Here is a 54,515-nt window from a genome sequence, read left to right on the forward strand (position 1 = left end):
AGCTTCCGACCATATGGGCATTGTCCACATCGCCCGACTGGATGATGCGCAGCGCCGCGACCAGCTCGGCCGCGAAGAATTCGCCGCGCCGCCCGTCATAGGCCAGCGTCGCCAGCGCAGGCACGATGCGGGTGCTGCCCCGGTTCGCGCCGAAATTCGATTCCATCCCCCAGACGGCCACGACGATTTCGCGCGGCACGCCGTAACGGGCTTCGATCCCGGCCAGAGTGCTGGCATTCTGGGCAGCGCGGGCGCGGCCTGTTGCGCCGCGCGTGCCGATGGCACCGTCCAGATATTCCCAGACGGGTTTGGTGAATTCGCTTTGCCCGCGGTCCAGCTGGATCAGGCTGGGCATGAAATGCGCCTCGCCCATGGCGCTGTCAAAGACGGCGGGGGAAATGCCTGCGGCAATGGCGCGGGGGCGGAAGCTGGCCACCCAGTTGCGGAACCCCGCTTCCGAGCCCTGCCCGTCCGCCGTGGGCAGACCGGCGAAATTGCCGCCCGGTGCCGCGCCGGGGCTTTGGCCAAGCGACGCGCCGCAGCCCGTCAGCGCCAGCGTCAGAAGCGCCGTCATGGTAATCCGCGTGAAACGTCTGCTCATCAGTCCCGCCTTCGTGTTATGGTTGCGGGCAGTCTAGCGTGGACGGGCGCGGCTGTCAGTCCTCGTCGTCGAAATCTTCGTCATAAAGCGGCTCCATCTGGGCCACGATGACGGCGTTTTCGTCCAGCGCGCGCTGCATCAGGGCGCGTTCCTCGGCGGGGATGTCATGGCCTTCGGCCAGACGTTCGTCGATGGTGCCATGGCCCGTCACCTCGATCGGGGCCAGCCCGGCCTGCTTGATGATGGCCACGGTTTCGCGCACCGCTTCGGCCTCATCCACGCCCGAGGCATAGCAGACCATCGCCGCGCCGACCGCATCCTTGGGCATCCCGTCATCGGGCGCGCGCCCGACCTGAACCAGAAGCGTATAGACCTGCTGCGCCATGACCATTCCCCTTTTGCGGATCCTTTACGGCATGACAAAGGGGCGGGAAAGCCCCGCCCCTTTGTGTATCCCGGCAGCGATCAGGAAATCGCGCGTTTCAGCCAGATCAGGATGCAGGCACCGATCAGCCCCGCGAAGCCCTGTGCCAGCCAGCTTCCTGTGGTGAAATTGACGCCGAACACGCCCAGCAGCGCATTTGCGATGACCGCGCCCAGAATGCCCAGAACGATGTTCAGGAACAGGCCGGTATCGGCCTTCATGATGTTGCTGGCGATCCAACCCGCCAGACCGCCGACGATGATGGCGGCCAGCCAACCCAAGCCTTGCATGTGTTTACTCCGGTGAAGAAGGTTTCCGACGCTTCAACGCGCCGGAAGCCATTGAGTTCACACAAATCTGGCGGGATCGTGAAATCGATGCATCCCGGCCACAGGTCAGTCGCGCAACAGCTCGTTGATCGAGGTCTTCGAGCGCGTCTGCGCATCGACCCGCTTCACGATGACCGCGCAATAGAGGTTCACGCCGTTTTTCGACGGCATCGAGCCCGAGACGACGACGGAACCTGCCGGAACCTCGCCATACATCACCTCGCCGGTGTCGCGATCGACGATCTTGGTGGATTTGCCGATATAGACGCCCATGCCCAGAACCGAGCCTTCGCGGATGATGCAGCCCTCGACCACCTCGGACCGCGCGCCGATAAAGCAGTTGTCCTCGATGATGGTGGGGCCGGCCTGCATCGGCTCCAAGACGCCGCCGATGCCGACGCCGCCCGACAGGTGGACGTTCTTGCCGATCTGCGCGCAGGATCCGACCGTGGCCCAGGTGTCGACCATGGTGCCTTCATCGACATAGGCGCCCAGATTGACGAAGGACGGCATCAGCACGACGCCCTTGGCGATATAGGCCGATTTGCGCACGATGCAGTTCGGCACGGCGCGAAAGCCCGCATCGCGCCAGCGGGCATCGTCCCAGCCTGCGAATTTGCTGTCCACCTTGTCCCACCAGCCGCCGCCTTGCGGGCCGCCCGACTGCATCTCCATGTCCTTCAGGCGGAAGCCCAGCAGCACGGCTTTCTTGGCCCATTGGTTCACATGCCAGTCCGCGCCGGTCTTTTCGGCCACGCGCAGCGTGCCGCGATCCAGCGCATCCAGCGTCGCCTCGATGGCGTCGCGGGTCTCGCCCTTGGTGGCCGGGGTGATCTGGTCGCGGGCGTCCCACGCGGCTTCGATGGCGGTTTCAAGTGCGGCGTTGGTCATGCGGGCCTCTCGGATGGGTGGAAACTGTCACGCAAGGGCTATAAGCCGAGGGGTGCGGTCGCGCAATCCAGCAGCCCACCCGCCTCAGAGGTTCAGATGATCGAAGAAGACGAGCGCAGCCACCCGATCCGCGACAGCCAGCAGGATGCCATCGCGACGCGGCATGTGCCCGACACGCCCCAGACGCGCGCGCCCGCCTATAAGCTGGCCTTCACCGACACCGATTTCATGCTGCGCGACGAATTGCGCCCGGTGCGGCTGCAACTGGAACTGCTGAAGCCGCAGATGATCATGGATGCGCGCGGCATCCGGTCCACCATCGTGCTGTTCGGCGGCGCCCGCATTCCCGCGCCCGAACAGCGCGACAGCGCCAAAACCCCGGTTCTGGGCGCGTTGTCGCATTACTACACCGAGGCCCGCACCTTCGCCCGCCTGATGACCGAGCGCAGTCTGGAAAGCTATGGCGCGGAAAACGTCATCTGCACCGGCGGCGGTCCGGGCGTGATGGAGGCGGGCAATCTGGGCGCCACCGATGCGGGCGGCGTGTCCATCGGGCTGTCGATCGTCTTGCCGCATGAACAGGCGCCGAACCCCTATGTGACGCCGGATCTGTGCTTCAACTTCCACTATTTCGCGATCCGCAAGATGCATTTCCTGATGCGGGCCAAGGCCGTGACGGTGTTTCCCGGCGGCTTCGGCACGCTGGATGAGATGTTCGAGGCGCTGACCCTGATCCAGACCGGGCGGATGAAGCGCATCCCCTTCATCCTGTTCGGGACGGAATTCTGGCATCAGATCATCAACTGGCAGGCGCTGGTCGATGCGGGCACGATCAGCGCCAGCGATCTGGACCTGATCCGCTTTGTCGAAACCGCCGAGGAAGCCGTGGCGATCATCGACGCCTGGGTGGAACCCTGCCCCTGATCCTGCCTGCCCCTAATCCTGACGGTCGCGGCGGTGTTGGCGCAACCCGAAATCGGGCAGCCAGCTTTCGCGCCGGATGGTCCATAGCTCATAGCTTGGGGCGAACTGGTCGGGGCTGTCAAAGGCCCCCAGCGGCACCTCGATCTCGGGGCCGTTGCGGGTCAAGACCGGCGACCCGCAGCGCGGACAGAAGCAGCGGCCCTGATGGTCGGCAAGCTTGCCCGTGACGGTGACGGCATCGGCGGGAAACATCGCCAAGGCCGCAAAGACCGCGCCATATTGCTTGCGGCAGTCCATGCAATGACACAGGCCGATGCGGACGGGATTGCCGCGCGTGGTCAGGCGGACCGCGCCGCACAGACAGCCGGCATGGCGGATTTCCATGGCATCCTTCCTTCAGACCCGGTGATAGGGGCTTCCGGCAAGAATAGTCGTGGCGCGATAGATTTGTTCCGCCAGCATCACCCGGACCAGCATATGCGGCCAGACCATGCGGCCAAAGCTGATCGCCAGATCGGCGCGGGCACGCAGCGCGGGGTCGATGCCATCCGCCCCGCCGATGACAAAGGCGATGTCGCGGGCCTGATCGCGGAACCCCGCGATCCTGTCGGCAAATTCCGGCGAGCTGAGCGTCTGGCCGCGTTCGTCCAGAATGACCAGCGCCGCGCCATCGGGGATCACGCGCTCAAGCAGCGGCGCTTCGGCGGCCATGCCGCCGCCGCGCTTGTCCTCAACCTCGGTCAGGGTGACCGGCGGCAGGCCAAGCGCGCGACCTGCCTTGGCGTGACGGTCAAGGTAATCGGCAATCAGCTTCGCCTCGGGGCCCTGCCGCAGCCGCCCGACCGCGGCAATGACCATCCGCATTTCAGTTCTGGCGACGCGCTTCTTCGGCAGCGTGATCCGCCCGCATCCGGTCCAGCGTGGCCGAGCGCAGGGCATCTGCGGGCATCCACATCTTTTCCAGCTGATAGAATTCGCGCACTTCGGGGCGGAAGACATGGACGATCACATCGTCGGTGTCGATCAGCACCCAGTCGCCGGTTTCCTTGCCTTCGATCCGCGCGCTGCGGCCGGTCTGTTCCTTCAGACGCTGCACCAGCTTTTCGGCGATGGCGGCCACCTGACGCGACGAGCGGCCCGAGGCGATCACCATGTGATCGGCCATGGCCGAACGACCGCGCAGGTCGATGGTCACGACCTCTTCGGCCTTGTCGTCATCAAGCGAGGCAAGAATGCGTTCCAGTAACTGATCGCTGGTCAGTCCCGGATCTGCGGCGGTCGCTGCCGGCGGAATTGCCGGCGAGACGGTATTGGACAGGGGTTCATCCTCCGGTCTTCGCGCCGCTATCCCCCGGCGCTTGGGTCGCCCCAATGTAACATGGAATCCCGCCCGCTCAATCCGCAGCGGATGTATTTCTGGGCAGGTTTGCGGCGTGACAGGCGGAAAGCGGCATATTTGCCCACAGATCCGGGCAGCGGACCAGACCTTCGGCCCAGGCCAGTTGCCGGGTTTCGACGCGCGCCATCTCTCGGGCGCGGTCGTTGGGGGTGTCGATCACGAAGACCGCAAAGGTGAAAATCGCCACCAGCATCAGCGGCATCACCCGCAACGCAACCCGAATCATCATCGCCCGTCCCCGTGTTTGTTCTGCCGCGAAGCTTAGCGATCCGGCGTTGACATGGAATTAACGGCTGCGTGCGCGCGGCCCTGAGCGAGAACTGGCCGGTCCCGGGGCAGTCCCGGAACTGGCCGGTGCTAGAACATCTCGGGCCGGGGAAACCGCGTGCCTTCGGGAATCGGCGGAAAGGTCGAGCGATAGACGGTGTATTCCTTGCATTCCGGATCGCCCATCATGTCCTTGCCGGTCAGGGTGCATTCCGCCTGAATCCGCGTGCCGTCCTGCAGCCGGAAGCCGACATCCGCCAGGGGATCGTCGATCTGATACTGCCCCTTGCCGAAATGGTTCTGCCCCGCAAGGATGACCAGATCATCCAGCTTGCTGCCGCCGGGATAGAACATCAGCGTGATCTTGCCGCCATCCGGTTTGGTGCCGGTCAGGTCGGTGGGAAAACACCCGGCCAGCGCAAGCAGGGCCAAGGCGGAAAAGGTCCAGACAGATCGCATCAACGTCGCTCCAAAGGGTCGCTGATCCGGGTCTAGGCGCAATTCACCAAGATTGTGCTAACGCGGCTTCAATATTGCCTGCCGGGCGAAACAGGCCTAAATGTCATCCCATGCAAGGATTCGTCTATTTCGATATCCATGACCGCGCCCGCCTGCCGGGTCGGTTCTACGGCGAAAGCCTGTCCGTCACAGCACGACTTTGACGGCTGGCGCGGCATGTCCCGCGCCGATGGCCGATGGACGGCCGCCTTCACGACATTCCAGCTACTCTTTCGGAAAGAGAAAGCCATGACCGGCAATACCAACGCGGGCGCGCCCCGCACGCTGTATGACAAGATCTTCGACGCCCATATCGTGGACCGTCAGGAAGATGGCACCTGCATCCTGTATATCGACCGCCATCTGGTCCACGAAGTGACCAGCCCGCAGGCGTTCGAGGGTCTGCGCATGGCAGGCCGCAAGGTGCGCCGCCCCGATCAGACCATCGCCGTGCCCGACCATAACGTGCCCACCACCGCCGACCGCGTGAACGGCATCGAAAACCCCGAGGGCCGCATTCAGGTCGCCGAACTGGACAAGAACGCCCGCGCCTTCGGCCTGAACTATTACCCGATGAACGATGTGCGTCAGGGCATCGTGCATATCGTCGGCCCCGAACAGGGCTGGACCCTGCCCGGCATGACGGTCGTCTGCGGCGACAGCCACACCGCGACGCATGGCGCATTCGGCGCGCTGGCGCATGGCATTGGCACGTCCGAGGTGGAACACGTTCTGGCAACGCAGACGCTGATCCAGAAGAAATCCAAGAACATGAAGGTGGAAATCACCGGCCGCCTGCTGCCCGGCGTCACCGCCAAGGACATCACGCTGGCGGTGATCGGCAAGACCGGCACGGCGGGCGGCACCGGCTATGTCATCGAATATTGCGGTCAGGCGATCCGCGACCTCACGATGGAAGGCCGCATGACCGTGTGCAACATGGCGATCGAGGGCGGCGCCCGCGCCGGGCTGATCGCGCCCGATGAGACCACCTTCGCCTATTGCATGGGCCGCCCGCACGCGCCGAAAGGCGCGGCATGGGAAGCCGCCGTGACCTGGTGGAAAACGCTGTTCACCGATGAGGGCGCGCATTTCGACAAGGTCATCACCATCCGCGGCGAAGACATCGCTCCGGTCGTCACATGGGGCACCAGCCCCGAGGACGTGGCCGCGATCACCGACCGCGTGCCCGCCCCCGAGGATTTCGAGGGCGGCAAGATCGAAGCCGCGCGCCGCAGCCTTGACTATATGGGCCTGACCCCCGGCACGCCGCTGAACCAGGTCAAGATCGACGCCGTGTTCATCGGCTCCTGCACCAATGGCCGGATCGAGGATCTGCGCGCCGCCGCAGGCATCCTGAAGGGCCAGAAGCTGGCCGAGGGCGTGCGCGGCATGATCGTCCCCGGCTCGGGCCTTGTGCGGGCGCAGGCCGAAGAGGAAGGGCTGGACCAGATCTTCATCGAGGCCGGGTTTGAATGGCGTCTGGCGGGGTGTTCGATGTGTCTGGGCATGAACCCCGACCAGCTTGCGCCCGGCGAACGCTGCGCCGCCACGTCGAACCGCAACTTTGAAGGCCGGATGGGCCGGGGCGGGCGCACGCATCTGATGTCGCCGGTCATGGCCGCCGCCGCCGGGATCAAGGGTCACCTGACCGATGTGCGCGAATTCATGGCCGAGAAGGTCTGACCTGCGCGTGGTGGCGGGGCGTATTGCTCCGCCGCAGCAGCAGCAAGGCATTCAGGTCGATCAGCAGAAGTCCGGCATTCTCGAACAGGAAGTTGAACTTGATACTGGCGAAATCCATGCTGATGAGTTGGTCCACATGATGGAACCCCACCGCGCGCACCAGCACGAAACCGCACAACACGGTCAGCCCGATCAGGGCCAGACCGTTTCTGGCCATGCGCCCCCGCAGCGACCGCAGGGCAACGATCAGCACGACCAGCGTGACGGCAATCAGCACGCCGATAAAGCCAAGCTGCACCCAGAAACGTTCGTCATACCAGCCCTGCACCCGCGCGGCGCAGCGGCCCGTGGCGGTCAGCGCGGTCTGCAGGTCAAGCTGCTTGTTCAGCGCCAGAAACGCCAGCAGCCCGGCAATGGTGATCCAAAGTCCGCGCGCCAGTCCGGCGGGATTGCGGCGCAGCACCAGCACGGCCAGCACAAGGCTCAGCAGATAGGACAGCACCGTCAGCCAGCCGGTGATCTCGGGATCGCCAATGGTGGGGGTCCAGTCCTGCGCCACGCAGGTCCGCAGGGCAGAGAAATCGGCAAAACCAAACATCGTAAACATACTCCTGACGGCAAGACGCGCCGTCACCCAGCAATTAAACGGCCCCCCGCGCGGGTCGTCAATTCTCTCGCGAGGTAACAGATGGACAAGTTCAATACCCTGACCGGCATCGCAGCCCCCATGCCGCTGGTCAATATCGATACCGACATGATCATCCCGAAACAGTTCCTGAAGACGATCCACCGTTCGGGTCTGGGCAAGAATCTGTTCGATGAGATGCGCTATGACGCACAAGGCAACGAACTGCCCGATTTCGTGCTGAACCAGCCCGCCTATCGCGACAGCCAGATCATCGTCGCGGGCGACAATTTCGGCTGCGGCTCGTCGCGCGAACACGCGCCATGGGCGCTCTTGGATTTCGGCATCCGCTGCGTGATCTCGACCAGCTTTGCGGACATCTTCTTCAACAACTGCTTCAAGAACGGCATCCTGCCCATCGTCATGCCGCAAGAGGTCGTCGATGCGCTGATGGAGGATGCCCGCAAAGGCGCCAATGCCCGCATCACCGTCGATCTGGAAAACCAGACCGTCACCACCTCGGACGGGCAGTCCTTCCCCTTCGAGGTCGACGCCTTCCGCAAGCATTGCCTGCTGAACGGTCTGGACGATATCGGCCTGACCATGGAGAAGGCCGCGAATATCGACACCTATGAGGCGCAGATGGCGCAAAGCCGTCCTTGGGTCTGAAAGCCGCTCTGATCCTGCTGGCTCTGGCCGGGGCCGCCTCGGCCCAGCCTTTGCGCGTCGCCACCTATGACCCCGGCCTGTCGCGCAAGGGGCCGGGGCTGCTGCTGCGCGATCTGACGCGCGAGGATGCGCAGATCGACGCGGCCATCGCCGTCATCGCCGAGGCCAGGCCCGATATCCTGCTGCTGACCGGCATCGACTGGGACCATGACGGGCTGGCCCTTGCGGCGCTGCGGAGGCGGCTGCAGGCGGCGGGCGTGGATTATCCGCACAGCTTTGCCGCCCGCCCGAATGCCGGGATGCCCGCGCGGCTGGATCTGGATCAGGACGGACGGCTGGGCGGTCCGGGCGACAAGCAGGGCTTCGGCTTTTTCACCGGACAAAAGGGCATGGCGATCCTGTCGCGCCATCCCATCGGCCCGGTCACCGATTACAGCGATGTGCTGTGGCGCGACCAGCCCGGCCAGATAATGCCGCCGACGCCCGCCGATGTGGCGGCGGTGCAGCGCCTGTCCTCGGTCGGGCATTGGGACGCGACGATCATGGTGGCGGGCAAGCCGCTTCACCTGCTGGCCATGGCGGCGACCCCCCCGGTCTTTGACGGCCCCGAGGATCGCAACGGTCGCCGCAATCACGACGAACTGGCCTTCTGGCAAAGCCATCTGCCCGATGCGCCCTTCGTGCTGGCGGGCAAGCTGAACCTTGATCCCGCCGATGGCGATGGCCGCCCGCAGGCGCTGCAGGCGATGCTGGCCCATGTCACCGACACCCTGCCCCGCAGCGATGGCGGCGCGGCGGCGCGGGGCGGCGTGAACGACAGCCATAAAGGCGATCCGGGGCTGGACACCGCCAACTGGCCCGCCGACCGGATGGGCAATCTGCGGGTCGATTATGTGCTGCCCGCGAAGGCGCTGCCTGTGCTGGGATCGGGCGTCTTTTGGCCCGCCGAGGGGCCAATGGCCGACACCGCGCGCACGGCCTCGGCGCATCGTCTGGTCTGGGTGGATCTGGACTGGCCGTGACATGCGGGCGGTGAAATTTCTTGCCGCAGCCCGATGCGGGATTATAACGTCTTTGTGTATCGGTCCCCGTGAAGGGGTCAAAAGGGAATTTCGGTGAAACTCCGAAGCCGCCCCCGCGACTGTCAGCGGAGAGCGCGCGCCCATCACGCCACTGGCCCCTTGGGCCGGGAAGGCGGGCGCCGCGCATCGACCCGCAAGCCAGGAGACCTGCCGATGCGTGAACCGCAATGCCGTCGGGACGGACGGCTGACAGGAAAGGGTCACCATGACCACGCACACGACGACCGCAGGCAGGACCGCCTCGGGATCCATCCTTCTTCCGGCCATCGCGGCCTTCGCGATCGGCTTTGGCCTGATCTTCATGACGGGGCTGGTGCAGGCGGACACGCTGCACGATGCCGCCCATGACGTGCGCCACGCCACCGGCTTTCCCTGCCACTGATGTTTTCGCGCATCCTGACCAGCGGGTTGATCGCTGGCGCTGCGACCGGGTTGATTGCCGCCCTGTTGCAGCTTTGGTTCGTGCAGCCGGTGCTGCTGCATGCCGAGCTTTATGAATCCGGCCAGCTGATCCATAACGGCGCGCAGGCCGTCAGCGCCCATCAGCCGCCGGGCGATTTCGAATGGACGCGCAATCTGCTGTCGGTCCTGTTCACCATGCTGACCTATGCCGGCTACGGGCTGATGCTGACCGCGCTTCTGGCGGTGGCCGAGGCGCGCGGCCATGTCGTCACGGCGCAGCAGGGGCTGATCTGGGGCATTGCCGGGTTCGTGACCATGCAGCTTGCCCCCGCTTTCGGCCTTGCCCCCGAGGTGCCGGGCGTCGCCGCCGCCGATGTGGGCCAGCGGGCGATCTGGTGGCTGGGCACGGCTGCCGCGACCGGCGTGGCGCTGTGGCTGATCGCCTTTGGCCGCAGCGCACTGACATGGGGGGTGGCGGTGGTGCTGATCCTTGCCCCGCATGTCATCGGTGCGCCGCAGCCCGACGCCTATGCCGGAACCGTCCCGCCCGAGCTTTCCGCCGAATTCGCGGGCCGGGCGCTTGGCACCGGGCTGATGGCATGGGCGATGCTGGGGCTGGCCGTCGCGTGGTTCTGGCAGCGCGACACCGCCCACGCGGCCCTGCCGCAGACCGCGTAAAGGGGCCTGCCGCATGGACCGTTCAATCGCGATGCTGCTGATCGGGCTGATCTTCGGCTTCGGTCTGGGCTTTGTCGTGGCCGCGGCCAACGGGATCACGCTGGACGGCCATGATCAAGCCCAGGATCACGGCGCTGGCGAAACCCAGCAACACCAGCACTGATGCATTGCGACGAACCGGACATCGCGGCGCTGCAGCGCATTCTGCGCTGGCGGCGCGATGTCCGGCATTTCCGCCCGGACCCGATCCCCGAGCCGCTGATCGCCCAGTTGCAGGCGGCGGTCGAGCTTGCCCCCTCGGTCGGCAATGCCCGGCCATGGCGCATCGTGCGGGTCGATGATCCCGCGCGCCGCGCCGCCGTGGCGGAGAATTTCGCCGCCTGCAATGCCCGTGCCGCAGAACGCTATCACGGCCAGCAGCGCCGCGATTACGACGCGCTGAAGCTGGCGGGGCTGAAGGCCGCACCGCTGCAACTGGCGGTCTTTACCCAGATCGACCCGGAAACCGGCCATGGGCTGGGCCGCGCGACCATGCCGCATACGCTGCGCCAGTCCACTACCATGGCGATCCATACGCTGTGGCTGGCGGCGCGGGCCCGCAATCTGGGGCTGGGCATGGTCTCGATCCTTGATCCCGCGCGCATCGGGCCATTGCTGGATGTACCCGAGGATTGGGAATTTGCCGCATGGCTGTGTCTGGGCTGGCCGGAATTCACCGATGACACGCCGCTGCTGCACCGTGCGGGCTGGCAGGAAAACACCGCCCCGCCATGGTCCCGGCGCTAGGCGGCCGTCAGGTGCTGGATCAGGATCAGCGTGCCCAGCCCGATCAGGGCCAGCCCGCCGCATGCCTCGATGACGCGGCCGAAGCGGTGGCCCAGATAGCGCCCCACCAGCATCCCGGTCGAGGACATGACCATCGTGGCGCAGCCGATGGCCAGCGCGATGACCACGATGTTCACGTCCAGAAAAGCCAGCGACACCCCCACCGCCATCGCATCCAGCGAAGTGCCGATGGCCGTCGCCACCACCGCCCAGAACGACGCGGGCGCCGGGGCCTGATCCCTGTCCCTGCCAAGCGCCTGCAAGCCCATATGCACGCCCACCGCCCCCAGCAGCGCAAAGGCGATCCAGTGATCCACCGCCTGAACGTATTGGCTGGCGGCCATGCCAAGCGTCCAGCCGATCAGCGGGGTGATCGCCTCGATCACGCCGAAGATCATGCCGGTGCGGATGGCACGGCCAAAGCCTGCGCGTCGCGTCGCGGCGCCCTTGCCCAGAGATGCGATGAAGGCATCGACAGACATGCTGATGGCCAGAACGCCGATGGTGATCGGGGACATGTGCGGTTCCTTGGGGCTGATCCGGGCGATGGACGGACCCCGCCCGCAGGGTCCCATCGCCACGGTCTTGCAAAGCCACGAAGGCCGGATACGCCACGCGGAATGTCTCCGCGAGCCTATTGACGCATCCCCGCCAAATCCGTGGCGGTCGCTACTCCCCGATGGCGGCCGGATACAGGGGTGCGGAAATATTGTAAAGCAAAAACAACTACTTATAAATGCGTCTCATGTGCATCTGGCGTGGCCGCCGGCGCGGGCTCAGAATTCCACGCCGGCCTGTGCCTTGATGCCGTCGCGAAAGGGATGCTTCAGCGCCTCCATCTCGGTCACCAGATCGGCGATTTCGATCAGCTCGGGCTTGGCATTGCGCCCGGTCAGCACGACATGGGTCATCGGCGGCTTTTCATCCCGCAGGAAGGCCACCACCTCGGCCACGTCCAGATAATCATAGCGCAGCGCGATGTTGATTTCGTCCAGCAGCACCATGCGGATGGCGGGATCGCGGATCAGGGTCTTGGCCTTGTCCCAGCCCGCCCGCGCGGCAGCGATGTCGCGCTGCCGGTCCTGCGTGTCCCAAGTGAAGCCCTCGCCCATCGCGTGAAACTGGCACAGCCCGCCGAAATGCGTGGTCAGCAGGCGCCGCTCGCCGGTGTCCCACGCGCCCTTGATGAACTGCACCACCGCACAGGGCATGTCATGCGCGATGCAGCGCAGGATCATGCCAAACCCGGCCGAGGACTTGCCCTTGCCCTTGCCGGTATGAACGATGATCAGCCCCTTTTCGCCCTGTCTGTCCTGCATCATGCGGTCGCGCGCGGCCTTGACCTTGGCCATTTTCGCGGCGTGGCGGGCATTGTCGTCGGACATGTCGGTAGCCTTTGCTTGACAACGGGGCGGCGCGCAGCCACAGACTCGGGCCGCGCTGGTTCCTGTCCTTAGGGCAGGTGAAAAGGGAATGCGAGACAAACGCAGCCGCCCCCGCGACCGTGACCGGAAAGGTCGGCCCGATGCCACTGGCACATCTGCCGGGAAGGCGGGCCGCCCATGGGCCCCAAGCCCGAATCCGCAAGCCGGGAGACCTGCCAGCGACGGATAATGACCGGCGGACGGGGTGTTCCTGCTGGGGTTCGGGCGCGATGGCGCCCTGCCTCATGCCGCCAAACGTAAGGAAGGCGCATGACAGTCACGCTGCATGTCTGCATCACCTGCCGCGCCGGACAGCCGGTCGCGGAGGGCCATCCCGTTCCGGGCCAGCGCCTGCATGACGCGCTGACGGCGGCCGTGCCCGCGGGCGTGCGCATCCAGCCCGTCGAATGTCTGTCGGCCTGTTCCAACGGCGCGGCGATCGCCCTGACCGGGCCGGATCGCTGGACCTATGTCTATGGCCAGATGAGCGCCGAAGACGCCCCGCAGATCCTTGAAGGCGCGGCGGCCTATGCCGCGACCGATGACGGCATCGTGCCGTGGCGCGACCGCGTGACGATTTTCCGCAAGCGCAGTTTGGCGCGCATTCCTCCGATTGGGTAAGACATGACCGACCTGACCAAGACCCCCGTGACCGTCATCACCGGCTTTCTGGGCGCGGGCAAGACCACGCTGATCCGGCATCTGATGACCAACCCGCAGGGCAAGCGGCTGGCAGTGCTGGTCAATGAATTCGGGACCGTTGGCGTCGATGGCGACATCCTGAAATCCTGCGCCGACGAAAACTGCCCCGCGGAAAACATCCTTGAGCTGTCCAATGGCTGCATCTGCTGCACCGTCGCCGACGACTTCATCCCGACGCTGGAAAAGCTGATGGCGATGCCGCAAAAGCCCGACCATATCCTGATCGAGACCTCGGGTCTGGCGCTGCCGAAACCGCTGCTGAAGGCATTTGACTGGCCCGCCATCCGCTCGCGCATCACCGTGGACGGCGTGATCGCGCTGGCCGATGCCGAAGCCGTGGCCGCAGGCCGCTTCGCCCCCAATGAGGCCGCCGTTCAGGCGCAGCGCGAGGCCGATGACAGCCTTGACCACGAAACGCCGCTGTCCGAAGTCTTCGAGGATCAGATCGCCTGCGCCGATATCGTGCTTCTGTCCAAGGCCGATCTGGCCGGCGAGGCCGGTCTGGCCGCAGCCCGCACGGTGATCGAGGCCGAGGCGCCGCGCAAGCTGCCGATCCTGCCCCTGACCGATGGGGTGATCGACCCGCGCGTGATCCTTGGGCTGGGCGCCGCCGCCGAGGACGATCTGGATGCGCGGCCCAGCCATCATGATGGCGCCGACGACCACGAACACGACGATTTCGACAGCGTGGTGATCGACCTGCCCGACATCGCCGACCCCGCCGATCTGGTCACCCGGATCCAGCGGCTGGCGCGCGAGCAGAACATCCTGCGCGTCAAGGGCCATGTCGCCGTCGCAGGCAAGCCGATGCGCCTGCTGGTGCAGGCCGTGGGCGGCCGCATCCGTCACCAATACGACCGCCCGTGGGGCGATCAGCCGCGCCTGTCGCGCCTTGTGGTCATTGCCGAACATGACGACATCGACCCGGCCGCGATCCATGCCGTGCTGATCGGATAAGGGGGCGATTTGCACGTCATCTTCCGCGAAACCCTTGGGCTTGACGACACCGAGATCCCCACGGATCCCGGCCAGAGCCCCGCCGATCTGGTCGTGCTGTCCTATTCCGACAGCGACCTTGGCGCGTTCGCGGCGGGTTGGCGGCGGGGCGGGCTGCCCGCGCTGCGACTGTGCAATATCGCGGCGCTGCGCCACCCGGTCTCGGTCGATCAGTATTGCGAGGCGACGCTTTCGGGCGCGCGCGCCGTGCTGGTCCGCCTGATCGGAGGCGAGGCCTACTGGCCCTATGGTGCCGCCAGCCTGCAGGATCTGGCGCGGCGGCGTGGCATCGCGCTGGCGATCCTGCCCGCCGATGGCCGCCCCGATCCGGTGCTGGACCGGCTGTCCACCCTGCCCGTTCCGGTGCTGCGGCGGCTGTCGGCGCTTTGCGACGAAGGCGGGGCGGTGGCGGCGCAGATGGCGCTGGCGGAACTGGCCCGCGCGGCGGGGCTGGACGTGCCGCAGCCGCAAGGCCAGCCCGTGCTTCCGCCATGGGGCTTTTACGACCCCGACCATGGCGTCGTGGCGCGCCCTTTGCCCGGCGACCGGCGCGTGCTGGTCGGGTTTTACCGCAGCTATCTGACCAGCGCCGATCTTGGCCCGGTCGATGCGATGATCCGCGCGCTGCGCGCCGAAGGCTTTGCCGCGACCGGGGTTTTCGCGCCCTCGTTGAAGGTGCCGGGCCTTGCGGACTGGCTGGCGCCGCATCTGCCGGGGCTGGCGGCGGTGGTCAACATGACCGCCTTTTCCGCGCGCGACGATGCGGGGGCCACGCCCTTTGACGGCGCGGATTGCCCGGTCTTTCAGGTGGCGCTGTCCACCGCCCCCCGCGCGCTGTGGCAGGCCGAAGAGCGCGGCCTGTCGGCGGCCGATCTGGCGATGCATGTGGTCCTGCCCGAGGTCGATGGCCGCATCTTCCTTGGTGCCGTCAGCTTCAAGGAGCCTCAGCCGCGCGATCCCGATCTGCAGTTCTCGCGCATGGTGCATGCGCCGGATGCCGCGCTGATCCAGGCGGCGGTGGCGCGCATCAAGGCGTGGCACGGGCTGCGTCAGCCTGCGCGCCGCGCGGTGGTGCTGTCGACCTATCCCGGCAAGCCGCATCAGCTGGCCCATGCCGTCGGGCTGGACGCGCTGGCATCCTGTGGGGAAATCCTTGGCATTCCGCATCAGGACCTGGGCCAGCGCCTGCTTCACGAACGCATCGCATGGCAGGGATACGCCACGGCGCTGGAAACCCTGCCCGCCGCGCTGCGCGCCGATCTGCAGGCGGCGTGGGGCGATCCGCCGGACAGGCTGCAATTTGCCGCGATCCGCAGCGGCCGCGCGCTGATTGCCCTGCAACCCGAACGCGGCGACGCCCAGACCCGCGCCGAGCATTACCACGATCTGTCGCGCACGCCGCGCCATGAATATGTCGGGTTCTATCTGTGGCTGCGCGGCCAGACCGATGCGCTGATCCATATGGGCGCGCATGGCACGCTGGAATGGCTGCCGGGCAAGTCGGTGGCGCTGTCGGGCGACTGCTGGCCGCAGGCGCTGCTGGGCGATCTGCCCGTCATCTATCCCTTCATCGTCAACGATCCGGGCGAGGCGGCGCAGGCCAAGCGCCGCCTGTCCGCCGTGACGCTGGGCCATGTCCCGCCGCCAATTGCCGAGGCCGCGACACCGGAAAACCTGCTGCATCTGGAACGGCTGCTGGATGAATATTCCACCGCCGACGGGCTGGACCCGCGCCGCCGCGACCGCCTGATCACAGCCATCCGCGACGAGGCCCGCGCCGCCGGGGTCGAGGCCGATCTGGGCCTGCCCGCCGCCGCCTCGGCGGCCGAGGCGATCCCGCTGATCGACCGCTTCGTCTGCGACCTGAAGGAAAGCCGCTTTGGCGAGGGGCTGCATGTCTATGGCACGGCGCCGGGGGAAATGGACGGGCTGGACCGCGCGCTGGCGGGGCGGTATGTGGCCCCCGGCCCCTCGGGCTCGCCCGCGCGGGGGCGGCTGGATGTGCTGCCGACGGGGCGCAACCTTTACACCGTCGATCCCCGCGCCGTGCCGTCCCGCGCCGCCCATGCGCAAGGCGTGAAACTGGCCGAGGAGCTGCTGCGCCGCCATCTGCAGGACCATGGCGACTGGCCGCGCGGGCTGGTCGTCGATCTGTGGGGCAGCGCCACCATGCGCACCGCCGGTGAGGAATTCGCCATGGCGCTGCATCTGGCCGGGCTGGCGCCGCGCTGGGATGCGGGTTCGGGTCGGGTCGCGGGGGTCGAGATCCTGCCGCTGGCGGAACTGGGCCGGCCAAGGATCGACGTGACGCTGCGCGTCTCGGGGCTGTTTCGCGACGTGTTTCCGGGGCTGGCGCAACTGTTTGAAACCGGGGCGGATGCCTTGGCCGCGCGGCAGGAAACCGTGCAGGACAACCCCTATCTGGCGCGCGGCCCCCGGGTCTTTGGCCCAAAACCGGGGCTCTATGGCCTTGGCATCACCGAACTGGCCGAGACCTTTACCGATGCCGCCCGCGCGCAGGCGGGCGAGGCATGGCTGGCCGCGTCGTCCCACGCCATCGGGGCGGATGGGAGCGTCACGCATCAGCCGCAGGCGATCCGCGACCGGCTGGCCGGGGCGGATGCCTTTGTCCATGCACAGGATCTGCCGGAATCCGATCTGCTGCTGGCCAGCGACTATGCCGCGCATGAGGCGGGATTTGCCGCCGCCATGGCGCGGATCGGTGCGCCCGCGCCTGCGCTTTACCACCTCGACGCCACCCGCCCCGATCAGCCCCGCGCGCGCCTTCTGACCGAGGAAATCGCCCGCGTCACCCGCGCCCGCGCGGCAAACCCCGCATGGGCCACCGGCATGATGGCGCATGGTTTTCGCGGGGCAGCCGAAATCGCGGCGACGCTGGACCATATGGCCGCTTTCGCCAATCTGGCCGGCGTGGTGCCGGGGCATCTGTTCGATCTGTATCATCAGGCCACGCTGGAACGGGCCGATCTTGTGGCCTTCATGCAGCGCGAAAATCCGGCGGCGCTGGCGGCGATGCGCGACATGTTCGCACGGCTTCTGGACAGCGGGCTTTGGGTCACGCGCCGCAATTCGGTGCTGGCGTCATGAGCTTCGATATCAGGGGATGGTGTCCGGGCGCGCTGCGGCCCATGGTCTCGGGGGATGGGCTGGTGCTGCGCATCCGGCCCCGCAATGGCAGGCTGGATGTGGAACAGGCGCGGGCGATTGCCGCGCTGTCGGCGCAGCATGGCAACGGGCTGATCGACCTGACCAGCCGTGCCAATCTGCAATTGCGCGGGCTGGACGCGAAGGGGCATCGCGCGGCGCTGATCGCCTTGGGCCGGATGGGCCTGCTGGACGCCACCGAACGGGCCGAGGCACAGCGCAACGTGATCTTGCAGCCCTTTGCCCCCGTGGGCGGCGCGGGCTGGCAACTGGCCGCGGATCTGGCCGCATGGCTGACCACCGACGCGCCGACGCTGCCGGGCAAGTTCGGCTTTGCGGTGGACGATGCGCCGCCCGTGCTGTCCGACGCGCCCGCCGACATCCGCCTGATCCCCGGCCCCAAGGGCTGGCAGGCATGGCCCGAGGGCGCGGCGTGGTTTCTGCCCGGCGGGCTGGAGGCCGCGCAGGCGCTGGTGGCATGGTTTCTGGCGGAAGACGGCGTCGACGCCGAGGGACGCGGACGGATGCGCGATGTGACATCCCGCGCGCACCCGCCCGCCGGGGCCTGTCATGCGGCAAGGCCCGCGCAGGCCCCCCCGGTGCAGCCGGGCGAGGTCGCGCAAGGCTTGCTGCTGGGATTTGCCTTTGGCCAGATCACCGCCGAGCAACTGGCAGCCGTGGACGCGCCGCTGCGGTTGACGCCCTGGCGGATGCTGCTGCTGGAAACGCGGACGCAGGCGCGGATCTTGGGGGCCATCAAGGCCCCCGGCGATCCGATGCTGCGCATCTCTGCCTGCACCGGCGCGCCCCGCTGCCCGCAGGGTCAGGCGGATGTGCGCGGTCTGGCGCGCCGACTCGCGCCATATCTGGCCCCATATCTGGCCCCGCATCCGGGCCCGCATCCAGACCCGGCCTTCCACGGGCGCAGCCTGCATGTCAGCGGCTGCAGCAAGGGCTGCGCGCAACGCAGCCGCGCGGATATCACGCTGGTCGCGCGCGGCACCGACCGCTTTGCCTATATCCCGGACGGACGCGCCGGGGACGCGCCGGAACGTCTGCTGAAAGCGCGCGATCTGATGCGCTTGCTCGCGTTCCCGGCCCATGACATGACCCCCGAAAACCAAGACAGGCCCATGCACAGCTATGAAACCGACGGGGCGGCGATCTATCGCCAGTCCTTTGCCACGATCCGGGCCGAGGCCGATCTGACCCGCTTTTCGACCGATGAAGAACCCGTCGTGGTACGCATGATCCATGCAGCCGGGCTGGTGGGGCTGGAACGCGACGTGGTGTTTTCGCCCGGCATGGCGCAGGCGGCGCGGGCCGCGCTGGCCGCAGGCGCGCCGATCCTGTGCGATGCGCGCATGGTCAGCGAAGGCATCACCCGCCCGCGCCTGCCCGCGGGCAACCGCGTGATCTGCACCCTGCACGATCCGCGCGTGCCGGATCTGGCGGCCGCCATGGGCAACACCCGCAGCGCCGCCGCGCTGGAACTGTGGCGCGAGGATCTGGCAGGCGCGGTGGTGGCCATCGGCAACGCGCCGACGGCACTGTTTCATCTGCTGAACATGCTGAAAGACCCCGCCTGCCCGCGTCCCGCCGCCATCATCGGCTGCCCGGTGGGCTTTGTCGGCGCGGCGGAATCCAAGGACGCGCTGATGGCCGATCTGCCGGTGCCCGCGCTGATCGTGCGCGGGAGGCTGGGCGGCTCGGCCATCACGGTCGCCGCCATCAACGCGCTGGCCAGCTGGAAGGAATGACCATGGGCAAGGTGATCTGCGCAGGTCTTGGGCCGGGCGACCCCGATCTGATGTCGGTGCGCGCCGACCGGCTGATCCGGGGCGCCCGCCAGATCGCCTATTTCCGCAAGAAGGGGCGCGAGGGTCAGGCCCGCCGCATCGTCGCGCATCTGCTGGCGCCGGGCGTGGTCGAACATGCCATGGAATATCCCGTCACGACCGAGATCCCCTTCGACAGCCCGGACTATAACCGGCTGCTCTCGGGCTTTTACGACGACTGGACGCGGCGGCTGACGGCGCTGGCCGCGCAGGGCGATATCGTCGTTCTGTGCGAGGGCGACCCGCTGTTCTATGGCTCGTTCATGCATCTGCACGCCCGGCTGCAAGGCATCGTCGAGGTCCAGATCGTGCCCGGCATCCCCGGCATGACCGGCTGCTGGAACGCCGTGGGCCAGCCGATGACATGGGGCGATGATGCGATGACCGTGCTGATGGGCACGCTGCCCGAGCCCGACCTGATCCGCCATATCCGCGCCGCCGATGCGGTGGTGGTGATGAAAACCGGGCGCAACCTGCCCAAGATCGCCCGCGCCCTGTCCGCCGCCGGGCGCATGGGCGATGCGTGGCTGGTCGAACGCGGCACGATGCCCAATCAGCGCGTGACCCCGCTGGCGCAGGCCGATCTGGCCGCCTGCCCGTATTTCGCCACCGTGCTGGTGCATGGCCATGGCCGCCGTCCGCTGGCGGATGCTGCGGAATGACCGGCTGGGTGGCCGTCGCGGGGCTTGGACCGGGGGATGAGGCGCTGGTGACGCCGCAAGTGCGCGCGGCGCTGGATCAGGCGACCGATGTGGTGGGCTATATCCCCTATGTCGCGCGCGTTGCGCCGCGTGCGGGGCTGGTGCTGCATGCCAGCGATAACCGCGTGGAACTGGACCGCGCGCGGCTGGCGCTGGATCTGGCGCGGGACGGGCGGCGGGTGGTCGTGGTGTCCTCGGGCGATCCGGGGGTGTTCGCCATGGCCTCGGCGCTGTTCGAAGTGGTGACGGACGACGCCCCCGACATCCGCATCCTGCCCGGCATCACCGCGATGCTGGCGGCGGCAGCGCGGCTGGGCGCGCCCTTGGGGCATGATTTCTGCGCCATCAACCTGTCCGACAATCTGAAACCCTGGCCGCTGATCGAGCGGCGGCTGCGGCTGGCGGCGCAGGCGGATTTCGCCATGGCCTTTTATAACCCACGCTCCAAGGCCCGGCCCGAGGGTTTTGCCCGCGTCTTGCAGATCCTGCGCGACGAATGCGGCCCCGAACGGCTGATTTCCTTTGCCCGTGCGGTCTCGACCGCGCAGGAATCGCTGCTGACCGTCACGCTGGCCGAAGCCACGCCGCAGATGGCCGACATGCGCACCGTGGTGATCGTCGGCAACAGCGCCACCCGGCGCGCGGGCCGATGGGTCTATACCCCGCGATCCGCGTCATGAAGCCAGCGCAGCACCTGATCCGGGGTCGTGACGGCGTGGCGCGGCGGCAATGCGGGGCGGTCGATCATCACAACGGGCAGCCCAAGCGCGCGTGCGGCGTCCAGCTTGGCCCGCGCGGCGCTGCCCCCGGCATTCTTGGCGACGATATGGCGGATCTGGTGACGGCGCAGCAATTCCGTGTCGCCGGGCACCGTGAACGGCCCGCGCGAGATGATCAGCGTGGCGTCGGGCATGGGGTGGCTGGCCACCTCGGCAAAGCGCAGCATCCAGCGATGGGCGCGGCCAAGGAACGGCGCAAGGTTCTGTCGGCCGATGGCCAGAAACACGCCCGAACCGTCGCCGGGCAGGCTTGCGGCGGCGGATTCAAAATCCGCGACGGTCACCCAGTCGTCGCCGGGTCCGGGTTGCCATGCCGGGCGTTCCAGCGCGATCAGCGGTATGCCGGTCTGCGCGCTGGCGGCAATGGCGTTCTGGCTGATCCCTGCGGCAAAGGGATGCGTGGCATCGATGATATGCGTGATCGCGGTCTGGCGCAGATAATCGACCAGCCCCGCCACGCCGCCGAACCCGCCGATCCGCGTGGGCATCGGCTGAGCGACCGGACGCGCCGTGCGCCCGGCATAGGAAAACACGCCCTCCAGCCCGGACGCGGCCACGGCATCGGCCATCAGCCCCGCCTCGGTCGTTCCGCCCAGCAAAAGGATGCGCGTCATGGGTGATCCCTGGCTTTCGATCATCGGTCTGGGCGAAGATGGACCCGAGGGGCTGCCCGCTGCAAGCCGTGCGGCGCTGGAGGGGGCGGAAATCGTCTTTGGCGCGCCACGTCATCTGGCGCTGTCGGGCATTCCGGGCCGGGCATGGCCGGTGCCGTTTTCCATCGCGCCGCTGCTGGAGCTGCGGGGGCGGCAGGTGGCGGCGCTGGTCTCGGGCGATCCGTTCTGGCACGGGGCGGGTGCGGCGCTGGCAGCAGTCCTGCCTGCGGGCGAATGGCGGGCCTTTCCGGCGCCGGGCGTGTTTTCGCTGGCCGCCGCGCGGCTGGGCTGGGCCTTGCAGGATGTGACCTGCCTTGGGCTGCATGCCGCGCCCTTTGCCCGGCTGCGTCCGGTGCTGTCGCGCGGCGCGCGGGCGATCTGCCTTTTGCGCGATGGCGACGCGCCCCGCGATTTGGCCGAGTGGCTGCAGGCTCAGGGGCTGGGCGCCACACAGATGACCGTGCTCGAGGCGCTTGGCGGCCCGCGCGAACGCATCCGTCCCACACGGGCGGCGGGATTTGCGCTGGATTGCGCCGCGCCGGTCGCGGTGGCGCTGGACGGCGCGGATCTGCCTGCCGGATCGGGGCTGCCGCGCGGCTTTGGCCTGCCCGATGACGCCTTTGCCCATGACGGCCAGATCACCCGGCGCATGGTGCGGGCCATGACGCTGGCCGCACTTGCGCCGCGCGCCGGGGAAGTGCTGTGGGATATCGGCGGCGGCTCGGGCTCAGTCAGCGTCGAGTGGTGCCTGAACGGCGGCAGCGCGATCTGCCTTGAGCCGCGCGCCGACCGCATTACCCATATCCGCGCCAATATCGCCGCGTTCGGCCTGACCCGGATGCAGACCGTCCATGGCCGCGCCCCCGAGGCGCTGGGGGGCCTGCCCGCCCCCGATGCGATCTTTGTCGGCGGTGGGGCGGATGCGGCGCTGTTTGCCGCCCTGCCCGCCGCGCGCATCACCGCCAATGCCGTCACACTGGAGACCGAGGCTTTGCTGACCACCCTGCACGCAGCCCGCGGCGGCAGCCTGACCCGGATCGGACTGCAAGAGGCAGGCCCGCTGGGCCGCAGCCGTGGCTGGACCCCCGCCCGCAGCATCACGCAATGGAGCTGGCCATGATCCGGGTCGCAGGAATCGGGTTTCGCCACGCGGCCACGCTGACCTCGCTTTACGACGCCTTGGTGCGGGCGGGGCAATGCGATGCCATCGCGACCAGTCATCTGAAAGCCAATGCCCGGATCATTCAGGATCTGGCGCAGCAGCTTGGCCTGCCGCTGCTGGGCGTGGATGTGCGCGATATCACCACGCCGACGCGATCGCCCCATGTGCTGCGGCTGTATCACACCGGCTCGGTTTCCGAGGCCGCCGCGCTGGCGGCACTGGCCCCCGGTGGCCGCATCGTGGTCGGGCGCATGACATCATCGGACCATATGGCAACCGCCGCCATCGCCCAAGGAGACCTGCTGTGACCGTTCATTTCATCGGAGCAGGCCCCGGCGCGGCCGATCTGATCACCCTGCGCGGGCGCGACCTGATCGCGGCCTGCCCGGTCTGTCTTTACGCTGGCTCGCTTGTGCCGCAGGCGCTGCTGAACCATTGCCCGCCCGGCGCGCGCATCGTGAACACCGCCGGGATGGATCTGGACGCGATCATCGGCGAAATCGCTTTGGCGCATGCGGCGGGGCAGGATGTGGCGCGGCTGCATTCGGGCGATCTGTCGGTCTGGTCGGCGATGGGGGAACAGTTGCGGCGGCTGCGGGCGCTGGCGATCCCCTATGACGTGACGCCGGGCGTGCCCAGCTTTGCCGCCGCCGCCGCCGCCTTGGGCGCGGAACTGACGTTGCCCGGAGTGGCGCAATCGGTGGTGCTGACGCGCACCTCGGGCCGGGCCTCGGCCATGCCGGATGGCGAAACGCTGGCAGCCTTTGGCGCGACGGGCGCGACGCTGGCCATTCATCTGTCGGTGCATGTGCTGGACCGGGTGCGGGCCGAGCTTGCGCCGCATTACGGCGCGGATTGCCCGGTCGCCGTGGTCTTTCGCGCAAGCTGGCCCGACCAGCGCATCATCCGTGCCACGCTGGCCACGCTGGACCCCGCCATCGGCCAGGGGGAACGCACCGCCCTGATCCTTGTGGGCCGCGCGCTGGAGGCGCAGGATTTCGACGACAGCCGCCTTTACGCCGCCGATTACGACCGCCGGTTTCGCCCGGTCGGCACCGATCCAAGGTTCCCGGAATGAGGGGGCTGCTGATCAGCGCCCCGGCCTCGGGGTCGGGGAAAACCACGGTGACGCTGGGGCTGATCGCCGCCTTGCGGGCGCGCGGGCTGGCGGTGCAGCCCTTCAAATGCGGCCCGGATTACATCGACCCGGCCTTTCATCACGCGGCAGCGGGGCGGCCTTCGTTCAATCTGGACAGTTGGGCGATGGACCGCACGCAGATCGCGCATCTTCTGGGCGCGGCGCGGGACGCCGATATCGCGCTGGCCGAGGGCTCGATGGGGCTGTTCGACGGGGTGGCGACCACGGGCGGGCTGGGCAACGGTGCCAGCGCCGACATCGCCGCCCTGACCGGCTGGCCGGTGGTGCTTGTGCTGGACGCCAAGGGACAGGCGCAATCAGCGGCCGCCGTGGCGCTGGGGTTCCGGCAGATGCGACCCGATGTGGCGCTGGCGGGCGTGGTGCTGAACCGCGTGGCCTCGGCCCGGCACGAGGCGCTGATCCGTCATGCGCTGGACCCTTTGGGCATTGCCGTGCTGGGCGTCCTGCCGCGCGAGGCCGCCATCGAGCTGCCCGAGCGGCATCTGGGCCTTGTGCAGGCCAGCGAACACACCGCACTTCAGGATCTGCTGGCCCGCGCCGGACAGGCGGCGACGCAGCATCTGGATCTGGACGCCATCATCGCCGCCGCGCGGGGCGGCATCGCGACCCCGCAGCCGTTTCGCCCGCTGCCGTTTCGCCCGCTGCCTCCGCCCGGTCAACGCATCGCGCTGGCGCAGGATGCGGCGTTCTCGTTCATCTATCCGCATCTGATCGCGGGATGGCGTGCCGCGGGGGCCGAGATCATGCCGTTTTCGCCGCTGGCCGATCAGGCCCCCGATGACAGCGCCACCGTCTGCTGGCTGCCCGGCGGCTATCCGGAACTGCATGCCGGGCGGCTTGCCATGGCCACGCGGTTCCGCGAGTGCCTGCGCCGCTTTGCCGAAACCCGCCCGGTGCATGGCGAATGCGGCGGCTATATGGCGATGGGCGCGGGACTGGTCGATGCCCAGGGCGCGCGGCACGAAATGGCCGGGCTGCTGGGGCTGGAGACCAGCTATGCCAAGCGCCGGATGCATCTGGGCTATCGCCGTGCGGCCCCGCTGGGTGGGCTTTACGCGCAGGCGCTGACCGGGCACGAGTTTCACTATGCCACCATTCTGTCGCAGCCCGACGACCCGCTGGCCCGCGTCACCGATGCCAATGGCGATACCGTGCCGGAAACCGGATCGCGCCGCGGCCATGCCACCGGCACATTCTTTCACCTGATCGGAGACGCGCCATGATCGACCTGACACTGATCGGCATCGGCTCGGGCAGTCCGGGGCATCTGACCCGCGAAGGTGCGGCGGCCATGGCCGTGGCCGATCTGATCCTGATCCCCCAGAAAGCCCAGAAATCCGATCTGGCCGATCTGCGCCGCGCGCTGTGTGCCGAAGTGCTGCCCAGCCCGCCGCCTCTGGCCAGCTTTCCCATGCCCCAGCGGCAGGTGGCGCAGGGCTATCGGCAGGGGGTCGAGGACTGGCATGACGCCATCGCCGCCGAATGGGAGGCGGTGATCCGCGCCCATGAGGCCGTGCGGCCCGCACTGCTGGTCTGGGGCGATCCGTCGCTTTACGACAGCACTCTGCGGATCGCTGCGCGGGTGGGCCAGCGCCTGCCGCTGCGGCTGCGCGTCATCCCCGGCATCACGGCGGTGCAGGCGCTGTGCGCGGCCCATGCCATCCCTCTGAACGACGTGGCCCAGCCCGTCACCATCACCACGGGCCGGCAATTGCGCGATCATGGCTGGCCGTCATGCGTGGATCGCGTGGTGGTCATGCTGGACGCGGATCCGGCCTTCCAGACGCTGGATCCCGATGGCATCGACATCTGGTGGGGCGCCTATCTGGGCCTGCCGCAGCAGATGCTGATGCAGGGTCCGCTGGCAAATACCGGCCCCAGGATCGTCAAGGCGCGTGCCGATGCCCGCGCGGCGCATGGCTGGATCATGGACACCTATCTGCTGGCGCGATGCGGGGCCATGTGGTGCAGCGCCGCCTGATGCGGGTCCGTCTGACCCTGCCCCCGGATGTGCGGGCCGACGCGCTGGCCGACGCATTGACAGACGCGCTGACGGACGCACTGGCCGGGCTGCCGGTGCAGCTTTGCCGCGCCGGGTTGCAGGCAGCGGGTGCCAAGCCGGTCCTGATGGCGATGCAGGCCGAACGCCGTGCCTCATATCTGTTTCACGGTCTGGCTGTGACGGATGTGGGTGACATCGCCGCGACGCTGCGCGCCTATCTGGATGCGCCGGGCGGCTGGATCACCGATGCGCGGACCTGCGGCAGGCTGCGGCTGTGCCTGAAGACGCGGATCCCTGCGGGGTGAAAAAATGCCGCCATTCTTGCGTCGCGCGGAGGGAGGAGAGACACGGGCAAGAACGGCGGCACTGCCATGAAGAACCCCGTGCGGCGCGGGGTGGCGGGGATGCGGGCCCCGTCTTGTTCAGGTTGCGCGGCGATGCGGCATTGCTCAAGAACAATCCCGTCACCCTGCGGTTGCGGAAGCCATCTGCCCAATTCCGCGCCAATCCTGCAGCAAAGCGGTCCAAAAAAGCGGATACCCGCGAAGTTTGGGGCTAACAACGGCCGTCCGGGGCAGCCAATGGCGCGATGCCCGCATGGATTGAACGAAGAACAGGCAATTCGCCCGAAATGGCAGGTCGCCCCGTCCTCACGGCCATCGTGAGTTGATCGAATCGCTCATGAATGGGACGATTCCCCTGCTTGAAGCAATAATCACAGGGAGCCTAAGGATGAAAAGACTGACCGTCGCCGCCGTGCTGGCCCTTTCCGTGACCGCACTTCCTGCCATGGCCGCGTGCCCCGGCAAGAAGCATGAACAGAATGCCTCGGTCGAGCCAGCGCCGACCGCGCCCGTCGTGCAAACCCCGACGACCAGCGCATGAATTCAAGGGGCGGGGACATCCCCGCCCTTTTCAATTGAACTTGTTGTCGCGCGGGAAGCCGCGCGGAGCCATGTAGCCAGCCCCTGCCCGCTTGCCCAGCCATTGCGTCAGGTCCGGTTCGGACCGGGTGCGGCCACCGGCCTCGTGCCAGCGCAGACCGTCGGCCAGCGTGATGCAGATGGCATCCGACAGCCCGCCATCCTTGAATTTCTGCAACCGCACGCCCTTGCCACGGCCCATTTCCGGCAGTTCGGCGATGGGGAACACCAGCATCTTGCGGTTTTCACCGACGCAGGCGACGTGATCGCCCGCGACGGTGCGGATCAGCAGCGCATCGCCGTTCAGCACCTGCTTGCCCGTCCGGGTCTGGGCCAGAATATCGGCAGCAGGCACGATGAAGCCGTCGCCCGCTTTCGAGGCGACCAGATAACGCGCGGTCTTGTCATGGGCGAACATCGCCATGACCGCGACATCGTTGGGCAGGTCGATCATCAGGCGCAGCGGCTCACCCATGCCGCGCCCGCCTGGCAGGGTGTTGGCGGGCAGCGTGTAGAAGCGGCCATTGGCCCCGAAGATCATCAGCTTGTCGGTGGTTTCGGCGTGGAAGGCCATGAAGGGGCCGTCGCCATCCTTGAACTTGATTTCGGCATCCAGCGGCTGGTGGCCCTTCATCGCCCGGATCCAGCCCATTTTCGACAGGATCACGGTGATCGATTCACGTTCGATCATGCTGTCCATGTCGATCACGGCGGTTTCGCCCGCCTCGCCGATTTCGGTGCGCCGCAGGCCGCCGGGGGCGGATTTGCCAAATTTCGTGCGGGTCTCACGCAGTTCTTCGCTGATCTTTGCCCATTGCGCGGCGGGATCGGCCAGCATGGCGACCAGACCTTCACGCTCGCGGGTCAGGTTTTCATGTTCGGCCTTCAGCTCGATTTCCTCAAGCCGGCGCAGCGCGCGCAGGCGCATGTTCAGGATCGCCTCGACCTGCACATCGGTCAGCTTGAATTCGGCGATCATCACCGCCTTGGGATCGTCCTCATAGCGGATGATCTCGATCACGCGGTCAAGGTTCAGGAAGGCGATCATATAGCCCTCCAGCACCTCAAGCCGGGCGGCGATCTTGTCCAGCCGGTGGTTGCTGCGCCGCACCAGCACGTCGCGGCGGTGGTCCAGAAACGCGCGCAGCAATTCCTTGAGCGAGCAGACCTTGGGCTGGCGGCCGTCGATCAGCACGTTCATGTTCATGCCGAAGCGGATTTCCAGTTCCGAGACGCGGAACAGCGCGGCCATCAACTGTTCGGGATCGACGGTGCGGGCGCGCGGTTCCAGAACGATGCGCACATCCTCGGCGGATTCGTCGCGCACATCGGCCAGGATCGGCACCTTCTTCAGCTGGATCACCTCGGCCAGACGCTCGATCAGCTTGGATTTCTGCACCTGATAGGGGATTTCGGTCACGACGATCTGCCAGCCGCCCCGGCCCAGATCCTCGACGGCCCAGCGGGCACGCAGGCGCAGGCTGCCGCGCCCGGTGCGATAGGCCTCGGCGATGGTGTCGCGCGATTCGACCAGCACGCCGCCGGTCGGGAAATCCGGTCCGGGCATGATGCTGATCAGCGTCTCGTCGCGGGCATCGGGGGCCTTGATCAGATGCAGGCAGGCGTCGATGACTTCGTGCAGGTTATGCGGCGGCACATTCGTCGCCATGCCGACCGCGATCCCCGAGGCACCGTTGCACAGCAGGTTCGGAAAGGCGGCAGGCAGAACGGCGGGTTCGTGCAGCGTGCCGTCGTAATTCGGGCGGAAATCGACCGCATCTTCGGCCAGACCTTCCATCAGCGCCTCGGATGCCGCGGTCAGGCGGGCTTCGGTATAGCGGCTGGCGGCGGGGTTGTCGCCGTCGATATTGCCGAAGTTGCCCTGCCCGTCCACCAGCGGATAGCGCATGGCAAAGGGCTGAGCCAGACGGGCCATGGCGTCATAGATCGCGCCGTCCCCATGCGGGTGATAGTTGCCCATCACATCGCCGGTGATCTTGGCCGATTTGCGGAACGCGCCGGTGGGCGACAGCCGCAATTCGCGCATGGCATACAGAATGCGGCGATGCACGGGTTTCAGCCCGTCGCGCGCATCCGGCAGCGCCCGGTGCATGATCGTCGACAGGGCATAGGTCAGATAACGTTCGCCGATGGCGCGCGAAAGCGGCTCGGTGCTGGTCTGATCGCCCTTGGGATCGGGCGGGGTCTGGTCGGGCGCGTTGGGATCGTCGGACATAAGGCGGTGAATATGCCCGCGCGGGGCTTCGGTCCAGTCGGAAATGCGCCGCTTGCGTGTGCCCGCGCCATGACGCAAAACCCTGCGGGCATATGGGGGCGCGCATGAAGACCGTTCTGATCACCGGCTGTTCGTCAGGCATCGGGCTGGACGCCGCCCATCACCTGCGCGAACGCGGCTGGCAGGTGATCCCGACCTGCCGCAAGCCCGAAGACCTTGCCGCCCGCCGCGATGAGGGGTTTGAGCCCCTGCAGCTTGAACTGGCCGATGACGCCAGCGTGGCCCGCTGCGCCGATGCCGCGCGCGAACGGGGCGTCACGGCGCTGGTCAACAACGCGGCCTTTGCCATTCCGGGCGCAGTCGAGGATCTGCCGCGCGGGGCGCTGCGGTCGATCTTCGAGGCAAATCTGTTCGGCACCCACGACCTGACCGTGCGGCTGCTGCCGCATTTCCGCCAGAGCGGCGGGCGGGTCGTGCAGATCTCTTCGGTGCTGGGCATGGTGGGGATCCCGTGGCGCGGGGCCTATGTGGCGACGAAATTCGCGCTGGAGGGGCTGACAGACGTGATGCGCGTCGAAATGGCCGACACGCCGGTCAAGCTGGTTCTGATCGAGCCGGGCCCGATCGGGACGAAGATCCGCCTGAATTCGATCCCGCATTTCGAAAGATGGATCGACTGGGAAAACAGCCCCCGCGTCCAGCACTATCGCGACAGCCTGCTGCAGCGGCTGTATCACCCCGCGGCGAAAAAGGACCGGTTCGAGCTGCCGCCCCGCGCGGTTAGCGAAAAGATCGCGCTGGCACTGGAAACCCCGAACCCGCGCCCGCGTTACTATGTGACGACGCCGACCTATCTCTCGGGCATCGGACGCAGATTGCTGTCGACGCGGGCACTGGACTGGTTCGCGCGGCGCAGCTAGGGTCGCCCGCGAAAGGTGACAGATGGACGACAAGCCTCTTTTCATCCTGCTGGCGATCTGTTGCCTTGCCGTGGTCGCGGTTCTGGCGACCGGGATCGGCGGCTTTGCGCGTGGCGGCGAATTCAACCGCAAGCACGGCAACCGCCTGATGCGCTGGCGCCTGATCGCACAGGCCGTCGCGGTCGCGGTCTTTCTGCTTTACCTGTGGGCGCGGGGTCACTGAATGGTCGTTCTGAACCGGATCTATACCCGCACCGGCGACAAGGGCGAAACCGCGCTGTCAAACGGCGACCGCGTGGCCAAGCACGCGCTGCGCGTCGAAGCCTATGGCACCGTGGATGAGGCGAATGCCACGCTGGGTCTGGCCCGCCTGCATGCCAGCGGCGACATGGCCAGCCGCATCGCCGCGATCCAGAACGACCTGTTCGATCTGGGCGCGGATCTGTCGCGCCCACGGATGCAGGAAGATGACGCCGCGCCCTATCCGGTGCTGCGCATCATCGACACGCAGGTCGACCGCCTTGAGGCGGAAATAGACGCCATGAATGCGAACCTGTCGCCGCTGCGCAGCTTCATCCTGCCCGGCGGCAGCGCGCTTTCGGCGCATCTGCATCTGGCCCGCACGGTGACGCGCCGCGCCGAACGCTGCGCCGTGGCGCTGGCCGCCTCCGAGGACGCAAATCCCGCCGCGATCCGCTATCTGAACCGGCTGTCCGACTGGCTTTTCGTCGCCAGCCGCATCGCCAATGAAAACGGTGCCCAGGACGTGCTTTGGGTGCCAGGAGCAAGCCGATCAGGTGATTAGAACAGGATCGTTGCGTAACGACGCAGCAATGTCGTTTTTTTGCTGTTTACAGCGCAGACCGCCAGCTAACAAATTCGCCAACAAGTGATGCAAACGAAAAAAGGGGGAGAGGCCATGAAAGTCCTCGTACCGGTAAAGCGGGTCATCGACTACAACGTGAAGGCCCGCGTGAAGGCGGATGGATCGGGTGTCGATCTGGCCAACGTCAAGATGTCGATGAACCCGTTCGACGAAATCGCCGTCGAAGAGGCGATCCGCCTGAAAGAGGCGGGCAAGGCCGAGGAAGTCATCGCCGTCTCGATCGGGGTGAAGCAGGCGCAGGAAACGCTGCGCACCGCGCTGGCCATGGGTGCTGACCGCGCCATTCTGGTCGTCGCCGCCGATGATGCCTCGACCGATATCGAGCCGCTGGCTGTCGCAAAAATTCTGGCCGAGGTCGCCAAGGCCGAAGGCGTGCAACTGATCGTCGCGGGCAAGCAGGCCATCGACAACGACATGAACGCCACCGGCCAGATGCTGGCGGCGCTGCTGGGCTGGGGTCAGGCGGCCTTTGCCAGCAAGCTGGAACTGGACGGCGATGCGGCAAAGGTCACGCGCGAAGTCGATGGCGGTCTGCAGACCATCAGCGTCAAGCTGCCCGCCGTGGTCACCGCCGACCTGCGCCTGAATGAGCCGCGCTATGCCAGCCTGCCCAACATCATGAAGGCAAAGAAGAAGCCGCTGGAGGAAAAGACCGCCGCCGATTACGGCGTCGATGTCTCGCCCCGGCTGGAGATCGTCTCGACGCGTGAGCCTGCGGGCCGCAGCGCCGGGATCAAGGTGGGTTCCGTCGACGAACTGGTCGGCAAACTGAAAGAAGCGGGGGTGATCTGATGGCCGTTCTGATCCTGGGTGAAGTCACCAATGGCGCGCTGAATCTGGATGCCACCGCCAAGGCGGTCGGCGCGGTCAAGGCGTTGGGCGATGTGACGGTGCTGTGCGCAGGGGCCTCGGCTCAGGCTGCCGGGGCCGAGGCGGCGGGCATTGCCGGTGTCGCAAAGGTTCTGGTGGCAGAGGCGCCGCTTTACGGTCACCGGCTGGCCGAACCGACCGCCGCGCTGATCGTGTCACTGGCGGGCGATTATTCCCATATCGCCGCCCCTGCCACGACGGACGCGAAAAACATCATGCCCCGCGTCGCGGCGCTGCTGGACGTGATGGTGATTTCCGATGTCTCGGCGGTGGTCGATGGCGACACGTTCGAGCGTCCGATCTATGCCGGCAACGCGATCCAGACCGTGAAATCCAAGGACGCGACCAAGGTGTTCACCGTCCGCACCGCCAGCTTCGACGCGGCGGGCACGGGCGGTTCGGCGGCGGTGTCGGACGCGCCTGCGGCCGCCGATCCGGGCCTGTCCGCATGGGTTTCCGATGAGGTTGCGGCCAGCGACCGGCCCGAACTGGCCTCGGCCAAGCGGGTGGTGTCGGGCGGGCGCGGCGTCGGCTCGAAGGAAAACTTCGCGGTGATCGAGGCCCTGGCCGACAAGCTGGGCGCCGCCGTCGGTGCCTCGCGCGCGGCCGTCGATTCGGGCTATGCCCCGAACGACTGGCAGGTCGGCCAGACCGGCAAGGTCGTCGCGCCGGAACTGTATGTCGCCGTCGGAATTTCCGGGGCAATTCAGCACCTTGCAGGCATGAAGGACAGCAAGGTCATCGTCGCCATCAACAAGGACGAAGAAGCGCCGATCTTCCAGATTGCCGATTACGGTCTGGTCGGCGATCTGTTCAGCACCATTCCGGAGCTGACCGAGAAACTGTAAGCCGAAAGCGCCTGCCCCGTCCTTATCGGACGCAGGCAGGCGCGGATCACGGCGCGATCAGATGCAATCTGCGTAAAACCGTCCGGGAAATCGGGCGGTTTTTTCATGGCTGAGCAATAAGCTCGCAACGTGCGCAATTTGATCTAAATACAACCTAGAGGTTAATGGAACTTTCATTTCTTAGGCGCAATCTGTGGTTGTGATTCACGAATCACGAGCCGCCATCTCTGCCGCAAAGGGTTCAGGGGTGCGTGATTCCCCTGCCGCCTTGTCCGACATTTCACGGAGATCTGAATGCCGACCCAGAATAGCGACATCCTGCGCGCAACCACGATCAATCAGACGATTTACGGGGGCGGCGGTGCCGACCTCTTTTACTGGAACCCGGCCCATGGCGGGGCCACGTTCCATGGTGGCGACACCAACGAACAATACGATCCAAACCCCTATTTCGACCGCAGCGGCGGCGACCGTCTGATCGTCGAGGGCAATCAGGGCGTCAACATCCGCTTTACCACGACCGAGGATGGCACGGCGAAATCCGGGGCCAGCGTCCTGACCTTTACCGGGATGGAGCGGCTTTATCTTGGCGCGGGCAACGACACCGTGAACGGCGCCAAGGCAGAAATCCTTGCCGCGCACCATGGCACTCCGGTCCACGGGCTGACCGTCTATGGCGGCGACGGCAATGACAGCATCATCGGCACCTCGACCGCCGATTTCATCGATGGCGGTGCAGGCAATGACACGATGCGCGCGGGCGCGGGCGATGATGTGATCCAGTCCAGCACCGGCGACGATCTGATCTATGGCGGCGCGGGCAATGACAATATCCGCTGGGGCCAAGGCAATTTCAATGAGATCGTTGGCCACGACACGGTTTATGGCGGCGCGGGCAACGACCTGATGAACGTCTGGATCAAGGACGGCTGGACCGAAAACGGCCCCGGCGTCGCGGTGCAGATCACGCGGATCCATAATGACGGATCCTTTGCCGGTGCATCCGAAACCACGATCGGCGGCGGCGCGTCGTCGCTGCGTTTCTTCGGGATGGAACAGGTCTGGACGCATGAGGGCCGCGACACGATCGACGGATCGGGCGCGCAGATCAGCGGCAGCGGTGCCGGCTTTCACGCCAACACCCGCTGGGGTGATGACCGGGTGATCGGATCGGGCGGCGACGACACGCTTGAGGGCGGCGAAGGGCGCGACACCATTACCGGCGGGCGGGGCGATGATCTGATCTCGGCCAATGGCGATTTCTTCAGCTGGCGCGCTCCGGGTGATGGGGACCGCGATACGCTGATCTTCCGCGCGGGCGACGGTCACGACACGGTGCTGGGCTTTGACCGGGGCATCGACGTGCTGGATCTGGGCGGACGCAGCTATACGGTCAGCGAAACGGATCGCGGCACGCTGCTGACCATGGGGCAGGATTCGATCCTGCTGAGCAACGTCTTCGATTTCAGCTGATCCGGGGTCGAAAAACATCGCAATCGCCGGGGATACCGGCGATTGTCACCGCGCCCAGATCCGGCCTGCCTTGCGGCCTTATCCGCTAGTGTCCTGATATGGCGACAGGCGGCGACCCACCCCCGCGGCAATAGTTCTTCTAATGCCTGATGGGTGAACATTCTGCTTTGCCGGAAGGCGGGTGATTGGCCTACCTCATATCCTGAAGCGCCCCGCAAACGGGGCAGATGCAACAGGAAAAAGGCGGACCCATGACCCCCCGGATGGTGCTTGAGGGAATATATACCCCGCTGATCACGCCGTTGCACCCGGACGGCGCGGTCGATCATGACGCGCTGGCGGCGGTGGTCGAACATCTGATCGCGGCGGGGGTCCACGGCCTGATCTCGGGCGGATCGACCGGCGAGAACTACGCCCAGACCGTCGAGGAGCGGCTGGAGATCGCCCGTTTCGTCACCCGGCAGACGGCGGGTCGGCTGCCCGTCATCATCGGCACCGGAGCGATGCGGACGCCCGACAGCATCGCGCTGGCCGTCGGCGCACGGGAGATGGGCGCGGATGCGATCCTGCTGGGCACGCCCCCCTATTCCGTGCCGACCGAGCGTGAGAATGCGCTGAACGCTCTGGCCATCGACCGCGCCGCCGACATGCCGATCATCCTTTACAACTATCCGGGCCGCATGTCGGTTGAAATGGGCCGCGAGTTTCTGGACCGCGTGGGCCGCTCCAGCAACGTCATCGGCATCAAGGAAAGCTCGGGCGACATCAATCGCGTCCACCTGCTGGCCCGCGACTATCCGCATATCCAGATGTCCTGCGGCATGGACGATCAGGCGCTGGAATTCTTTGCCTGGGGCGCGCGCAGCTGGATCTGTGCCGGGTCGAACTTTCTGCCGGACGAACATGTCTATCTGTATGAAACCTGTGTGCTGCAGGGCGATTTCGCCAAGGGCCGCCGCATCATGTCAGCCATGATGCCGCTGATGCGCGTGCTGGAACAGGGCGGCAAGTTCATCCAATGCGTCAAGCACGGGACCGAATTGGCGGGCCTGTCAGCGGGTCCGATGCGACCGCCGCTGAAAGGTCTGAACAAGGATGAAAAGCGCGAGCTTCAGCACGTGATCCGCACGCTCAAGACCACCATCAAGGCGATCCGCGAGGGGAACTGACATGACCGACCTGCTGACCACCCAGGAGTACAAGGCCATCGCCGCGTCGCTGGACCTGCCGCAGCACGCATGGATCGACGGCGGCTATCGCCCGGCCATTCAGGGCAAGACCTTTGCGACGCTGAACCCCGCGACGGGCGAAAAGCTGACCGACATCGCCGCCTGCGATGCGACGGATGTCGATCTGGCCGTGTCCAAAGCGCGCGAGGCATTCGACGATGGCCGCTGGTCGCGCCTGCCTCCGGCGGCGCGCAAGGCGGTCTTGCTGAAATTCGCCAGATTGCTGCGCCAGAACGCCCGGGCGCTGGCCGTGATGGAAAGCATCGACAGCGGCAAGACGATCTTTGACTGCGAAACCGTGGATGTGCCGGAAACCATCCATGTCCTTGAATGGCATGCCGAACTGATCGACAAGATCTATGATCAGGTCGCCCCCGCCTCGGACGATCATATCGCCATGGTGGTGCGCGAACCCGTGGGCGTCGTCGGTCTGGTATTGCCGTGGAATTTCCCGCTGCTGATGCTGGCGTGGAAAATCGGGCCGGCGCTGGCGGCGGGCTGCTCGGTCGTGGTCAAGCCTGCGGCGGAAACCACGCTGACCGCGCTGCGTGTGGCGGAACTCGCGGCCGAAGCGGGACTGCCGCGCGGCGTGCTGAACGTCGTCACCGGCGGCGGGGCCGAGGTGGGCGAACCGCTGGGCCGCCATCCCGATGTGGATATGGTCAGCTTCACCGGCTCGACCGTCACGGGGCGGCGGTTTCTGCATTATGCCGCCGACAGCAACCTGAAAGAGGTGGTGCTGGAACTGGGCGGCAAGAACCCCTGCATCGTGCTGGACGATGCCGAAGATCTGGACGCCGTCGCGGCCCATGTCGTCAATGGCGCATTCTGGAACATGGGGCAGAACTGTTCGGCGGCCTCGCGCCTGATCGTTCATGCGGATATTCAGGACAGGCTGATGCAGCGCATCAAGGCCCATGCGCGGGAATGGCCTGTCGGCGACCCGCTGGACCCGCAGAACCGCGTGGGGGCCTTGGTCAGCAAGGCGCATTTCGACAAGGTTTCTGCCTATCTGCAACTTGCGGAAACCGACCGGCTGCTGCTGGGCGGAGAGATCGTCGCCGAAGGCTTCATCGCGCCAACCATCGTGCAGACCAGCCGCACTTCCCCGCTGGCGGTCGAGGAAATCTTCGGCCCCATCCTGTCGGTGATCCCGGTCCACAGCTTTGCCGAGGCGATCGAGGTCGCGAATGCCACCGATTATGGCCTTGCCGCCTCGATCTTTTCGGCGAATGGCAAACGGGCGCTGCGCGGCGCGCGGATGCTGCGTGCGGGCACCGTCACCGTGAACAGCTTTGGCGAGGGCGACATCTCGACCCCGTTCGGAGGCTACAAGCAGTCGGGCTTTGGCGGGCGGGACAATTCGATCCACGCCCATGACCAGTATACGCAGCTGAAAACCATCTGGCTGGATCTGACCGACCATGCCGACAGCGCGCTGGATTAGACCATGACCACGCATCAGGCGATCCGCACCCCGACCTTTACCGGCCCCGCCGGGTGGAGCGCGATCCTGCCGCCGGCAGCACCCCGTGCGCCGCTTCAAGGTGACACGGGCTGCGATATCGTCATCGTGGGCGGCGGCTTTGCCGGACTTGCCGCCGCGCGCCGCCTGCACCAGATCGATCCGGCGCTGCGCGTGGTCATTCTGGATGCCGCGCGGATTGCCGAGGGCGGCACGGGGCGCAATTCCGGCTTCATGATCGACCTGCCGCATGATCTGACCTCGGGCGATTATGCCGGGTCGGGCGACGGTCACGGCCAGCAGCTGACGCAACTGAACCGCCACGCCATCGAATTCGCCGCCGGATGCGTGGCGGAATACGGCATTCCGGACGGGTTTTTCCAGCGGGCGGGCAAGATCAACGGCGCGGCCTCGGATGGTGGAGCGGCGGCGAATGCCGCCTATGCCCGGCATCTCAGCGCCCTGAATGAGCCGCATCAGGTGCTGGACGCGCAGGACATGCGCCGCATCACCGGGTCAAGCTATTATCGCGGCGGGCTTTATACGCCCGGCACGGTGATGATCCAGCCTGCGGGCTATGTGCGGGGTCTGGCGGCCGGCTTGCAGCGGCAGGGCGTCACCATCCACGAAAACTCGGCCGTTACCCGTATCGACAGCACGCAAGGCGGCTGGACGGCCCGGACCGCACAGGGCAGCGTCACCGCGCAAAAGCTGATCCTGGCCGCGAACGGCCATCTGGAAAGCTTCGGCTTCAAGCGCGGCCAGTTGATGCACATCATGCTGAACGCCTGCATCACCGAGGAGCTGGACCCAGCCGCCATCCGCGCGCTTGGCGGGCAGGACTGCTGGGGCATCACCCCCGCCGATCCGATGGGCACGACGGTGCGCCGCATCGGCCCGGCGCAGGGCGGCAACCGCATCGTGATCCGGCAGGGCGCATATTACCGGCCCGGGATGCAGACCAGCCGCGCCGATCTGCAACGTCTGGTCGGGCAGATGCGGCGGAAATTCGACGCGCGGTTTCCCATGCTCAAGGGGATCCGCTTTGCCCATAGCTGGTCGGGGCATCTGTGTCTGGCCAGAAACGACGTGTCGGTGATGCGCGAGCTTGAGACCGGGCTTTACGCCGCCTGCGTGGATAACGGCCTTGGCACGACGCGCAGCACGCTGACAGGCATCGGCGCCGCCGAACTGGCCTGCGGTCTGACCAGCCCGATCACCGAATTTTTCGGCGCACAGGCCGAGCCCTCGCCTCTGCCGCCACATCCCTTCGACACGATCGGCGCGAATGCCTATCTTCGCTGGAAAGAGTGGCGCACCCGTCGGGAATAGGCCGCTGGGGTTCAAGGGATCTGCCATGCCGATCAAGCGCCGTCATCTGCCCTCGCTGGGATCCTTCGCTACGTTCGAGGTCGCGGCAAAGCATCTCAGCTTCACGCTGGCCGCGCGCGAGTTGAACGTCACCCAGGGCGCGGTCAGCCAGCAGATCCGCTTGCTGGAACGCGCGTTGGACGTGGCGCTGTTCGTGCGCAAGCACAATGCGCTGGAACTGACGCCCGAGGGGGTGAACCTGTTTGCCGCCGTGACGCAGGGGCTGGACGCGATCAGCGCCGCCGTCGCCACGCTGGCCCCGCAACAGGGGCCGCAATCCGTCACCATCTCGGCCACGGACGGCATGGCGCAATTCTGGCTGCGGCCGCTGATCGACAGGTTCCGCCACAGCCATCCCGATGTCGGCTTTACCGTCTTCGCCTCGGACGAAGATGACACTCTGCGCAGCTATGCCGAGGTCGATATCGCCATCCTGTGCGGAAACGAGCGCTGCGAGATCGGCGAGGTGCTGCATTTCCTGTTCCCCGAAACCGCCCAGCCCGTCTGCACACCGCAATTTTTGCAGCGTTTCGGGCCGTTCGATGATGCCGACAGCCTGAACCGCGTGAACCTGCTGCATCTGCATGACCGGCATTGGAGCGCCGATGCCATCGGCTGGCAGCCGCTGGGCTGGCGGGAATGGTTCCGGGCGCAGGGCAAGGAATGGGCGGGCCCGCCCTCCAGCCTCAGCACGAACAAGGTGGGGCTGCTGATGTCGGCCACGCTGGCGGGTGAAGGCGTCATGCTGGGCTGGCATCCGATGGTGCAGGCGCTGGTCGCATCGGGCGATCTGGTCTTTGCCCATGGCGCACCGATCAGCGCGGGACGTGGCAACTTTCTGAATGCCAAGCAGAAATCCCTGAAGCGCCCCTGTGTCGCAGCCTTCGTGGACCATGTGCTGAAAGCCGCGCGCGATCAGATGGCGGGATATGGCGGCACGCAGCCGGGCTGATGGGCAGGGCCATTATCCCAGCAGGCGCGCGCTGAACCGCGCCATCTCGCGCGGCTGGGGCAAGGTTCCGGTATAGATCTGCACATAGGTCGGAATGCGCGACATCCGCACGGCCAGATCCTCATGCGCACGCATCGAGATATAGCCGATCTGCGTCAGATAGATGGTGCGCGCGCGGATATCGGCTGCGTCCTGAGGATGGTCCCAGCGCATCAGCATGTCGCGCAAGGCGGCAAGGCGCGCGGTATCGGCCGCCTCGATCTTCTGGGCGATCCCGGCATCCTGAAGCGCCCAGCTGCGCAGCGCAAATTCCAGCCGCGCGTCGAAATTGTCCGACAGAAAACAGGCCAGCACGTTCAGCATCGCCTCGGCCACGCTGTCGGCATATTCCGTCGCGGCCCGGATCAGCGGCACGGTGGTTTTTTCGTGCCAGCCGTCGGTCAGCGCCTCCAGCAATGCCTCGCGGTCCTGAAAGAACCAGTAAAAGCTGGTGCGCGACAGGTTAAGCTGCTTGGCCAGCGGCAGGATCTTCACGGCCTCGACGCCGTTTTCGATCAGCGCGTGATACCCGGCCTCAAGCCAGCCCTCACGTGATCCCCGCCATCCGCTTTCCGCTGCGCCATTCTGCTTCATGCGCCATCCCTAGCCGCAGTGGGCTGGCGTCGCAAGAAATGTCCTGTGCTGACGGCTTAATGTGCATGCGTGGTTTTATAATTGACAGTCATGAACATTCCTTGGATTCTGCGCCGCGACTCTACCCAGCAGGCAGATGACATGTCGAACGATCCGCTTTTGCAGCCCTATCGGCTGAAACACCTGACGCTTCGCAACCGCATCATGATTACCAGTCATGAACCGGCCTATCCCGAGGACGGGATGCCCAAAGACCGCTACCGGGCCTATCATGTCGAACGCGCCAAGGCGGGCGTGGCGCTGACGATGACGGCGGGCTCGGCCTCGATCGCGCGCGACAGCCCGCCGGTGTTCAACAATATTCTGGCATGGAAGGATGAGGTCGTCGGCTGGATGAAGCAGCTGGTCGACGAATGCCACGATCATGGCGCGGCGGTGATGATCCAGCTGACGCATCTGGGCCGCCGCACGCGCTGGGACAAGGCCGACTGGCTGCCGGTCATCGCCCCCAGCCATGAACGCGAGGCCGCGCATCGTGCCTTTCCCAAGCGGATGGAGGACTGGGACATCGCCCGCGTCATCGCCGATTTCGCCGATGCCGCCGAACGCATGAAGGCCGCGGGCGTCGACGGGATCGAGCTTGAGGCTTACGGACACCTGCTGGAACAGTTCTGGTCGCCCCTGACCAACGATCTTGAGGCGCCTTATGGCGGCAGTCTGGAAAACCGGCTGCGCTTCACCACGGATGTGCTGGGCGCGATCCGACAGCGCTGCGGGCCGGATTTCATCGTTGGCCTGCGCTATACCGGCGATCAGATGCAGCCCGGTGGCATGACCGCGGCCGAGGGGATGCGGGTCTCGCATCTGCTGAAAGACAGCGGGCTGGTCGATTTCCTGAACGTGGTGCGCGGCCATATCGACACCGATGCCGGGCTGACCGACCTGATCCCGGTCCAGGGGATGCGCAATGCCCCGCATCTGGAATTTGCCGGAGACATCCGCAAGGCCACGAATTTTCCCACTTTCCACGCCGCCAAGATCCCTGATGTGCCGACGGCGCGCCACGCCATCGACTCGGGGCTGATCGACATGGTGGGGATGACGCGGGCGCATATGGCCGACCCGCATCTGGTCCGCAAGGTGATCGAGGGGCGCGAGGATGACATCCGCCCCTGCGTTGGCGCGAATTACTGCCTTGACCGGATTTATCAGGGCGGCATGGCGTTCTGCCTGCACAATGCCGCCACCGGGCGCGAACAGACCATGCCGCAAACCATCCCGGCAGCCCCAACGAAGAAACGCATCACCATCGTCGGCGCAGGCCCCGGCGGCATGGAAGCCGCCCGTGTCGCCGCCGAGCGGGGCCATGCCGTGACGGTCTTCGAGGCCGCCGACCGTCCCGGCGGGCAGATCCGCCTGACCGCGCTGCAGGAACGGCGGCGCGAGATGATCTCGATCATCGCCTGGCGTCAGGCCATGTGCGACAAGCACGGCGTCAGCTTCCGCTTCAACACCTTCGCCGATCAGGCCGATGTGCTGGCAACCGATCCCGATGAGGTCATCATCGCCACGGGCGGGCTGCCCCATACCGATGTGCTGGAAGCGGGCAATGATCTGGTCGTCTCGGCCTGGGATATTCTGTCGGGCGATGTGAAGCCGGGCCAGAACGTGCTGATCTATGACGATGCCGGCGATCACGCCGCGCTGCAGGCCGCCGATCTGATCGCCGCGACCGGCGCGCGGGTCGAGATCGTGACCCCTGACCGCGCCTTTTCGCCCGAGGTGATGGCGATGAATCTGGTGCCCTATATGCGCAGCCTGCAAAAGCTGGACACCACCTTCACCGTGACATGGCGGCTGATGTCGGTCGCGCGCGATGGCAATCAGCTGCGCGCGGTGCTGGGCAGCGATTACGGCGGCGTCACGCGCGACCGTCTGGTGGATCAGGTCGTGGTCAATCACGGCACGCGCCCGCTGGATGAGCTGTATTTCGATCTGAAGCCGCTGTCGTCGAATCTGGGTCAGGTGGATTATGAGGCGCTGACCACGGGGGGGCTGCAGGATCTGCGGAAAAATCCCTCGGGCGCGTTCCGGCTGTTTCGCATCGGCGATGCGGTGGCGGCGCGAAACACCCATGCCGCGATCTATGACGCCTTGCGGCTGGTCAAGGATCTGTAGCCCGCGCGCAGGCTGGCGGCGGCAGGCATCGTCCCTGCCGCCCCATCAAGGGGCAGCCGGGCCGAGGGGCGATGCCCCCTGCTGACCCAGCGGCACGGTCAGGGGACTGCTACTTGCCCGCTTTTCGCATTGAACGGCAGGGCCGCTTGCGCCTATCGTCCCGGCGCAGGATCGAAAGGAGCCCTTGGCATGACGATACAATCGGTAGGCGTGATCGGCGCCGGGCAGATGGGCAATGGCATCGCGCATGTCTTCGCGCTGGCCGGCTACGACGTGCTGATGACCGATATCTCACGCGAGGCGATGGACAAGGCGGTCGCGCTGATCGGCAAGAATCTGGACCGGCAGGTCAGCCGCGACAAGATCAGCGCCGCCGAAAAGGACGCGGCACTTGGCCGGATCAAGACCACGTCGGCGCTGGCCGATCTGGGGCAATGCGATCTGGTGATCGAGGCCGCGACCGAACGCGAGACCGTCAAGCAGGCCATCTTCGAGGATCTGCTGCCGCATCTGAAGCCCGAGACCATTCTGGCCTCGAACACCTCGTCGATCTCGATCACGCGGCTGGCCAGCCGGACCGACCGCCCCGAGCGGTTCATCGGCGTGCATTTCATGAACCCCGTGCCGGTGATGCAACTGGTCGAGCTGATCCGCGGCATCGCCACCGATCAGGAGACCTTCGGCAAGCTGGTCACTGTCGTCGAAAAGATCGGCAAGACCGCCGCCAGCGCCGAGGATTTCCCGGCCTTCATCGTGAACCGCATCCTGATCCCGATGATCAACGAGGCGGTCTATACGCTTTATGAAGGCGTGGGCTCGGTCAAATCCATCGACGAATCGATGAAGCTGGGCGCGAACCATCCGATGGGACCGCTGGAGCTGGCCGATTTCATCGGGCTGGATACCTGCCTTGCCATCATGAATGTGCTGCATGACGGGTTGGCCGATACGAAATACCGCCCCTGCCCGCTTCTGGTGAAATATGTCGAGGCGGGCTGGCTGGGTCGCAAGACCGGTCGCGGCTTTTACGACTATTCGGGCGAGGTTCCCGTGCCCACGCGCTGATTGCGGGTGTTGGCCGGGGGCTCTGCCCCCCCGCCATTGACGCCCCCTTGATGGGGGCCTCAATGGCGTCCCCCGGAGTATTTCGGGAACAGAGAAGCTCAGCCTTTCTTGCCGATCCTCGGTTCGGTTCCGGCCATGATCCGCGTGATGTTCGCGTGGTGTCGGATGAAGATCAGGATGGCCATGAAGGCCGTCACGGCGGCCATGTTCCAGCCGTCCAGCCACAGCGCCACGAAAGGCGTCAGCGCCGCTGCGACCAGCGCCGACAGCGATGAGATCCGCCCGATCAGCGCCGCAAGCAGCCACAGCCCGCAGGCTGTCAGGCCAAGCCGCCAGTCCAGTGCCAGCAGCGTGCCAAGGAAGGTCGCGACGCCCTTGCCGCCGCGAAAGCCCAGCCAGACCGGGAACAGGTGGCCCAAAAACGCCGCCGCGCCGGCGATCAGCGCCGCATCCGGACCGGCCAGCCAGCGCGCCAGCAGCACGGCAATCGCGCCCTTGCCGGAATCCAGAAGCAGCGTTGCCAGCGCCGCCGGTTTGTTCCCCGTCCGCAGCACATTGGTCGCGCCGATATTGCCCGAGCCGATCTGGCGCAGATCGCCCAGCCCCAGCGCGCGGGTGATGACGATGCCGAAGGGGATCGACCCCAGCAGATAGCCGATTGCGGCCCACAGGATCAGGCTCATGCCGCGTCTCCGAAGACGCGCTGGCCTGCGACCCATGTGCCCAGCACCCGGCCCTGCATCCGCGCCTCGTCGAAGGGGGTGTTCTTGGATTTCGACAGCAGCTTGAAGCGGTCCATGATGAAAGGCGCATCGGGATCGAACAGCACCAGATCGGCAGGCGCACCCGTGCCCAGCCGTCCCCCGTCCAGCCCCAGCCGCCGTGCCGGGTTCAAGGACATCGCCCGCCACAGCTGCGCCAGCGTCAGGCCGCCGGAATGGGTCAGCCGCATCGCCGCAGGGAGCAGCGTCTGCAGACCCACCGCCCCCGGCGCCGCCTCGGCAAAGGGCAGGCGTTTCGATTCCTCGTCCTGAGGCGTGTGGAAGCTGGCGATCACGTCGATCGTGCCATCCGCCACCGCCTCGATCATCGCCAGCCGGTCGTCTTCGGCACGCAGCGGCGGGGTGAAGCGGAAAAAGGTGCGGTAATCGCCCATGTCGAATTCGTTCAGCGTCAGGTGATGGATGGACACGCCCGCCGTCACGTCCAGCCCCGCCGCGCGCGCGCGTTTCAGCGCAGGCAGGCTGGCGGCCACAGTGATCTGATCGGCATGATAGCGCGCGCCCGTCATCGCCACCAGCGCCAGATCGCGGTCCAGCCCCATGACCTCGGCCATCGGCGACACCGCCGGCAGCCCGTAAAGCGAGGCGAACTTGCCCGAGGTCGCCGCCGTGCCCTTGGACAATCCGGGTTCCTGCGGATGGCCCACGATCAGCGCGCCAAGCCCGCGCGCATAGGTCATGCAGCGCGACATCAGCCGCGTGTCGGTCACGACCCGCACGCCATCGGAAAAGGCCAGCGCGCCCACATCCTGCAAAAAGCCCATCTCGACCATCTCGCGGCCTTCGCGACCGCGGGTCAGCGCCGCCATGTGGCGGATGCGGACCGGAGCGTCCTGCGCACGGCGGCTGGCGAATTCCAGCGCCTCGGGATTGTCGATGGGGGGCAGCGTGTCGGGCCGGGCGATGATCGTCGTGACGCCGCCTGCCGCCGCGGCCAGCCCGGCGCTGCGGATGCTTTCCTTGTGACGTTCGCCCGGCTCGCCGATCTTGACGCCCCAATCGACCAGACCGGGGGCAAGGCATTTGCCATCGCAGTCGATCAGTTCCGCGCCTTCGGGGGCTTCGGCATTCACCGCCTCGATCCGGCCGTCGCGCAGGGTCAGCGTGCCGGTCTCCTCGGTCAGGGCCTCGGGGTCGATCAGGCGGGCGTTCTGGAAATGCAGGATCATGCCGTCAACTCCGAAGCAGCGCGGCCACGTTCGGCCCGCAGGTTGCGCGCCAGCAGGTCCATGGCCGCCATGCGCACGGCGACGCCCATTTCCACCTGATCCTGAATGACGCTGCGGTTGATGTCATCGGCGATGGTGCCGTCGATTTCGACCCCGCGGTTCATCGGGCCGGGATGCATGACGATGGCGTCGGGCGCGGCCAGCGCCAGCTTTTCGTGATCCAGCCCCCAGCGATGGTAATATTCCCGCTCGGACGGGATGAAACCGCCATCCATGCGTTCTTTCTGCAGACGCAGCATCATCACGACATCGGCGCCCTTCAGCCCCTCGCGCATGTCCTCATAGACCTCGCAGCCCCAGTCGCGCGCGCCCGCGGGCATCAGGGTCGCGGGGCCGACCAGCCGCAGCCGGTTCTCCATCTTGCCCAGCAAAAACAGGTTCGAGCGCGCGACGCGGCTATGCGCGATGTCGCCGCAGATCGCCACGGTCAGGCGGTGCAGCCGCCCCTTGGCCCGGCGGATGGTCAGCGCGTCCAGCAGCGCCTGCGTGGGATGTTCATGCCGCCCGTCGCCGGCATTCAGCACCGCGCAATTGACCTTCTGCGCCAGCAGATCCACCGCGCCCGATTGCGGATGGCGCACCACCAGCAGATCGGGGTGCATCGCGTTCAGCGTCAGCGCGGTGTCGATCAGCGTCTCGCCCTTCTTCACCGAGGACGAGGCCACCGACATGTTCATCACATCCGCCCCCAGACGCTTGCCCGCCAGCTCGAAACTGGCCTGCGTGCGGGTCGAGTTTTCAAAGAACATGTTGATCTGCGTCATGCCCGCCAAGGCATCGGAATGTTTCACCGTGCGGCGGTTCAGATCGACATAGGTCTCGGCCAGATCAAGCAATGTGGTGATTTCGGCGGGGGCCAAAGGCTCGATCCCCAGAAGATGGCGCGCGCGGAACATGGATACCCCCGGATCTCGGTCGCGCCCTCTATCGCAAATGCCACGCCATGCGGCAAGTCATGCGCAGCCCTCTTGCCTTGGCGCGGATTTTGCCGCATCGCCCGGATATGGACGACATGAAGGGCAAGGTCAGCTTCGTATCCTCAGGACCGGGCGATCCGGAACTGCTGACCCTGCGCGCGATCCGCCGCCTGCAGGCCTGCGATGTGGTGCTTTACGACGATCTGGCATCCGGCCCGGTTCTGGACCAGTCCGGACCGCAGACAGAACGCATCGCCGTCGGCAAACGCGCCGGTCGCCCCTCGGCCAAACAGGAAAGCGTCAACGCCCTGCTGGTCGAACATGCCCGCGCGGGAAAACATGTCGTGCGGCTGAAATCCGGAGATTCCGGCATCTTCGGCCGCCTCGAAGAGGAAATCACCGCCTTGCGCCGCGCGGGCATCGGTTATGAGATCGTGCCGGGCGTGCCCTCGGCCATGGCCGCCGCCGCCGTCGCGGGCCTGCCTTTGACCCGCCGCCTGACCGCCCGCCGCCTGCAATTCGTGACCGGAGCGGATGTGACCGGCGGCCTGCCCGCCGATCAGAACTGGGCGGCGCTGGCCGATCCCCATGCCACGACCGTCGTCTTCATGGGCCAGCGCACATTTCCGACCATGGTGGCCAGCCTGATCGCGCATGGCCTGCCCGCCGACACACCCGCCGTTCTGGCCGAGGCCGTGGGCCATCCGCATCAGCGCCTGCTGCGCATGACCGTGGCCCAGCTTGCAGCCATGCTCGCGGAGGAAGGACCCAGCCCGCATCCCGCGCTGATCCTCTACGGCCCGCTCGCCGAAGGCGACTGACGGCTTCCTTGTTTTCCAAATACCCATGTTGCACCCTCGGGTCCGGGGGCTATTCTGGCCGCCTGACAGGGGAACCGCGATGCTGGGATTCGTCACCATCCAGAACAATGCGGGCGGGGCCGACCGCCTGCTTGCGGATACGGCAGACACGCTGATCGCCCAGGGCCTGCGGCTTGCGGGCGCGGTGCAGCACAATCTGGACCGGGGCGCGGGACAGGATTGCGACATGGATCTGCGCATTCTGGGCGATCCGGCCCCGCCCATCCGCATCTCGCAAAATCTGGGCACCTGCGCCGAGGGTTGCCGCCTTGATACCGGCGCGCTGGCCCAGGCCGTCGCCCGGTCCGAGGCGGTGCTGGCCCAAGGCGCGGATCTGGTGATCGTCAACAAATTCGGCAAACAGGAATGCTACGGGCGCGGATTTCGCGAATTCATCGCGCAGGCGCTGGCCTCGGAGATCCCTGTCCTGCTGTCGGTGCCTGCCGAACAGTTGCAGGGCTTTCACGACTTCGCCGGTGAACTGGCCCAGCACGTCACCGCCGATCAGGCGCTGGCATGGTGCATGTCCCAGACCCGCCGCGCCGCATGACGCAGACCATCGACGCGCGCGGGCTGCTTTGCCCCCTGCCGGTCCTGCGCCTGCGCCAAAGGCTGAACGCCGCCCGGCCCGGAATGCGCGTGGCGCTGGTCGCGACAGACCGCGCCGCCGCCATCGACATCCCGCATTTCTGCACGCAGCACGGCCACCTGCTGCTCTCGACACGCCAGACCGCACCGGGGGAAACCGAATATCTGGTTGAACGCGGACCCGATGCCTAGGACCTCCGATGGCTGAGATCTTCCTCAAGACCCTGCCCTTCTTCCTGCTGATCGGCACGGGCTGGGCCGCCGCCTATAGCCGCTTCTTCCCGGCCGAGGCGACGGCGTGGCTGACGAAGTTCGTCTTCTACTTCGCGCTGTCGGCCATGCTGTTCCGCTTTGCGGCGGCGCTGGACGTGCAGCGGCTGTTCGATGCGCGCTTTTTCTGGGCCTATCTGTCGGCAACGGCGGCGGTCTGGGCGGTGGCGATGACCGTCGCGCGCTGGCGCAAGCTGCCCTTGGCCGATGCCGCGATGGAGGCGCATACCGCGATCACCGGCAATACCGGCTTTCTGGGCGTGCCGATGCTGGTCGTGCTGCTGGGACAGGCCGCGATCGGCCCGGTGATGATGGTGCTGACGATCGATCTGGTGATCTTCTCGGCGCTGCTGACGCTGCTGGTGACGGCCGCCCGGCAGGGGCGCACGGCGGTCGCGGCGCTGGGTCCACTGGTCATGGGCATCGTCGGCAATCCGATGATCGTCTCGATGGTGGCGGGGCTGATCTGGGCCGCATTCCGCCTGCCCATGCCCGCCCCCGTGGCCGAGTTTCTGGAGCTGCTTGGCGCTGCCGCGACGCCCGGCGCGCTGTTTGCCATCGGCGCCAGTCTGGCGGGCCGCTCGGCGCAGCGAATGGGCCCCGCGCTGTGGATCAGTGGCGTGAAACTGGTGCTGCATCCGCTGGCCGTGGGCATCGCCGCCTTGATGATCTTTGACGTGGACGCCTATGCTGCAGGCGTCATGATCGCCGCCGCCAGCCTGCCGGTCGCGGGCAATGTCTATATTCTGGCCCAGCATTTCGGCGTGGCGGCGCAGCGGGTCTCGACGGCGATTCTGGTCTCGACCGCAGCCAGCATCGCCACGGTTCCGGCGGTCATCCACTGGATCACCACGCGCTGATAGACCCAGTTAATCCACCGGGCGGATCAGCTTCTTTTCCAGCACGCGCAGCACGGTCGGCAGATCATGGCCGCGCTTCAGGATGCGGCCGTCCATGCCGATCACGGAATACTGCCCCTGCGCATTGCGCATCCGGGGCCGCTTTTCGATGCGATACAACGGGTGTTCCGCCGCCCTGCGAAACACCGAAAACACCGCCACCTCGCGCAGGAACGACATGGCATAATCGCGCCATTCCCCCGCCGCCACCATGCGCCCATAGACGGACAGGATCGCCCCCAGCTCGGCCCGGTCGAAGGCGATGCGGTCTTGATCGGGCGTGAAGCCAGAGGACAGGTTCATCATGACATGATGGTGACACCGCAGGGGGCGGCGATCAACGAAAAAGGCGCCTCACGCCCGGCCGCGCCCGGCCATCTTGCGCAAGGTGCCATCGCGCCACATGCCTTCATGCAGACAGACCATCAGCACATGGCCCGCGATCAGGGCCAGCGTGATCCAGCCCAACTCTCCGTGGATCATGTCGCCGAACGTCACCATCCACTCGATGGGCGGGGTCTGCGGCGCAAAGATCTGGAACCCGAAGGGCGCAAAGGCGCGCTCGCTGCCATAGGCCCGCAGAAGCGCCGCCACCGGGATCAGCACCATCGCCGCATACAGCGCCAGATGGCCCAGCGTCGCCGCAAGGCCCAGAACGCCGCTGCCATGGCCGGGGCGGTTGCGGCGATTCATCAGCGCCCAGACGACGCGCAGCACGATCAGCACGAACAGCACCGTGCCCACCTTCTGATGCGTGCCGACAAAGAACGACACGATGGGCTGCCGCCCCAGCGCCAGTTTCAACCCCATGCCCAGAAACTGCCACAGCATCAGCGCGGCGATGGTCCAGTGCAAAAGCCGCGTCAGGCGACCGTAAAGCATTGGCGTATCGCGGAAAGGCAGGGATTTTTCGGGCTGGGTCTGGGGCATACCTTGCTCCTGTTGCGGCCGGGGAGGCGTAAAGTTGACTATTTTTTTCAGGATCACTATGGCCAAGTGACCCGGCGTGAACAAGTTCACCCGCCTCCGTATCAGATAACATGGTCGTCAGCCGATGTGCGTAACAGCTTGTCTTTCCTCTCAACCGGCTGTGATCTGTGATGAAATGAGCCCGCCCGCAAACCCCGTCACCCCCTCCTCCATGCCATTGACCGAGGCACAGGAGGGGCTGTGGTTCGCACAGGCGCTGGATCCCGACAGCCCGGCGCTGAATACAGGGCAGTATCTGGAAATCCTCGGCCCGCTGGATCGCGACGCGCTGGCGCAGGCCGTGGCCCTGACCGTGGCCGAGGCCCCGGCCCTGTCGCTGCGCTTTGCCGATCCCGGCAACGGGCCGCGACAGGCCCCCGGCCTGCCGCCGATGCTGGGCTTTGCCGATCTGTCCGCGCAGCCCGATGCCGAGGGTCAGGCGCTGGCCCTGATGCGCGCCGACAGCGACCGCGCCGTGCCGCTGGACCGCGCACCGGCCGCGGCCTTCACCCTGTTCGTGATGGGGCCTCAGCGGCATTTCCTGTATCAGCGCATCCACCACCTTGCCATCGACGGCTATGGCATGGTGCTGGTGACGAACCGCATCGCCGCGCATTATGCCGCGCTGACCAGCGGCGCGCCGACCCCCGCGCCTTTCGGCCCCCTCGGGCTGGCCCGGTCCGAGGATCTGGCCTATCGTGACGCGCCCCTGCGCACGCGCGACCGCGACTTCTGGCACAAGGAACTGGCCGATCTGCCCGAGGTCACCGGCCCCGCCGCGGGCCGCGCCACGGCGGGCCGCAGCTTCCTGCGCGACAGCCGCCACCTGCCTGCCGCGTTGCTGACGCGGCTTGGCGATTATGCGCAGACGCACCGCCTTGGCTGGCCCGACATGCTGAACGCGCTGTGCGGGGCCTATCTGGCGCGCTGGACCGGCGGCGAGGCGGTGATCGGCCTGCCCTTCATGGCGCGCATGGGCCGCAAGATCGCGGACGTGCCCTGCATGGCGATGAACGTCCTGCCCTTCCGCCTGCGCCCCGATCAGGACGCACCGCTGCCGGACTGGCTGGCCGCGCAGTCCCGCCGCATGTCGCAGGCGCGCCGCCACGGCCTGTACCGCAGCGAGCTTTTGCGCCGAGAGCTTGGCCTTGTCGGCGGCACGCGCCGGCTTTACGGGCCGATGGTCAATGTGCAGCCCTTCGACCGGCCTCCGGTCTTTCCGGGGCTGGAATGTCACCTGCATATCCTTGGCGCGGGCGCGGTGGACGATCTGACGCTGACCTTCCGCGGCGATCCCTCGGCCATGATGTTTCAGGTGGATGCCAACCCCGCCCTGTATACCCCTCAGGATGTGCGCGCCCATGGCGACCGGATCGAGGCCTTCCTGACCGCCGCGCTGGCCGCCGACACGTTGGCGCAGGTTCCGACCGCCAGCCCCGCGGAAATCGCGCAGATGGCCGAACGCGCCACAGCCACCCGCCACGACATCCCTGACACCAGCCTGACCGCGCTGATCCAGACGCAGCTTTCGGCCACGCCCGATGCCGTGGCCGTCAGCTTCGGCGACCAGCGGCTGAGCTTTGCCCAGCTGGACCAGCGCAGCGCGGCGCTGGCGGCGCGGCTGGCGAAGATGGGCGCGGGCCGCGACCGGATCGTGGCCGTGGCGCTGCACCGCTCGCTGGATCTGCCGGTGGCGCTGCTGGCCTGCCTGCGCGCGGGGGCGGCCTATCTGCCGCTGGATCCGGCGCATCCGCCCGACCGCATCGCCCGCATCCTGTCGCTGTCGCAGCCCGTGGCCGTGCTCAGCGATCTGCCGGATCTGTTCCCGTCTGATGCGCCGCTGCTGGCCCCGGCCGACTGGCCCGCGACCGGACAGGTCGCGGCCATGCCCGCGCCCGGCGATCTGGCCTATGTCATCTTTACCTCGGGATCGACCGGAGAGCCCAAGGGCGTGGCGGTCGAACACCGCGCCATCGTCAACCGGCTTTTGTGGATGGCGGCGCATTACGGCGTCGATGCGACCGACCGTATCCTGCAAAAGACCCCGGCGACCTTCGACGTTTCGGTATGGGAGTTCTTCCTGCCCATGCTGACGGGGGCCGAGCTGGTCATGGCCCCGCCCGACGCGCATCGCGACCCGGCGGCCATGGCGCGGCTGATCCGCGACCGGGGTATCACGACCTGCCATTTCGTGCCCTCGATGCTGTCGGCTTTTCTGGCCTCGCCCGCCTCGGACGGGCTGGCGATGCGCCGCGTCTTCTGTTCGGGCGAGGAACTGACCGCCGATCAGCGCGACCGTTTCCACGCGCGGATGCAGGCGGAACTGCACAATCTGTATGGCCCGACCGAGGCGGCGGTGGATGTCAGCTTCTGGCCCGCCAGCCCCGAGGATCGCGAAAATCCCATCCCGATCGGCTGGCCGGTCTGGAACACGGCGTTGAATGTGCTGGACGACCGGATGCGCCCGGTGCCTGCGGGGCTTGCCGGGCATCTGTATCTGGGTGGCGTGCAACTGGCGCGGGGCTATCTGGGCCGTCCCGATCTGACGGCGCAGCGGTTCGTCGACAGTGCCATGGGCCGGCTTTATGCGACCGGCGATCTGGCGCGGCTGCGCCCGGACGGCGCGGTGACCTATCTGGGCCGCTCGGACCATCAGGTAAAGATCCGGGGCCTGCGCATCGAACTGGGCGAAATCGAGGCCGCGATCATGGCCTCGGGCCTTGCGCGCGAATGCGTGGTGCTGGCGCGCGAGGATCACGGCGAAAAGCGGCTGGTTGCTTATCTTGTGGCCTCGGACGCCTATCGCCCCGGCCTGCTGACCGAGCGGCTGGCGGCCAGCCTGCCCGCCTATATGGTGCCCGGTGCCGAGGTGGTGCTGGACGCCCTGCCCGTCACCGCGAATGGCAAGCTGGACCGCAAGGCGCTGCCCGCGCCAAGTTTCGCAGCCCTTGGCCGCGCGGCCCAGACCGCGACCGAGACCCTGCTGGCGCGGCTGTTCCAGCAGGTGCTGCATCTGCCCCAGCCTGCCACGGCGGATGCGGATTTCTTTGCGCTGGGTGGCGATTCCCTGTCCGCCGTGCGGCTGGCGCAGGCGCTTGAGGCGGAAACCGGACGCGATCCGGGCTTGGGCACGATCTTTGAACATCCGCTGCTGTCATCGCTGGCCGCCGTGCTGGATGCGCAAAAGCCGCAGGATGATGGGCTGGGCCCGCTGATCCTGCTGGCCGAGGGCGACATGCAGGCGCCGCCCCTGTTCCTGATCCATCCGGCGGGCGGGCTGTCATGGGGCTATCGCACGCTGGCCCGCCAGATCGCGCCCGCGCGCCGGGTCTGGGGCCTGCAGCATCCGGGGCTGGATCCCGACCTGCCCATGCCCGCCAGCCTTGCCGGCATGGCGCAGGATTATGCGCAGCGCATCGCGGCGCTGGTTCCGGCCGGGCCGGTGCATCTGGCGGGCTGGTCGGTCGGCGGCATCCTTGCGCAGGAAGTCGCCGCCTGCCTGAGCCGCATGGGCCACGCAGCGGGCATCGTCGCCATGCTGGACAGCTATCCCGCCGATGCCTGGCGCAACGAACCCGAGCCCGATCCCGTCGCGGCCCTGCGCGCCCTGCTGGCCATCGCGGGCTATGACCCCGAGGCGCATCGCGATCTGGACAGCCGCGCCAAGGTCGTGGCTTTCCTGCGTCAGGGCGACAGCGCGCTGGGGGCCTTGCCGCAGCGGGTGCTGGATGGTGTGGTGCGCGCGGTGACGGAAACGAACCGCCTGATCCGCGGCCATCACCACAGCCCTTATCCCGGCCCGGTGCTGCATTTCCGCGCCGCCAATGACCACAAGGACCGCGATCTGACGCCCGCGATGTGGACGCCCTATGTCCGGACGATCGAGGTGATCGACCTGCCGCTGATCCATGCCGAGATGACCTCGGGCAAGGCGTCGGCGCTGATTGCGCCGCTGCTGGTCAGCCGTCTGGCCGAGGGCTGACCCTGACCTTGGGGCGGCTGTCAAAGGCCAGCGCGAACACCCCCGCCGCCATGCCCCCGATCAGCCAGGCGATGCCCAGCAGGATTTCATTCGCATCGCCCTGCAATTCGGCGACATTGCGCGTAAGATAGAAGCCCGGCAGTCCCTCTTGCACCTGTGCGACCCCCATACCGCACAGCACGACGCCCACCAGCACAAGCGCATATCTGATAAGGATCATCCGTAGTCCTTTCCCTGTGACAGGAAAGATATGCCGCATGATCCCCTTAGATTTCGTTAAGCGCGAAGGGAAAGATCAGCGGAAACGACCCGGCCAGCGTCTGGATATGGACATGTCCCGGCAGCACATGCACCTGCGCCCGATGCCCCGGATGAAGGGCCAGATCGGCGATGAACTGCATGGTGGCGGGTGCAGGGCCATCGGGCGGCGGACCGTCGCTGCCCGAGCGTTTCTCGCGGTCGCCCAAGGCCATCAGCAGCGGCAGGTCCGCCCGCGCAGCCTTGGCGGCGACGCGCCGCATCAGCGGCTCATCCCACCAGATCGAGGGGCTGATCGCCGCATGGCGCGCAAAGGCCAGCGGCCGGGCCAGCAGGGCGTAAAGCGTGAAAAGCCCGCCGAAACTGTGCCCCCACAGCGTGCGGCGCGCGGGGTCTATGTTTAGCCCGTCTTCGGCCGCCGCGCGCAGCGGGCCGGTCAGGCGGTCGTGAAAGATCGCGGCCCCGCCAGCCACGCGCCCCTCATGGACGTGATCGGGGCGCAGGCCGTCGCCCGGCCCGTCCGGCGCGGTGAAATCCTGCGTGCGCAATTCGCGGGCGAACTGGCGCGGGGTGTCATAGCCCACGCCGACGACCACCAGCCCCTTGGCCATGGCCAGATCCTCTACCGTCAGGAAATCGAACACCGCGTTGCCGTCCAGCATATAGACCACCGGCCACCCCGCATCCGGCGCGGGCCCCTTGGGCACGGCGATGAACAGCCGGTATCCGGGCCCGGCCTGCACGACCTTCTGCGACAGCTGATGCGTCGGCGCGCCCGTGTCAAAGATGCGCAGCTCTGCCGTCATGCGGGCATGTTCGGGACCGACGCGG

General features: G+C 66.8%; 60 protein-coding genes, 1 pseudogene and 2 riboswitches (2 of these 63 only partly in view). Of the genes and pseudogenes, 39 read left to right on the forward strand and 22 right to left on the reverse strand.

The annotated features are described in order from the left end of the window. From GL284_RS01405 to dapD, 4 genes are all read right to left on the reverse strand, one after another. Positions 1-601 carry the start of a lytic murein transglycosylase gene (locus tag GL284_RS01405; RefSeq protein WP_155042854.1) on the reverse strand. Its footprint begins 653 nt before the window's first position, so only the first 601 of its 1,254 coding nucleotides appear in the window; it begins with the start codon at positions 599-601; its stop codon lies beyond the left edge, outside the window. 55 nt (positions 602-656) lie between these two features. Beyond that, on the reverse strand, positions 657-986 hold the full coding sequence (locus tag GL284_RS01410) for a hypothetical protein (protein WP_155042855.1): 330 nt from the start codon (positions 984-986) through the stop codon (positions 657-659). Positions 987-1,066: 80 nt separating this feature from the next. Beyond that, the gene (locus tag GL284_RS01415) at positions 1,067-1,315 is read right to left on the reverse strand and encodes a GlsB/YeaQ/YmgE family stress response membrane protein (protein WP_155042856.1); all 249 of its coding nucleotides are present in this window, start codon (positions 1,313-1,315) and stop codon (positions 1,067-1,069) included. A 105-nt stretch (positions 1,316-1,420) separates the two neighbouring features. Next, a complete protein-coding gene (gene dapD / locus GL284_RS01420) occupies positions 1,421-2,245 on the reverse strand; it encodes a 2,3,4,5-tetrahydropyridine-2,6-dicarboxylate N-succinyltransferase (RefSeq protein WP_155042857.1) in 825 nt (274 codons plus the stop codon). A gap of 96 nt (positions 2,246-2,341) precedes the next feature. Between dapD and GL284_RS01425 the strand changes: the two genes are divergently transcribed. Further along, entirely contained in the window at positions 2,342-3,169 is an 828-nt protein-coding gene (locus GL284_RS01425; RefSeq protein ID WP_155042858.1) for an LOG family protein, read from the forward strand. Positions 3,170-3,181: 12 nt separating this feature from the next. Here the strand turns inward: GL284_RS01425 and GL284_RS01430 are convergent, their stop codons facing one another. From GL284_RS01430 to GL284_RS01450, 5 genes are all read right to left on the reverse strand, one after another. After that, positions 3,182-3,553: a GFA family protein gene (locus GL284_RS01430; RefSeq protein ID WP_155042859.1), complete on the reverse strand. Its 372-nt coding sequence runs from the start codon at positions 3,551-3,553 to the stop codon at positions 3,182-3,184. 12 nt (positions 3,554-3,565) lie between these two features. Next, positions 3,566-4,033, reverse strand: coding sequence for a 23S rRNA (pseudouridine(1915)-N(3))-methyltransferase RlmH (gene rlmH / locus GL284_RS01435; protein ID WP_155042860.1), 468 nt, complete (start codon positions 4,031-4,033; stop codon positions 3,566-3,568). Between the two features lies 1 nt (position 4,034). Further along, positions 4,035-4,463, reverse strand: coding sequence for a ribosome silencing factor (gene rsfS, locus GL284_RS01440; protein ID WP_341870269.1), 429 nt, complete (start codon positions 4,461-4,463; stop codon positions 4,035-4,037). A gap of 100 nt (positions 4,464-4,563) precedes the next feature. Then, entirely contained in the window at positions 4,564-4,797 is a 234-nt protein-coding gene (locus GL284_RS01445) for a hypothetical protein (protein WP_155042861.1), read from the reverse strand. A 128-nt stretch (positions 4,798-4,925) separates the two neighbouring features. Then, positions 4,926-5,294 (reverse strand): hypothetical protein, encoded by a 369-nt coding sequence (locus tag GL284_RS01450; RefSeq protein ID WP_155042862.1) that lies wholly within the window; start codon positions 5,292-5,294, stop codon positions 4,926-4,928. 288 nt (positions 5,295-5,582) lie between these two features. Between GL284_RS01450 and leuC the strand changes: the two genes are divergently transcribed. Further along, positions 5,583-7,019 (forward strand): 3-isopropylmalate dehydratase large subunit, encoded by a 1,437-nt coding sequence (leuC, locus tag GL284_RS01455; RefSeq protein ID WP_155042863.1) that lies wholly within the window; start codon positions 5,583-5,585, stop codon positions 7,017-7,019. Here leuC and GL284_RS01460 read toward each other — a convergent pair. After that, complete coding sequence (locus tag GL284_RS01460) at positions 7,000-7,617, reverse strand: hypothetical protein (protein WP_155042864.1); 618 nt, start codon at positions 7,615-7,617, stop codon at positions 7,000-7,002. The two genes, leuC and GL284_RS01460, sit on opposite strands and share 20 nt — an antisense overlap. A 90-nt stretch (positions 7,618-7,707) precedes the next feature. Here GL284_RS01460 and leuD point away from each other — a divergent pair, with 90 nt between their 5' ends. The 6 genes from leuD (at position 7,708) to bluB (ending at position 11,261) form a co-directional block, all read left to right on the forward strand. After that, positions 7,708-8,313: a 3-isopropylmalate dehydratase small subunit gene (leuD, locus tag GL284_RS01465; protein WP_155042865.1), complete on the forward strand. Its 606-nt coding sequence runs from the start codon at positions 7,708-7,710 to the stop codon at positions 8,311-8,313. Beyond that, positions 8,304-9,335 carry an endonuclease/exonuclease/phosphatase family protein gene (locus GL284_RS01470; protein ID WP_155042866.1) on the forward strand — a complete coding sequence of 344 codons (1,032 nt, stop codon included), beginning with the start codon at positions 8,304-8,306 and terminating at the stop codon, positions 9,333-9,335. The genes leuD and GL284_RS01470 overlap by 10 nt, the downstream gene beginning before the upstream one ends. A 43-nt stretch (positions 9,336-9,378) precedes the next feature. Next, a riboswitch (cobalamin riboswitch) is annotated at positions 9,379-9,564 on the forward strand. 36 nt (positions 9,565-9,600) lie between these two features. Beyond that, positions 9,601-9,777, forward strand: coding sequence for a CbtB domain-containing protein (locus tag GL284_RS01475; protein ID WP_155042867.1), 177 nt, complete (start codon positions 9,601-9,603; stop codon positions 9,775-9,777). After that, positions 9,777-10,475, forward strand: coding sequence for a CbtA family protein (locus tag GL284_RS01480; RefSeq protein WP_155042868.1), 699 nt, complete (start codon positions 9,777-9,779; stop codon positions 10,473-10,475). The genes GL284_RS01475 and GL284_RS01480 overlap by 1 nt, the downstream gene beginning before the upstream one ends. 13 nt (positions 10,476-10,488) lie before the next feature. Continuing rightward, entirely contained in the window at positions 10,489-10,638 is a 150-nt protein-coding gene (locus GL284_RS01485) for a hypothetical protein (protein WP_155042869.1), read from the forward strand. After that, positions 10,638-11,261 (forward strand): 5,6-dimethylbenzimidazole synthase, encoded by a 624-nt coding sequence (gene bluB, locus GL284_RS01490; RefSeq protein WP_155042870.1) that lies wholly within the window; start codon positions 10,638-10,640, stop codon positions 11,259-11,261. Before GL284_RS01485 ends, bluB begins: the two co-directional genes overlap by 1 nt. Here the strand turns inward: bluB and GL284_RS01495 are convergent. After that, entirely contained in the window at positions 11,258-11,818 is a 561-nt protein-coding gene (locus GL284_RS01495) for a manganese efflux pump MntP (RefSeq protein ID WP_155042871.1), read from the reverse strand. The genes bluB and GL284_RS01495 overlap by 4 nt on opposite strands. 258 nt (positions 11,819-12,076) lie before the next feature. Then, positions 12,077-12,685 carry a cob(I)yrinic acid a,c-diamide adenosyltransferase gene (gene cobO, locus GL284_RS01500; RefSeq protein WP_155042872.1) on the reverse strand — a complete coding sequence of 203 codons (609 nt, stop codon included), beginning with the start codon at positions 12,683-12,685 and terminating at the stop codon, positions 12,077-12,079. Positions 12,686-12,724: 39 nt separating this feature from the next. After that, positions 12,725-12,919, forward strand: a riboswitch (cobalamin riboswitch). A gap of 75 nt (positions 12,920-12,994) precedes the next feature. On the opposite strand from cobO, the gene GL284_RS01505 reads away from it, so the two are divergent. The 7 genes and pseudogenes from GL284_RS01505 to cobJ all read left to right on the forward strand — a co-directional run bounded on the left by GL284_RS01505 (position 12,995) and on the right by cobJ (position 20,806). After that, positions 12,995-13,345, forward strand: a complete 351-nt coding sequence (locus GL284_RS01505) for a DUF1636 family protein (protein WP_155042873.1) — start codon at positions 12,995-12,997, stop codon at positions 13,343-13,345. 3 nt (positions 13,346-13,348) lie between these two features. After that, entirely contained in the window at positions 13,349-14,383 is a 1,035-nt protein-coding gene (cobW, locus tag GL284_RS01510; RefSeq protein ID WP_155042874.1) for a cobalamin biosynthesis protein CobW, read from the forward strand. A 9-nt stretch (positions 14,384-14,392) separates the two neighbouring features. After that, entirely contained in the window at positions 14,393-17,530 is a 3,138-nt protein-coding gene (gene cobN, locus GL284_RS01515; protein WP_155042875.1) for a cobaltochelatase subunit CobN, read from the forward strand. A gap of 41 nt (positions 17,531-17,571) precedes the next feature. Then, a pseudogene (locus tag GL284_RS21435) lies at positions 17,572-17,721 on the forward strand (precorrin-3B synthase); the annotation flags it as partial. 999 nt (positions 17,722-18,720) lie between these two features. Further along, the gene (locus tag GL284_RS01525) at positions 18,721-19,347 is read left to right on the forward strand and encodes a precorrin-8X methylmutase (protein WP_155042979.1); all 627 of its coding nucleotides are present in this window, start codon (positions 18,721-18,723) and stop codon (positions 19,345-19,347) included. A 2-nt stretch (positions 19,348-19,349) separates the two neighbouring features. Further along, positions 19,350-20,087, forward strand: coding sequence for a precorrin-2 C(20)-methyltransferase (gene cobI / locus GL284_RS01530; RefSeq protein WP_155042876.1), 738 nt, complete (start codon positions 19,350-19,352; stop codon positions 20,085-20,087). After that, positions 20,084-20,806 carry a precorrin-3B C(17)-methyltransferase gene (gene cobJ / locus GL284_RS01535; RefSeq protein WP_155042877.1) on the forward strand — a complete coding sequence of 241 codons (723 nt, stop codon included), beginning with the start codon at positions 20,084-20,086 and terminating at the stop codon, positions 20,804-20,806. Before cobI ends, cobJ begins: the two co-directional genes overlap by 4 nt. Here cobJ and GL284_RS01540 read toward each other — a convergent pair. After that, on the reverse strand, positions 20,782-21,519 hold the full coding sequence (locus tag GL284_RS01540) for a cobalt-precorrin-6A reductase (RefSeq protein WP_155042878.1): 738 nt from the start codon (positions 21,517-21,519) through the stop codon (positions 20,782-20,784). The genes cobJ and GL284_RS01540 overlap by 25 nt on opposite strands. Here GL284_RS01540 and cbiE point away from each other — a divergent pair. The 7 genes from cbiE (at position 21,518) to GL284_RS01575 (ending at position 26,766) form a co-directional block, all read left to right on the forward strand. After that, on the forward strand, positions 21,518-22,678 hold the full coding sequence (gene cbiE / locus GL284_RS01545; protein WP_155042879.1) for a precorrin-6y C5,15-methyltransferase (decarboxylating) subunit CbiE: 1,161 nt from the start codon (positions 21,518-21,520) through the stop codon (positions 22,676-22,678). The two genes, GL284_RS01540 and cbiE, sit on opposite strands and share 2 nt — an antisense overlap. Next, entirely contained in the window at positions 22,675-23,028 is a 354-nt protein-coding gene (locus tag GL284_RS01550; RefSeq protein WP_230382885.1) for a cobalamin biosynthesis protein, read from the forward strand. The genes cbiE and GL284_RS01550 overlap by 4 nt, the downstream gene beginning before the upstream one ends. Beyond that, positions 23,025-23,798 carry a precorrin-4 C(11)-methyltransferase gene (gene cobM, locus GL284_RS01555; protein ID WP_341870256.1) on the forward strand — a complete coding sequence of 258 codons (774 nt, stop codon included), beginning with the start codon at positions 23,025-23,027 and terminating at the stop codon, positions 23,796-23,798. The genes GL284_RS01550 and cobM overlap by 4 nt, the downstream gene beginning before the upstream one ends. Further along, complete coding sequence (locus tag GL284_RS01560) at positions 23,795-25,102, forward strand: cobyrinic acid a,c-diamide synthase CobB (protein WP_155042881.1); 1,308 nt, start codon at positions 23,795-23,797, stop codon at positions 25,100-25,102. The genes cobM and GL284_RS01560 overlap by 4 nt, the downstream gene beginning before the upstream one ends. Beyond that, on the forward strand, positions 25,099-25,860 hold the full coding sequence (cobF, locus tag GL284_RS01565) for a precorrin-6A synthase (deacetylating) (protein ID WP_155042882.1): 762 nt from the start codon (positions 25,099-25,101) through the stop codon (positions 25,858-25,860). Before GL284_RS01560 ends, cobF begins: the two co-directional genes overlap by 4 nt. After that, positions 25,860-26,186 carry a thioredoxin domain-containing protein gene (locus tag GL284_RS01570; protein ID WP_155042981.1) on the forward strand — a complete coding sequence of 109 codons (327 nt, stop codon included), beginning with the start codon at positions 25,860-25,862 and terminating at the stop codon, positions 26,184-26,186. The genes cobF and GL284_RS01570 overlap by 1 nt, the downstream gene beginning before the upstream one ends. Positions 26,187-26,613: 427 nt before the next feature. Beyond that, positions 26,614-26,766, forward strand: a complete 153-nt coding sequence (locus tag GL284_RS01575; RefSeq protein WP_155042883.1) for a hypothetical protein — start codon at positions 26,614-26,616, stop codon at positions 26,764-26,766. A gap of 30 nt (positions 26,767-26,796) precedes the next feature. On the opposite strand, the gene parC is transcribed toward GL284_RS01575, so the two are convergent. Beyond that, positions 26,797-29,040: a DNA topoisomerase IV subunit A gene (gene parC / locus GL284_RS01580; RefSeq protein WP_155042884.1), complete on the reverse strand. Its 2,244-nt coding sequence runs from the start codon at positions 29,038-29,040 to the stop codon at positions 26,797-26,799. Between the two features lie 104 nt (positions 29,041-29,144). On the opposite strand from parC, the gene GL284_RS01585 reads away from it, so the two are divergent. The 10 genes from GL284_RS01585 to GL284_RS01630 all read left to right on the forward strand — a co-directional run bounded on the left by GL284_RS01585 (position 29,145) and on the right by GL284_RS01630 (position 39,054). Then, positions 29,145-29,960, forward strand: coding sequence for an SDR family NAD(P)-dependent oxidoreductase (locus GL284_RS01585; RefSeq protein ID WP_155042885.1), 816 nt, complete (start codon positions 29,145-29,147; stop codon positions 29,958-29,960). 22 nt (positions 29,961-29,982) lie between these two features. After that, positions 29,983-30,183 carry a twin transmembrane helix small protein gene (locus GL284_RS01590; RefSeq protein ID WP_155042886.1) on the forward strand — a complete coding sequence of 67 codons (201 nt, stop codon included), beginning with the start codon at positions 29,983-29,985 and terminating at the stop codon, positions 30,181-30,183. Continuing rightward, positions 30,184-30,765 (forward strand): cob(I)yrinic acid a,c-diamide adenosyltransferase, encoded by a 582-nt coding sequence (locus GL284_RS01595; protein ID WP_155042887.1) that lies wholly within the window; start codon positions 30,184-30,186, stop codon positions 30,763-30,765. Positions 30,766-30,879: 114 nt separating this feature from the next. Then, on the forward strand, positions 30,880-31,638 hold the full coding sequence (locus tag GL284_RS01600; RefSeq protein WP_155042888.1) for an electron transfer flavoprotein subunit beta/FixA family protein: 759 nt from the start codon (positions 30,880-30,882) through the stop codon (positions 31,636-31,638). Next, on the forward strand, positions 31,638-32,564 hold the full coding sequence (locus tag GL284_RS01605) for an electron transfer flavoprotein subunit alpha/FixB family protein (protein ID WP_155042889.1): 927 nt from the start codon (positions 31,638-31,640) through the stop codon (positions 32,562-32,564). Before GL284_RS01600 ends, GL284_RS01605 begins: the two co-directional genes overlap by 1 nt. A 294-nt stretch (positions 32,565-32,858) precedes the next feature. Beyond that, positions 32,859-34,037, forward strand: coding sequence for a calcium-binding protein (locus GL284_RS01610; protein ID WP_155042890.1), 1,179 nt, complete (start codon positions 32,859-32,861; stop codon positions 34,035-34,037). A gap of 251 nt (positions 34,038-34,288) precedes the next feature. Continuing rightward, positions 34,289-35,206: a dihydrodipicolinate synthase family protein gene (locus GL284_RS01615; protein WP_425274161.1), complete on the forward strand. Its 918-nt coding sequence runs from the start codon at positions 34,289-34,291 to the stop codon at positions 35,204-35,206. Position 35,207: 1 nt separating this feature from the next. After that, positions 35,208-36,713: an aldehyde dehydrogenase gene (locus tag GL284_RS01620; RefSeq protein WP_155042891.1), complete on the forward strand. Its 1,506-nt coding sequence runs from the start codon at positions 35,208-35,210 to the stop codon at positions 36,711-36,713. A gap of 3 nt (positions 36,714-36,716) precedes the next feature. Beyond that, entirely contained in the window at positions 36,717-38,063 is a 1,347-nt protein-coding gene (locus tag GL284_RS01625) for an NAD(P)/FAD-dependent oxidoreductase (protein ID WP_155042892.1), read from the forward strand. Between the two features lie 25 nt (positions 38,064-38,088). Continuing rightward, the gene (locus GL284_RS01630) at positions 38,089-39,054 is read left to right on the forward strand and encodes a LysR substrate-binding domain-containing protein (protein WP_155042893.1); all 966 of its coding nucleotides are present in this window, start codon (positions 38,089-38,091) and stop codon (positions 39,052-39,054) included. Between the two features lie 12 nt (positions 39,055-39,066). Here GL284_RS01630 and GL284_RS01635 read toward each other — a convergent pair whose 3' ends face one another. Continuing rightward, the gene (locus tag GL284_RS01635) at positions 39,067-39,687 is read right to left on the reverse strand and encodes a TetR/AcrR family transcriptional regulator (RefSeq protein WP_155042894.1); all 621 of its coding nucleotides are present in this window, start codon (positions 39,685-39,687) and stop codon (positions 39,067-39,069) included. A 141-nt stretch (positions 39,688-39,828) separates the two neighbouring features. Between GL284_RS01635 and hpbA the strand changes: the two genes are divergently transcribed. Then, positions 39,829-41,865, forward strand: coding sequence for an N-methyl-L-proline N-demethylase HpbA (gene hpbA, locus GL284_RS01640; RefSeq protein ID WP_155042983.1), 2,037 nt, complete (start codon positions 39,829-39,831; stop codon positions 41,863-41,865). A gap of 189 nt (positions 41,866-42,054) precedes the next feature. After that, positions 42,055-42,930, forward strand: a complete 876-nt coding sequence (locus GL284_RS01645) for a 3-hydroxybutyryl-CoA dehydrogenase (protein WP_155042895.1) — start codon at positions 42,055-42,057, stop codon at positions 42,928-42,930. Positions 42,931-43,028: 98 nt separating this feature from the next. Here GL284_RS01645 and plsY read toward each other — a convergent pair whose 3' ends face one another. Genes plsY through GL284_RS01660 form a run of 3 tightly spaced genes read right to left on the reverse strand, consistent with a single transcriptional unit; the run spans position 43,029 to position 45,837 of the window. Beyond that, a complete protein-coding gene (plsY, locus tag GL284_RS01650; protein ID WP_155042896.1) occupies positions 43,029-43,613 on the reverse strand; it encodes a glycerol-3-phosphate 1-O-acyltransferase PlsY in 585 nt (194 codons plus the stop codon). Further along, positions 43,610-44,881: a dihydroorotase gene (pyrC, locus tag GL284_RS01655; protein WP_155042897.1), complete on the reverse strand. Its 1,272-nt coding sequence runs from the start codon at positions 44,879-44,881 to the stop codon at positions 43,610-43,612. The genes plsY and pyrC overlap by 4 nt, the downstream gene beginning before the upstream one ends. After that, entirely contained in the window at positions 44,878-45,837 is a 960-nt protein-coding gene (locus GL284_RS01660; RefSeq protein WP_155042898.1) for an aspartate carbamoyltransferase catalytic subunit, read from the reverse strand. The genes pyrC and GL284_RS01660 overlap by 4 nt, the downstream gene beginning before the upstream one ends. A gap of 116 nt (positions 45,838-45,953) precedes the next feature. Between GL284_RS01660 and cobA the strand changes: the two genes are divergently transcribed. The 4 genes from cobA (at position 45,954) to GL284_RS01680 (ending at position 48,436) form a co-directional block, all read left to right on the forward strand. Further along, positions 45,954-46,679 carry a uroporphyrinogen-III C-methyltransferase gene (cobA, locus tag GL284_RS01665; RefSeq protein ID WP_155042984.1) on the forward strand — a complete coding sequence of 242 codons (726 nt, stop codon included), beginning with the start codon at positions 45,954-45,956 and terminating at the stop codon, positions 46,677-46,679. A gap of 79 nt (positions 46,680-46,758) precedes the next feature. Continuing rightward, entirely contained in the window at positions 46,759-47,268 is a 510-nt protein-coding gene (locus GL284_RS01670) for a DUF2478 domain-containing protein (protein ID WP_155042899.1), read from the forward strand. Next, positions 47,265-47,498, forward strand: a complete 234-nt coding sequence (locus GL284_RS01675) for a sulfurtransferase TusA family protein (RefSeq protein WP_155042900.1) — start codon at positions 47,265-47,267, stop codon at positions 47,496-47,498. Before GL284_RS01670 ends, GL284_RS01675 begins: the two co-directional genes overlap by 4 nt. Positions 47,499-47,506: 8 nt before the next feature. Continuing rightward, the gene (locus GL284_RS01680) at positions 47,507-48,436 is read left to right on the forward strand and encodes an AEC family transporter (RefSeq protein ID WP_155042901.1); all 930 of its coding nucleotides are present in this window, start codon (positions 47,507-47,509) and stop codon (positions 48,434-48,436) included. A gap of 9 nt (positions 48,437-48,445) precedes the next feature. Here GL284_RS01680 and GL284_RS01685 read toward each other — a convergent pair whose 3' ends face one another. Then, positions 48,446-48,778 carry a DUF2794 domain-containing protein gene (locus GL284_RS01685; protein ID WP_155042902.1) on the reverse strand — a complete coding sequence of 111 codons (333 nt, stop codon included), beginning with the start codon at positions 48,776-48,778 and terminating at the stop codon, positions 48,446-48,448. A gap of 51 nt (positions 48,779-48,829) precedes the next feature. Beyond that, on the reverse strand, positions 48,830-49,405 hold the full coding sequence (locus GL284_RS01690) for a cytochrome b (protein WP_155042903.1): 576 nt from the start codon (positions 49,403-49,405) through the stop codon (positions 48,830-48,832). Between the two features lie 175 nt (positions 49,406-49,580). Between GL284_RS01690 and GL284_RS01695 the strand changes: the two genes are divergently transcribed. After that, complete coding sequence (locus GL284_RS01695) at positions 49,581-53,426, forward strand: non-ribosomal peptide synthetase (protein WP_155042904.1); 3,846 nt, start codon at positions 49,581-49,583, stop codon at positions 53,424-53,426. On the opposite strand, the gene GL284_RS01700 is transcribed toward GL284_RS01695, so the two are convergent. Beyond that, positions 53,404-53,646 carry a hypothetical protein gene (locus GL284_RS01700; protein ID WP_155042905.1) on the reverse strand — a complete coding sequence of 81 codons (243 nt, stop codon included), beginning with the start codon at positions 53,644-53,646 and terminating at the stop codon, positions 53,404-53,406. The two genes, GL284_RS01695 and GL284_RS01700, sit on opposite strands and share 23 nt — an antisense overlap. A gap of 46 nt (positions 53,647-53,692) precedes the next feature. Further along, on the reverse strand, positions 53,693-54,515 hold the 3' portion of the coding sequence (locus tag GL284_RS01705; protein ID WP_155042906.1) for an alpha/beta hydrolase. Its footprint extends 29 nt past the window's final position; only the last 823 of its 852 coding nucleotides appear in the window; its start codon lies beyond the right edge, outside the window; the stop codon is at positions 53,693-53,695.

It is taken from the genome of Paracoccus shanxieyensis (genome assembly GCF_009711265.1).
GTDB classification, from domain to species: Bacteria; Pseudomonadota; Alphaproteobacteria; order Rhodobacterales; family Rhodobacteraceae; genus Paracoccus; species Paracoccus shanxieyensis.

Bases quoted from the DNA above. Each gene is read 5' to 3' on its own strand.
- dapD (WP_155042857.1), bottom strand. From the start codon at position 2,245: ATGACCAACGCCGCACTTGAAACCGCCATCGAAGCCGCGTGGGACGCC.
- GL284_RS01450 (WP_155042862.1), bottom strand. From the start codon at position 5,294: ATGCGATCTGTCTGGACCTTTTCCGCCTTGGCCCTGCTTGCGCTGGCC.
- GL284_RS01690 (WP_155042903.1), bottom strand. From the start codon at position 49,405: ATGCCCCAGACCCAGCCCGAAAAATCCCTGCCTTTCCGCGATACGCCA.
- GL284_RS01570 (WP_155042981.1), top strand. From the start codon at position 25,860: ATGCGGGTCCGTCTGACCCTGCCCCCGGATGTGCGGGCCGACGCGCTG.
- GL284_RS01550 (WP_230382885.1), top strand. From the start codon at position 22,675: ATGATCCGGGTCGCAGGAATCGGGTTTCGCCACGCGGCCACGCTGACC.
- GL284_RS01575 (WP_155042883.1), top strand. From the start codon at position 26,614: ATGAAAAGACTGACCGTCGCCGCCGTGCTGGCCCTTTCCGTGACCGCA.
- GL284_RS01625 (WP_155042892.1), top strand. From the start codon at position 36,717: ATGACCACGCATCAGGCGATCCGCACCCCGACCTTTACCGGCCCCGCC.
- GL284_RS01670 (WP_155042899.1), top strand. From the start codon at position 46,759: ATGCTGGGATTCGTCACCATCCAGAACAATGCGGGCGGGGCCGACCGC.
- GL284_RS01675 (WP_155042900.1), top strand. From the start codon at position 47,265: ATGACGCAGACCATCGACGCGCGCGGGCTGCTTTGCCCCCTGCCGGTC.
- GL284_RS01415 (WP_155042856.1), bottom strand. From the start codon at position 1,315: ATGCAAGGCTTGGGTTGGCTGGCCGCCATCATCGTCGGCGGTCTGGCG.
- cobW (WP_155042874.1), top strand. From the start codon at position 13,349: ATGACCGACCTGACCAAGACCCCCGTGACCGTCATCACCGGCTTTCTG.
- leuD (WP_155042865.1), top strand. From the start codon at position 7,708: ATGGACAAGTTCAATACCCTGACCGGCATCGCAGCCCCCATGCCGCTG.
- bluB (WP_155042870.1), top strand. From the start codon at position 10,638: ATGCATTGCGACGAACCGGACATCGCGGCGCTGCAGCGCATTCTGCGC.
- GL284_RS01445 (WP_155042861.1), bottom strand. From the start codon at position 4,797: ATGATGATTCGGGTTGCGTTGCGGGTGATGCCGCTGATGCTGGTGGCG.
- GL284_RS01480 (WP_155042868.1), top strand. From the start codon at position 9,777: ATGTTTTCGCGCATCCTGACCAGCGGGTTGATCGCTGGCGCTGCGACC.
- GL284_RS01475 (WP_155042867.1), top strand. From the start codon at position 9,601: ATGACCACGCACACGACGACCGCAGGCAGGACCGCCTCGGGATCCATC.
- GL284_RS01700 (WP_155042905.1), bottom strand. From the start codon at position 53,646: ATGATCCTTATCAGATATGCGCTTGTGCTGGTGGGCGTCGTGCTGTGC.
- GL284_RS01425 (WP_155042858.1), top strand. From the start codon at position 2,342: ATGATCGAAGAAGACGAGCGCAGCCACCCGATCCGCGACAGCCAGCAG.
- GL284_RS01410 (WP_155042855.1), bottom strand. From the start codon at position 986: ATGGCGCAGCAGGTCTATACGCTTCTGGTTCAGGTCGGGCGCGCGCCC.
- GL284_RS01585 (WP_155042885.1), top strand. From the start codon at position 29,145: ATGAAGACCGTTCTGATCACCGGCTGTTCGTCAGGCATCGGGCTGGAC.
- GL284_RS01620 (WP_155042891.1), top strand. From the start codon at position 35,208: ATGACCGACCTGCTGACCACCCAGGAGTACAAGGCCATCGCCGCGTCG.
- GL284_RS01610 (WP_155042890.1), top strand. From the start codon at position 32,859: ATGCCGACCCAGAATAGCGACATCCTGCGCGCAACCACGATCAATCAG.
- GL284_RS01600 (WP_155042888.1), top strand. From the start codon at position 30,880: ATGAAAGTCCTCGTACCGGTAAAGCGGGTCATCGACTACAACGTGAAG.
- cbiE (WP_155042879.1), top strand. From the start codon at position 21,518: ATGGGTGATCCCTGGCTTTCGATCATCGGTCTGGGCGAAGATGGACCC.
- GL284_RS01630 (WP_155042893.1), top strand. From the start codon at position 38,089: ATGCCGATCAAGCGCCGTCATCTGCCCTCGCTGGGATCCTTCGCTACG.
- GL284_RS01560 (WP_155042881.1), top strand. From the start codon at position 23,795: ATGAGGGGGCTGCTGATCAGCGCCCCGGCCTCGGGGTCGGGGAAAACC.
- GL284_RS01680 (WP_155042901.1), top strand. From the start codon at position 47,507: ATGGCTGAGATCTTCCTCAAGACCCTGCCCTTCTTCCTGCTGATCGGC.
- cobA (WP_155042984.1), top strand. From the start codon at position 45,954: ATGAAGGGCAAGGTCAGCTTCGTATCCTCAGGACCGGGCGATCCGGAA.
- GL284_RS01540 (WP_155042878.1), bottom strand. From the start codon at position 21,519: ATGACGCGCATCCTTTTGCTGGGCGGAACGACCGAGGCGGGGCTGATG.
- cobI (WP_155042876.1), top strand. From the start codon at position 19,350: ATGGGCAAGGTGATCTGCGCAGGTCTTGGGCCGGGCGACCCCGATCTG.
- GL284_RS01595 (WP_155042887.1), top strand. From the start codon at position 30,184: ATGGTCGTTCTGAACCGGATCTATACCCGCACCGGCGACAAGGGCGAA.
- GL284_RS01685 (WP_155042902.1), bottom strand. From the start codon at position 48,778: ATGAACCTGTCCTCTGGCTTCACGCCCGATCAAGACCGCATCGCCTTC.
- GL284_RS01645 (WP_155042895.1), top strand. From the start codon at position 42,055: ATGACGATACAATCGGTAGGCGTGATCGGCGCCGGGCAGATGGGCAAT.
- plsY (WP_155042896.1), bottom strand. From the start codon at position 43,613: ATGAGCCTGATCCTGTGGGCCGCAATCGGCTATCTGCTGGGGTCGATC.
- cobO (WP_155042872.1), bottom strand. From the start codon at position 12,685: ATGTCCGACGACAATGCCCGCCACGCCGCGAAAATGGCCAAGGTCAAG.
- GL284_RS01495 (WP_155042871.1), bottom strand. From the start codon at position 11,818: ATGTCCCCGATCACCATCGGCGTTCTGGCCATCAGCATGTCTGTCGAT.
- GL284_RS01505 (WP_155042873.1), top strand. From the start codon at position 12,995: ATGACAGTCACGCTGCATGTCTGCATCACCTGCCGCGCCGGACAGCCG.
- parC (WP_155042884.1), bottom strand. From the start codon at position 29,040: ATGTCCGACGATCCCAACGCGCCCGACCAGACCCCGCCCGATCCCAAG.
- GL284_RS01660 (WP_155042898.1), bottom strand. From the start codon at position 45,837: ATGTTCCGCGCGCGCCATCTTCTGGGGATCGAGCCTTTGGCCCCCGCC.
- hpbA (WP_155042983.1), top strand. From the start codon at position 39,829: ATGTCGAACGATCCGCTTTTGCAGCCCTATCGGCTGAAACACCTGACG.
- GL284_RS01485 (WP_155042869.1), top strand. From the start codon at position 10,489: ATGGACCGTTCAATCGCGATGCTGCTGATCGGGCTGATCTTCGGCTTC.
- GL284_RS01590 (WP_155042886.1), top strand. From the start codon at position 29,983: ATGGACGACAAGCCTCTTTTCATCCTGCTGGCGATCTGTTGCCTTGCC.
- GL284_RS01430 (WP_155042859.1), bottom strand. From the start codon at position 3,553: ATGGAAATCCGCCATGCCGGCTGTCTGTGCGGCGCGGTCCGCCTGACC.
- leuC (WP_155042863.1), top strand. From the start codon at position 5,583: ATGACCGGCAATACCAACGCGGGCGCGCCCCGCACGCTGTATGACAAG.
- GL284_RS01695 (WP_155042904.1), top strand. From the start codon at position 49,581: ATGAGCCCGCCCGCAAACCCCGTCACCCCCTCCTCCATGCCATTGACC.
- cobF (WP_155042882.1), top strand. From the start codon at position 25,099: ATGATCGACCTGACACTGATCGGCATCGGCTCGGGCAGTCCGGGGCAT.
- rlmH (WP_155042860.1), bottom strand. From the start codon at position 4,033: ATGCGGATGGTCATTGCCGCGGTCGGGCGGCTGCGGCAGGGCCCCGAG.
- GL284_RS01525 (WP_155042979.1), top strand. From the start codon at position 18,721: ATGCACAGCTATGAAACCGACGGGGCGGCGATCTATCGCCAGTCCTTT.
- GL284_RS01615 (WP_425274161.1), top strand. From the start codon at position 34,289: ATGACCCCCCGGATGGTGCTTGAGGGAATATATACCCCGCTGATCACG.
- pyrC (WP_155042897.1), bottom strand. From the start codon at position 44,881: ATGATCCTGCATTTCCAGAACGCCCGCCTGATCGACCCCGAGGCCCTG.
- GL284_RS01635 (WP_155042894.1), bottom strand. From the start codon at position 39,687: ATGAAGCAGAATGGCGCAGCGGAAAGCGGATGGCGGGGATCACGTGAG.
- cobJ (WP_155042877.1), top strand. From the start codon at position 20,084: ATGACCGGCTGGGTGGCCGTCGCGGGGCTTGGACCGGGGGATGAGGCG.
- GL284_RS01605 (WP_155042889.1), top strand. From the start codon at position 31,638: ATGGCCGTTCTGATCCTGGGTGAAGTCACCAATGGCGCGCTGAATCTG.
- GL284_RS01460 (WP_155042864.1), bottom strand. From the start codon at position 7,617: ATGTTTGGTTTTGCCGATTTCTCTGCCCTGCGGACCTGCGTGGCGCAG.